A 57671-nucleotide genomic window follows, 5' to 3' on the forward strand; every position below is an offset into this window, starting at 1 on the left:
GATATTGAAGTTTTGCAAGATGTAGGTGTTAAAGAGTAAAAAAGAAAATGGTCCTGTGAATTGGTGAAACCAAATTATGGGGCTTTTTTATTTAGAAACATTTTACAATTAACAGAATAAGGTATATAATCAATAATCATATTAACATTGTTAATATGATTATTGATTATATACTATGTGGGGGTTTTACTTTGAAGGGAAGAGATGTTGTTTTAGGTTTATTAATGGAAAAGGAATTGTCTGGTTACGATATTAAAATTGTGTTTGAAGACGTATTTACTCATTTTTTTGATGGAAGTTTTGGAATGATTTATCCAACGTTACGACAATTGGAGAATGAAGGGAAAATAAAAAAAGAGGTTGTCATGCAAGAGGGAAAACCGAATAAGAAAATGTACTTTATTACAGATGAGGGGCGTGAAGAATTTTATCAATACATGCAGACACCTGTAGAGAAGGATGTTTTACGTTCGGATTTTTTAATGAGAATGTATTTTGGTAACTATAGTGATGATGTAACAATAAAAAAATGGATTAAAGATGAAATTGAAAGAAAAGAAGCGTACATTGCAGATCTTCGATTGAAATATGAAAAGTGGAGAGTAGGTATTACTTTCGTCGAAGAAATTTCACTAGATGTAGGTATTGCATCGTATAGTGCACAAGTGGAGACTTTGAAGAAAAAATTAGAAGAGTTAGAGGCGAAAGAAAACAATAAAACAGAAGAATGAAAAACGCGTTCACAATAAATAAAGGGGTATATAAAGATGGAGCAATCAAAGGGTATTAAGATTGTCTTTTTAATGTGTCTAGGTATCTTTCTTTGTATGATTGATACGACAATTATGAATATAGCTTTACCGGCAATACAATCGAGTGTAAATACTTCGTTAGAAAAGATGTCTTGGGTATTAAATGTTTATACAATGACGATTGCAGTACTTGCCATTCCGTTAGGGCGGATAGCTGATATCTTTGGAAAAGCAAAGATGTATATTCTTGGTCTGGTGATTTTTGGTGGTGGATCGGTACTTTGCGCTTTTGCTAATACAGGTGATTTTCTTATTTTTTCTCGTTTTATACAAAGTATTGGGGCAGCGATTTTATTTCCAACAAGTATGGTAATTGGTGTATCAGCTATGCCATTAGCTAAGAGGCATGTTGCGCTTGCAATTTTAGGAGTAACACAAGGATTGTCAGCTGCTATGGGACCAGTAATAGGTGGAATTATTACGCAAAATTTAGGATGGAGATGGGTGTTCTTCGTTAATGTTCCGGTTTGTATAATAGGAATCGTGTTATGTTGCATCATGCTACAAATAAAAAATGAAGAACGTATTATCTCAAAAATAGATTGGATAGGACTACTATTAAGTAGCACAGCAATTTTTTCATTTACTCTCATATTAGTAAAAGGTAATACATGGGGATGGCAAAGTAATATTGCTTTGTCTTGTTATGCAATTAGCACTATTTCTCTTATTCTATTTGTTTTAGTAGAACGAAAGATTCATAATCCAATGGTGAATTTAAAGTTATTTCAAGATCGAATGTTTGTCGGAGCGTCTATCGTTGTTATATTAAGTAATTTATTTTTAATTGGAGTTACTGTATTGCTTCCAACGTTCTTGACGAAACTACAAGGTCGAACGGAAATTGAAGCGGCTTTTTTAGTGACACCTATTTCAGCAATGATATTTTTTGTCTCACCAGTTGCAGCAACTTTAATTAAAAAACTCGGAAAAGTAACTATTATTTTGTCAGGATTTCTTATTATGGGGCTTTCCTACTATTGGTTGCAAATGATTGATGTTCATTCAACAAATATAGAAATTATTATTCCATGTATGATATTAGGTGTTGGATATGGTTTAGTAGTGGGGCCAATTACAGTTTTAAGTGCGTCTTCGTTTGAAGGAGAATTGTTAACTGCTTCTCAAAGTGTTGTATCAATGTTACGACAAGTCGGAATTGTATTGGCAGTCGCAATATTTGTCTCTAACTTAACTCACAATTTAACTGTAAATAAAGAAAAAGTATATCGTTATGCAGAAGAAAAGGTGCGTACTATTCATGTGAATAGTACTGAGCAAACTGAAATTTTACAAATGACTAAAGAAAAAATAGAGAATCAAAGTTTAGAGTCGAATATAAATAAGAAACAAAATGCAATGACAATGGGATTAAGTAAAGAGAAAAAGGAAGAATTGATTCGCGACAAGACGGATGAAATATTAAGAAAAGTTCCAGTAGAATATAGAGATGTAAAAAGAGAAGAAGTTATGAGGCAAGTGACAAAAGAAGTTGAAAAACAAGAGGAAAGTATAAAGAAAGAAGTACTCACATTTTCAAATGATGTGAATCATTATGCCAAGAATCAGATGGCTATGAGTTTTACAGATTTATATAAAGCAAGTGTGCCAATTATTTTAATTTGTGCTTTCGTAAGTTTGTTGTTTTGGGAAGGGAAAGCTTTGAGTAAAAAGAGAAGGGGAAGATTAGTAGAAGAAGCGTAAAGAAAAACAGGCTATAGCAGCCTGTTTTTTTCATTGTTTTCTCCTTGCATATTGTGAATAGTAGTATTTTTAATATAGCATGGGATAAGTCGAGTATGATTAGAAAGTTTTTTAGAATGAAAGGGATGAATGGAAAATGCCATTGAATATGTAACGTTATACATAGTACATTAACAAGAGGGATTAATTTTAAAAGGAGGATGGGGAATTGCTAGATAAGGCAGGGGCTTTAATAGATAATCATGTGTACACAGAAGAAGAGCAACAAAAACTATACAAACGAACGTTAATAATCGTCAGCATTTCACAAATGTTTGGCGGTGCAGGACTAGCTGCTGGTATTACAGTGGGAGCACTTCTTGCGCAGCAAATGCTTGGAACAGATGCATTTGCAGGATTACCAACTGCTATGTTTACATTAGGATCGGCATTAGCAGCTTTCATAGTAGGGAAGCTTTCGCAACGATATGGACGCCGGATAGGTCTTGCAACAGGGTTTATAGTAGGCGGATTTGGAGCAATTGGTGTTGTAATGGCAGCTTTAACGAACAGCATTATTCTTTTACTTATTTCTTTACTCATATATGGTGCCGGTACAGCCACGAATCTACAAGCTCGTTATGCAGGTACAGATTTAGCAGATAAGAAGCAGAGAGCAACGGCTGTTAGTATTACGATGGTAATGACGACTTTCGGTGCAGTTGCAGGACCAAATTTAGTAGGGGTAATGGGAAGTTTTGCTCATTCAATTGGAGTTCCTAAACTTGCAGGTCCGTTCATACTATCGGCAGCAGCATTTATACTGGCGGGTCTAGTTCTTTTTGTTATGCTTCGTCCAGATCCTTTGATTATTGCTAACATAATAGAAAGATATAAACAGGAACATACATATAAAGGACAACCAATAACAGAAGAAGCGAAAGAAAATAAACGAGGTATTACAGTTGGAGCAATCGTAATGATACTTACGCAAATAGTGATGGTTGCGATTATGACGATGACGCCAGTTCATATGGGACACCACGGTCACGGTTTAAGTGCAGTAGGACTTGTGATAGGTTTTCATGTAGGTGCAATGTATCTTCCATCTCTCGTTACAGGAATGTTAATTGATAAAATTGGCCGAACTACAATGAGCATAGCTGGTGGAGTGATTTTACTTGCAGCGGGTGTCATAGCTGCGATAGCGCCAAGTAATTCTTTATTATTATTAATCGTTGCTCTGTCTTTACTTGGGCTAGGATGGAACCTCGGATTGATAAGTGGTACAGCACAAATCGTTGATTCCACAACACCGTCTACACGTGCTAAAACACAAGGGAAAATAGATGTTTTTATTGCGCTAGCTGGAGCTTCTGGTGGAGCAATGTCAGGTATGGTAGTAGCGAATTCAAGTTATGCGGCATTGTCATTGGCTGGAGGCGTGTTAGCGTTATTACTTATTCCTGTTGTGATATGGTCTCGAAAAGGGGCAAGAAATTAAATGAAAAAGAGGTTCTAGTTACTGACTAGAGCCTCTTTTTATACACTTAAATTAAATTCCACTCTACAATAAGCCCTAAATGCGTAAGCCCGCCACCAAATCCGTATAGTAAAAGTGTGTCTCCGTTATTTAATTTCCCTTCTTTTATAGCTAAATTTAAAGCGAGTGGAATGGTGACTGAAGAGGTATTCCCCATATATTCCACGCTCGTTAATGTTTTTTGTATTGGAATTTGAGATTTTTCGCAAATAGATTCGATCATTCGTAAGTTAGCGCTGTGGGGTATGAACCAGTCTATATCATCTACTTGCATATTTACGGTATGTAATAAATTTTTTATGCCTTTTGGTACTGTGCGTGTTGCCCATTTATATACTTCTCTTCCATTTTGAACGATTTTTTCATTTGTTTGCAGTGGTGTGCCATTCATAGTAGTAGATAAGTTTGTTCTATATAGATGAATGCCGCCATCACCGTTTGTTCCCATGTGAGCAGCGATAAAGCTTTGGGTGTTTTCATCTCTTTCTAATAAAATAGCTCCAGCACCATCACCGAATAAAATACAGGTCGTTCTATCGGTATAATCAGTAACTTTAGATAATGTCTCTGTCGCTACGACAAGTACTTTTTCATGTGATCCAGAAGTGATTAAGCTATTACCGACGTGTAGTCCATATGTAAAACCAGCACAAGTTGCATTTAAATCAAAAGCTAGTGTATGAGGTATGTTGAAGTATTGTTGTATTTGGCAAGCAACGCTAGGGAAAACGTAATCAGCAGTAGTAGTAGCGACAATGATACAGTCGACATCTTCTAAGTTTTTCTTATATGTTGTACATAAATTTTCAATTGCTTTAATGGCTAAGTTTGAGGAGTATTCTTCTTCGCTAGCGATTCTTCTTTCCTTCATTCCTGTTCTTTGTACAATCCATTCATCATTCGTATGGACCATCTTTTCTAAATCGTTATTAGACAATATTTGATCTGGAACATAAGTACCAATTGCAGTAATACGAGATTTAGAATGCATAGGAACATCTCCTAACTTTTATTTTTTATAACCTGATACTAATATCAGGTTATAAAAATGTCAATAAAGATTTTTGTTGTATTAAAACGATAATACTTAACTTACTATGAAGGAATTTGGCGAGTGCTGTAAAAATAATATACGAGAAGTTTCTAAAATTGATAATGAAGGGAGTTGAGCTCCTTGAAAAGGATTTTACACATGTTTCCTGTCGTCATCATTTGTAGCTTTATTCTTATTATTTTTCCAGAGAAATCTTATGCTTGTGATTGTATTAAAGTATCAACAGAAGATGCATTTCAAAAAAACGATGTAGTGTTTGAGGGAAAAGTAATTGAGGTTGGAAGGAAAGCAGGGGTTGGAACTGAAGTGTTATTTGAAGTGAAGAAAATTTGGAAAGGGACAACTTCTTCGCAAATTATCGTATATACAAAGGGTGGTGATTGTATGTTTCGCTTTGTAGAAGGAGGAGACTACTTAGTATTTTCTACTCAAAGAGGATCAGAAAAACAATTACACACAAATAGTTGTAGTGGAACGAAGAGATTGGATGAGGCAGGGGCGGACAAAGCGGCTTTAAGTCAAATTGCAAAAGAGTCTGTTCCGACGAAGAAAGTGGATTTAAAAGGTGAGATGGTGAGCGGTTTAAATTGGCGGCAAGTTGCTATTATTTCCATTGGTTTGTTATTGATGATTGTTTTTGTTATTTTTATTGTGAGAAAAACTCGCAAAAAATGACGATTAAAGTAAAAATATAAAGATTTTCTTTAGTGTGATATAGGTTGTTAAACCTTGTGAAAGCGAATTACTTATGCTACACTTTATGTAACTTAAAATGAACGGAGGGGCTTCCTTTGATCTTAATCAGATTACGTCTCAATACTTTGTGCCAATAATTGAATAGCGCTCAAAGGCTCTGTCTGTGTACAGAGTGAACGGGATTGGTCTGCCTATTTTAAAGGAACCCTTTATTAAGCTTATATGTGAAAAAGAGGGAGGGACGAATACGCCCTCTTTTTGTTTTGCCTTTATAAATAGAATGGGATTGTATAAGTGAACACTTACTGTGGATACGTATACAATCTTGGGACTTGTTGACTATAAAATAGGATGAAAGCATAGCTTTCTTCTATTTCTTTGGTGAACCCTTATCCGTTTACGAAAACACAGGCAGCGACCTGTGTTTTTTATTTTACGTAATCGAAATGGAGGAATAAATATATGGAAGAAGTATTACAAAGAGCAGTTTTAGTTGGAGTAAATGTAGGTAATGAAGATGATTTTGCATATTCGATGGAAGAGTTAACAAATCTTGCGGAAGCTTGTGATGTAGAGGTAATTGGGCAAGTAACGCAAAATTTACAACGAGTAAATCCATCGCATTATATCGGAAAAGGAAAGATTGAAGAAGTTGCAGCGTATGTACAAGAAATAGATGCGAATATGGTTATCTTTAATGATGAATTATCTCCTTCACAAATTCGAAATTTAGAAGAGGATTTAGATTGTAAGGTAATTGATCGTACCATTTTAATTTTAGATATTTTTGCGCAACGTGCGAAAACGAAAGAAGCACAGCTACAAGTAGAAGTAGCACACCTTCAGTATATGATGCCTCGTTTAATCGGTCTTCGTGAATCGTTAGGGAGACAGAGCGGCGGCGTTGGTACGAAAAATAAAGGTGTCGGTGAAAAGAAGTTAGAGTTAGACCGTCGTAAAATTGAAGAACAAATTTCAGTTTTGAATAAAGATTTAGAAGCGCTCGTTGCCCAGCGTCAAACGCAGCGAAAGCAGCGTAAGAAAAATGAAATACCTGTTGTAGCATTAGTAGGTTATACGAATGCAGGAAAGTCAACGACGATGAATGCAATGCTTGAAATTTATAATGGTACAGAAGAAAAACAAGTATTTGAAAAAGATATGTTATTCGCGACGTTAGAAACATCTGTACGAAATATTGATTTGCCAGATAATAAATCATTTTTATTAACAGATACAGTTGGATTTGTAAGTAAATTACCACATCATCTTGTGAAGGCGTTCCGTTCAACGTTAGAAGAAGTAGCGGAAGCAGACCTACTTATTCACGTTGTAGATTACGCAAATCCAAATTATGAACAATTAATTGATATTACAAATGAAACGTTAAAGAAAATTGGAGTAGAAAATATTCCAACGCTTTATGCTTATAATAAATCAGATATGGTAGATGTTGAAATTCCGAAAGTGCAAGAAGATCGCGTTTATTTATCAGCGAAGAAACATGTTGGAATTGAAGAACTTGTAGAAATGATTCGCTCACACATCTATAAAGAATATACGAAGTGTGAAATGTTAATTCCATATGATCAAGGACAGGTAGTTTCGTATTTCAATAATCATGCACACGTTTTATCTACGAGTTACGAAAACGAAGGTACCAAATTACAAATAGAATGTAAGACGAGTGATTACGAGAAGTATAAGCATTTTGCAATTTAATGTAAGAGGCAACCCAGTATGTGATTGGGTTGTCTTTTTTTGTACTGTTTTACCGCTGAAAGTTACAAGGATGCAAGCCAATGACGGGAGTTAAGTTATATTTCTGGAAAAAGAAATGAAAGCAGTATAGAATAGAAATGTTTCAAAAGTCAGAATTTATTACACCTACTGTAATAAATATATATTTTGTACAGAAAGGGGAGATTCACATATGCAGGCAGTTTCACACAAAAAAAACTGTAGAAACACCGACAATATATCGAATTTTATTTGCGATTAGCTTTGGGCATTTTTTAAATGATTCGATGCAAGCAGTTGTGCCGGCGTTGTTTCCTATTTTGGAAAAAACGATGAATTTATCCTATATGCAAGTAGGGTGGATTGCGTTTGCATTAAATATGACGTCATCGATTATGCAACCGGTGTTTGGTATGTATTCAGATAAGAAGCCGTCACCATTTTTATTACCACTCGGCATGTTTTCAAGTATGCTTGGAATGATTGGACTCGCGTTTGCACCAAACTTTATTATTGTTATTATTTCTGTTTTATTTATTGGGTTAGGTTCCGCGGTCTTTCATCCAGAAGGCGCTCGTGTTGCGTATATGGCGGCAGGTGCAAAACGAGGGTTAGCGCAAGCAATTTATCAAGTTGGGGGAAACACGGGGAATTCTTTAGCTCCTATTTTTACAGCACTAATTTTCGTTCCACTCGGTCAAATTGGTTCATTAGGTTTTACAGCATTTGCAGCAGTAGGAATTGTATTATTAATTTTCGTATCGAATTGGTACAAAAATGAATTAGCAACCGGTGCTGTAAGAAGGAAGAAGAGGGCTGCACTTGAGGCGGAAAATGCAATTGTAAGTACACACATTAAATTCGTTATTATACTTCTTGTTTTTCTTACTTTTGTACGCTCTTGGTATGGTGCTGGTATCGGGAATTTCTATCAATTTTACTTAATAGAGCATTATGGTTTATCTATAAAAAATGCCCAGTATTTCGTATTCGCATTTATGATTGCTGGTGTGTTAGGAACTTTCTTCGGAGGACCGTTAGCAGATCGATTTGGTAAGAAAAATATCATCGTATTTTCAATGTTAGGTTCAGCGCCACTTGCACTGTTATTACCACATGTCTCACTTGTGTGGGTCGTACCGTTATTTTTATGTATCGGTTTTATTAGTTCAAGTAGTTTTAGTGTAATTGTTGTATATGCACAAGAGCTTGTACCTGGAAAAGTGGGAATGGTGTCAGGATTAATCGTAGGTCTTGCGTTTGGACTTGGAGCATTAGGTGCTGTAGTTCTTGGGAAATTAGCAGATATATATAGCCTGCAATTTATTATGCTATTATGTAGTTGTCTACCATTAATTGGACTCACTTCATGGTTACTGCCAAGTGATAAGAAAACGATAGAATAGGGGATGCGCTATGAAATTGTGTGAAAACGTTACGGAATTAATAGGAGATACACCTGTCGTCCGATTATCTAAATTTATTCCGGAAGACGCAGCAGATGTGTATGTGAAACTAGAAATGTTTAATCCATCGCGCAGTGTGAAAGACCGTGCTGCTTATAATTTACTTCACGTTGCAGAAGAAAATGGTCTCATCAAACCAGGAGATACAATTATTGAACCGACAAGCGGGAATACAGGGATTGGTTTAGCGATGAATGCAGCAGCTAAAGGGTATAAAGCGATTTTAATTATGCCAGATAATATGTCAAAAGAGCGTATTAATTTATTGAAAGCATACGGAGCAGAAGTAGTTTTAACACCAGCAGAACAAAGAATGCCAGGAGCAATTGCGAAGGCGTTAGAACTGCAAAAACAAATACCGAATAGTTTTATCCCGCAACAATTTGAAAATCCAGCTAATCCGAATATTCACCGTTATACGACTGCACTTGAAATTTACGAACAAATGGATGGAGAGCTTGATGCTTTTGTTGCAACGGCAGGAACAGGCGGAACGATTACAGGGACTGGTGAAACGTTAAAAGAGAAATTGCCAAACTTATATATTGCAGTAGTGGAACCGAAAGGATCTCCCGTTTTATCCGGTGGTGTACCAGGTCCTCATAAACTAGTAGGAACAAGCCCAGGATTTATTCCGAAAAACTTAAATACAGAAGTGTATAACGAAATTATTCAAATTGCAGATGAAGAGGCTTTAACGACAATGAGAAACTTAGCTAGACAAGAAGGATTATTAGTTGGGCCATCTTCTGGAGCATCTGTTTACGCTGCAATCATGATAGCGAAACGCCTAGGCGTTGGTAAAAAAGTTTTATGTATTGCGCCTGATACAGGTGAACGTTATTTGAGCATGGGGTTATTTGAATAAAAAGGATAGAAACACCTTAATAGTGAATAGCTGCTATTAAGGTGTTTGTTTTATGGAATGAAGAGGGGGAGAAGAACAATGAAACTATTAAAACCAATCCATGAATATAGTGAGCATATTACGGCGTATAGACAAGCGTTTTTACACTCAGGGGAACAACCACATGGAAGTAGTTCTTTACAAAACTTTGATTCTCTTGATGAATGGTTTGAAAAAGTGAGTAAACAAGAACTAGGAGAAAATTTACTAGCTAATCGAGTGCCATCTAGTCAGTTTTTAAGTTTTGAAAAAGGGAAACTTATAGGTTTTGTGAATATTAGACATAGATTAAATCCAGAATTATTACGGGAAAGCGGTCATATTGGATATAGTGTCCATCCGAATAAACGTCGCCACGGTTACGCTACGAAACAACTACAACTTGCATTAGCTGAAGCGCAAAAATTAGGATTGCAGAAAGTATTAATAACTTGCGATAAATCCAATATCGGTTCTGCTAAAACGATTCAAAAGGTTGGAGGTGTGTTAGAAAATGAAGTAGTTTCTTCTCGTACTGGTGAAGTTATTCAGCGCTATTGGATAGAAATATGATTAAGTAGGAATTTGAAAAGGTAATGCAAGCTGTAATATCGAAATAGATAAATGAAATATAGGGGATTACTGCAATTTTAGGGGGGAAATGAAATGGGATTAAAAGAGAAAGCGATAGAGATGTCAGAGATTTATAGGAAAAATCCGAAAGTAGAAGCTATTATTTTAGCGGGTTCAGTAGCTAGAAAGCTTGAAGATGAACATTCAGATATAGAATTACATATTTTATGGTCAACACCGCCGGAAGATGAGGATCGTAGGGCCCCTATTTATCATATTGATGGGAAAATATTATCGTATCATCCGTATGAGGAAGAAGAATGGTCGGAAACGTATTTAACGAAAGAGGGAATTAAATTAGAGATTAGTAACTTTTTAACAGAGACAGTAGAGAAAGTGATTTCGGATGTGGTGGATCAATATGATATAAGTTATGAAAAACAATGTGTTGTATCATCCATTCATGATGGTGTTAGTTTGTATGGAGAAGGGAAAGTGAATGAATTAAAAGAAAAAGTAGCGGCATATCCAGATGAACTAGCAAAACGGATGATTTCAGAAAATCTATGGTTAAGTAATCGTTGGCACAATCGAAAGGCGCTTTTAAAACGGAAAGATTGGCTTATGCTTTATGACGTTATTTGCGAAGTACAAAGGAACGTATTCGGTGTTTTATTTGGTTTGAATAAAATGTACGTACATCATCCAGCGTTTAAATGGATGCCTAATAATGTGGAACGAATGACTATTAAACCTGAAAAATTATATGAACGTATGGCGGACACATTAATAGGGAATCCAGAAAAAAGTGTGCAGGAGTTAGAGTTGCTAATAGAAGAAGTGTTGCAACAAGTTCATACATACGCGCCAGGAGTAAATGTGGATGAGCAAGAAAAATCTATTTTTTATTTTGTGAAATAGAAAATAGTAATAAGGGGGGAAGTTATGGGTTTTTTTAATAGGTTTTTTAAAAAAGTTGAAAAAGTAAATGAGCAAGAAGCTACTCTTCATGAATTAAGTGAAGAATTGTATGTTGAATCACCGGTAGAGGAAGCGACTAGTTACTGGGTATCAATGGCACAAAATATAATTGTTAATGCTGTAAAAGCGGCTGACAATGATGTGGAACGTGCCTTCGTGTTATTGAATTTGAAGAAAGGTGAGGCTTCATTTGATATTTTTTATCAAATAAATGGGCAATTGTATTTCTGGGATCAGCTAGAAAATGAGACGATAAGAAATAGAATTCAGAACGAGTTGTTACCGCAAGCTCCAGAAGTTTCAAATGCAGTAAATGAGCAATTTCGTGGAGCTGATCACCCTATAATTTCGTTCGCACAATTGCAGTTTGAATGGGAAACGAAAGCCTGGTTCTCACATATAATTTGGGAAGATAGCCTTGCTGCTCAATTGCCCAAAACTCAAATTCTAAATGAATGGTTTCGTGTAATTAAAGAAGAAACGAAAAATAGACCACTGGATAGTGATGCGAAATTTTCTTGGTATCCATCAAACTCTTAAAAAATGAATACAGAGAGACAGGTTATGTTTCTAGATGATTTGTATTATTGAATAAGTATCAATAATACGTAATTCTTTTTCTATTGCCTGTTAGAATTCGTTATGTACTAAGCTACTTGTTTTCTAAACTAAAACTTATATTTCGAATTTTTAAATAGATTGTAATACATAAAAATTCAAAATATAAGTTGACACTATTTTTAATGTGTGATAAAAATGATAGTAATCAATTCGGAAAATAATATTTGGGCAATGAAAGGGTATAGTAGTGAATATCTCCCTATTTCAGAGAGCTGATGGTTGGTGTGAATCAGTATATAGATTATTCATGAAGTTCGTCCTGGAGCATCTTTCATAAATCTCGCATTATGAGGAAATGAAAGACGGTAGTTTATACCGTTATCAAATAAAGTGGTGAAGATTTTTTCACAACTAGGGTGGTACCGCGATATTTATCGTCCCTACGTATTTACGTAGGGACGTTTTTTATTTAGGTCCTAACTTTGGTGTGTCTTCATAACTAGGGTGGTACCGCGATATTTTATCGTCCCTACGTTTTTGCGTAGGGGCGTTTTTATTTAGGTGGTTTCTTAGTGTTCTTCACAACTAGGGTGGTACCGCGATATTTTTGTCGTCCCTACGTATTTACGTAGGGACGTTTTTTTATTAGGGAGGAAGTGAACGTATTAGAAAAGAGTATTGATAGAACAATATAAATACCGAATTGTAACAAAGAAAAAGAGATAGAGAGGAGATTAACAAATGAATTCACAGCAATGGACATCGAAATTAGGTTTCGTATTAGCTGCAGCAGGTTCGGCAATTGGTCTTGGGGCGATTTGGAAATTCCCATATATGGCCGGCATTGGAGGAGGCGGAGCGTTCTTCCTAATTTTCATCGGTTTCACATTATTAATTGGTTTACCGCTATTATTAGCTGAATTTGTTATTGGAAGAAGTACACAAAAAGAGGCTGTCGATGCATATAGAGAGATTGCTCCTAAAACGTTATGGCCTTGGTTAGGTAAATTAGGAATTGTAACATGTTTCATATTACTTTCTTTCTACAGTGTTGTAGGAGGCTGGATTTTATTATATTTATGGAATGCAATTACAGGTAGACTATGGGAAGGAAATGGAGCATACGAAGCTACGTTTGGTGAAATCATTTCCAATCCATATTTAGCAGTTGGATCACAGCTATTATTCATCCTTATTACTATTTTCATCGTAAGTAAAGGTGTACAAAATGGTGTTGAAAAAGTAAATAAATATTTCATGCCAGCATTATTCGTTTTATTCTTTGTATTAATCGTTCGTGCACTTACATTAGATGGTGCTGGAGAAGGCGTTCGTTTCTTCTTACAACCTGATTTCTCACATGTAACATCAGAAGTTATATTATACGCAATGGGGCAATCGTTCTTCTCATTATCTGTCGGGGTAGCCGTTATGGTAACGTATAGCTCATACTTACCGAAAGAAGAAAGCTTACCACGTTCAGCATTTTCTATCGTAGCCTTAACTCTTGTTATTACATTACTTGCAGGACTTGCAATTTTCCCAGTTGTGTTCGCATTTGGAATGGAACCATCTCAAGGGCCGGGACTATTATTTATCGTGTTGCCAGCTATTTTCAGTAAAATGGCGTTCGGAAAATTATTCTTCATTGTTTTCTTATTACTATTCTTCTTCGCTACGATTACATCAGCAATTTCGATGTTAGAAATTAGTGTTGCATCGTTAACATCAAAAGGTAAAGGGAAACGTGAAAAAATGGCCTTAATCGTAGGGTTATTAATCTTCGTTGTTGGGGTACCATCAGCATTATCATTCGGTATATTAAGTGATCTGAAGATTTTCGGAAAGACAGTCTTTGATTTAGCGGACTATGCAGTAAGTAATGTTTTAATGCCACTTGGTGTATTATTAGTTTCTATCTTTGTTCCTTTAAAAATGAAGAAAGATGTATTAATGAAAGAGCTAGGTGTAAGTAAAAATAAAGGTTATAAACTATTCGTATTATGGTTATTCTTACTTCGTTATATCGCACCAATTGCGATTATTATCGTATTCTTAAATGTACTTGGCATTATATAAAAAGAAAGGTAGCGTATCATACATAGATACGCTACCTTTTTATTTTGCTCTTTTTTGCAATTCATTTACTGTTACGAACTGATAGCCCTTCTTAGATAAAGAATCTAAAATACCTTCAATCGTTTTAAAATTTTCATTAGACTCATCATACATAGAATGCAGTAAAATGATAGAACCTGGTTTTACATTTTTATTAACATATTCAATTTTATCAGCTGCAGATTTATAAAAAGTATCGGGCTCAAGATCCCATATAATCGTTTCGATATTATTTTTATTTAAATAATAGGGTAGTCCAATTAATTTTTTTCCGTTAGGGGGCCTAAAATTAATTTCGTCTGTAAATCCTGTTTGGCGGATTAATGAATTCGTTTTTTTTATTTCATCTTTAATAAAAGAAGGTGTTTTGAAAACCATTCTTTTATGAGAATATGTATGGTTTCCAAGTTGGTGCCCAGATTGCGCGATAGCTTCTCCTAATGATAGATTTTTCTCTAATTCATTTCCAATTAAAAAGAAAGTAGCTTTAGCGTTGTATTTGTCTAGTAATGGTAATATTTGTTTTACATTGTTAGTAGGGCCATCATCAAAAGTTAAAGCGATCACTTTTTCATTTGTTTCTACGCGTTGTGTTAAATCTCCAAATAATTGAAAGCTTCTTGCGTTCATCAATTTGTATGTTCCGAATAATGCTGTGATAATAAAGAATAGTGTAACGATTGTAATGATAATTTTTTTCTTCATAATGTAACCTCACAATGATTTTTGATTTGATTAAAAAGTATTATATCAAACTAAGTAATTTCGTGCTTTAAGAAGGGTGTGGATGCAAGGAGAAGGAATTTATCATATAATAAAATGCAAAAGGTATATTAGGAGGTGTTTATATGGCGATTATAATTCAATTGCCAGACACTGCAACGTCTCATGCAAAGCCAAGTATGGAAATGGCGATACTTTGCGTGAGGTAGACAAGTAATATACAATCGCCTATATGAGCTCGTATCATTTTTTATATTTGGCTTTGCACCTTATTGAAATGAACCATAAAAAATAAGGGGCGAGCAGAAATGAAATACGTAAAAGCTAATGCTGTTTTACCAGAGAGTTTAATTACTGAAATTCAAAAGTATATACAAGGTGAAACAATTTACATTCCGAAACAAGAAACGAAACATTATAAATGGGGTACACGATCTGGCGGAAGAAAACAACTAGATGAAAGAAATAAAGCAATTAAAGAAGCGTTTAAAAGTGGGATTGCTATTCGTCAACTTGCAGAAGAATATTTTCTTTCTGGGGAAACGATTAAAAAGATTGTGTATTCAAAATGAGCATAAAAGAGTCTAGTTCAAATATTATTTTGAACTAGACTCTTTGTGCTTTGTATGTATTGGATATATAGGGTGTGAACGGGCATCATAATAGAAAAAATGTGCCGTTTTTTTATTAAATGGTACACAGAGCACTTGAAAAGTAGAAAGGTGAACATATATGAATCATATTGGACAAATAACGATAGAGCTTTTAGTTGGTTTTTTTGTTCTATTAATTGCTACAAAAATATTAGGGAAAACACAAATATCTCAGCTAACGCCATTTGATTTTATTTCTGCAATCGTCCTAGGTGAGCTCGTTGGAAATTCAATATATGATCCTAAAATTAAAGTATGGTCTATTTTATATTCAGTATTTGTTTGGGTAATTTTAATTTATACTATAGAAGTGATAACACAAAAAGTAAGAGGAACAAGAAGGTTTTTTGAAGGGTATCCTTCAATTATTATTCGTAACGGAAAGATTGATCGTGAACAATTAAGCGTAAATCATTTGGATATAAACCAATTACAACAAATGCTTAGGCAACAAAAAGATATATTTTCAATCCGAGAAGTTGAATATATGATATTGGAACCGAACGGAAACATAAGCGTTCTGAAAAAAAGTAAATACGAATCTCCTACTATAAATGATTTAAGTTTAAAACATAAGCCTGTATACTTACCAATTTCATTAATTAGTGATGGAAAAGTAGTTAAGGATAATTTGAGGGAAGCGGGATTTGATGAAGGATGGCTTTATAAACAAATAAAGCAAAAAGGAATTACTAAATTTGAAGACGTATTATATGCGGAATGGAAAACAGATGATGGCTTCTTTTGTCAGGAAATGCAGCGGTAGAGAATAAGTGATATATGTAATGTTTGTTTCTAAGTTATCTTTTACATATCAAAAAACGTAATCATTGTATACAATAAAACTAGATCAACAATTTGTATGGAGTGATAAAGATGGAAGCGTTTATTAGAAGTGATCAATATAATTTTATAAAATCACAAGCTTATATTTTAGCAAACGGGCATGCAACGGCAAATGATAGAGGTGTAATTCAAGCGTTAAAATCGCTTGCGATTGAAAAGATAATACATGTATTTGAGAATTTAACGGATGAACAGAAAGAGTTAATTGATACGGTATTAACAGTTCAAAATAGAGAAGATGCAGAATCATTTTTAATGAAAATAAATCCGTATGTAATTCCGTTTCAAGAAGTTACAGCACAAACATTAAAAAAATTATTTCCTAAAGCGAAAAAGTTAAAACTTCCTGATATGGAAGAAATGGATATGAAAGAAATATCTTATTTAAGCTGGATTGATAAGGGGTCAAGCAGGAAATTTATTATAGCGAAAAATGATAAAAATAAATTTGTTGGTCTGCAAGGAACGTTCCAAAGTTTAAATAAAAAAAGCATTTGTTCGTTATGTCATGGACATGAAGAAGTAGGAATGTTTTTAGTTGAAATTAAAGGCGATGTACCAGGAACTTTCGTTAAAAAGGGAAACTACATTTGCAAAGATGGTGTAGCTTGCAATCAGAATATGAAATCGCTAGATAAATTGAACGATTTTATTGAACGCTTGAAGAAATAACGAGAAAACCTCTAGTATTTAAACTGGAGGTTTTTATTTTTTGAAGAAGTAAAATAAGCTTTCTTTGTAAATGTAGATTTATAATGAAATTTGATAAAAATATCTATTATGATACAGTTGCTTATATGCAAGGAGGTAAAACATGGATTACCTTTTATCGAAAGAAAAAGTGAAGCGATGGCCCAAAGATATGATAGCGGCGGGGCGTTGTCATACAGTTGGCCTGAAATCGGATGGCACGGTAGTAGCGGTGGGCCGGAATAAAGAAGGGGAATGTAATGTAAGTGGCTGGCGAGATATTGAAGCAGTCGCAGTGGGCAATGTTCATATGGCAACGAACACGGGTAATGCTCATACAATCGGTCTTACATGTGACAGTACTGCGGTAGCAGTGGGTTGGAATAAGCATGAACAATGTGATGTAAACGATTGGCATAATATTGTAGCGGTTGCGGCAGGGTGGCGTCGTACTATTGGCCTGAAATCGGATGGCACGGTAGTAGCGGTGGGCCGAAATAAAGAAGGAGAATGCAATGTAAGCAGTTGGCAAGGTATTGTGGCAGTCACAGCGGGTGACTGGCATACAGTCGGTCTTAAATTGGACGGCACATTGACGACTGTGGGGAATAATCGATATGGTCAATGCAATGTAAGTAGCTGGCGAGGTATTGTAGCGGTCAAGGCTGGGTATCTTCATACTGTTGGTCTTAAACGAGACGGTACGGTGACAGCAGTGGGGAATGATAAACATAACCAGTGTGATGTAAGTGGCTGGCGAGATATTGTAGCAATAGCGGCTGGTACGAATCATACAATCGGACTTAAATCAAACGGTACCGTGGTGGCAGTGGGTTGGAATGAGTATGGTCAATGTAACGTAAGTGATTGGAGAGATATTGTAGCGATAGCGGCTGGTTGTGCACATACAGTCGGACTAAAATCAGACGGCACGGTGATAGCGGTAGGTAATAATGAATTTGGCCAATGCAATGTAGGTAGCTGGCGCGACATTCGGTTGCCTGGCAAATAGTCAATTTACAATAAATCATTAGTAATATTATTCTATTTTAGGAGTAATTATGGAATAGGATATGTAGAAAATAATTAAACTTAAATCTGCTGAATAAGAATCTCTTTTGAAAAGGGATTCTTATTATTTTTCATAAAATGAGGGTATAAATGGAATTTTTGAACAAATTTTATTTCAAAATTACAGTAGAAGATATAAATTAAAAAGTATAGAGGAGATAAAGGAATGCTTAAAAGGTTTTTACTTTCTTTACCGGATGTTTTACTTATATGTATCGTTCTCTACATAATGTACACAAATTCTTTTAGTTTTGGACAGATGCTAGTAATTTCCATTTCAATCGGAATTATTGGTGGTCTTGCTATTAGAATTTGTAAGGATGTATTCACGTATATAAGATGGACAATTAAACAAAGAAAAAATTGAATATGTTTAATAGTTATTAGGAGGGAATGAAATGACTAAGAAAAAGAATAGAGTGAAAAACGAGATAGTACTTTGGTCACTAACAGCAATTGTTCTATTAATTGTATGGTACTTTTATCAAAAATAAAAACGCATCGTACTCAAAAAGCACGATGCGTTTTTATTATTTTTTTTGCCAATTTTCTTTTATAAAGTCTTCACGACCAGATTCCTTTTGCTCAGTAGCATATTTCTCTGGATTCTTTTTATAGAAATGTTGGTGGTATTCCTCTGCTTCGTAAAAAGGTGTAGCAGGACGAATTTCAGTCACGATTGGATCTTTAAACATACCGCTTTCTGCAAGAGCTTGTTTTGATTTTTCAGCAAGCCCTTTTTGTGTTTCGTTATGATAAAAAATAGCGGTACGATAAGATGGACCACGGTCAAAAAATTGTCCGCCATCATCAGTTGGATCGATTTGTGGCCAATATAAGTCTAGTAATTTCTGATAAGGAAAAATAGAAGGATCGAATGTAATTTGAACAACTTCTAAATGTCCAGATGTTCCAGCTTTTACTTGTTCATATGTTGGGTTTTCTACATGACCTCCTGCATAGCCAGAAAGTACTTTATGAATACCAGGAAGTTCATCAAATGGTTTTACCATGCACCAAAAGCAACCGCCTGCGAAGGTTGCGAGTTCGTATGTTTTTTCGGACATTGCTGTAATCCTCCTAAATGTATATGTTTTATATAGTATTATATAAATTGTTTTATTGCGCAATAAAAAAGATTTGAAAATATATGTTTTTTATAAACAAGATCCTCCGCTCACATCAATTAATTGTCCAGTAACCCAGCGGCTATCTGGAGAAGCAAGGAATGCAGCAGTATCGGCAATGTCTTCTACTTCACCTAAGCGATTGAAAGCGGAAATAGTAGTAGCGTACTGCTTCATCATTGGGTCGCTCAAGAGTTCTGCGTTCATATCTGTTTTAATAAATCCTGGAAGTATTGTATTCACCGTTATTCCTCGTGCTCCAAGCTGTTTTGCTAGCGTAAAAGTCATTGTATTAATAGCGCCTTTCGTCATACTATATGCAACAAAATCAGGTAAAGAAATGCGGGTGGCAGCGGATGAAATATTAATAATTCGGCTATTGTCACGTAAACGTGGCAGTGCTTGTTGAATGATAAAGAATGGTGCTTTTGCATTTACTGAAAACATTCTATCAAAAAATTGTTCAGTCGTTTCTTCAATAAAAGCACCAGGACCAATGCCAGCATTGTTTATTAAAATATCAAATTGTGTTTCACCAGTGCGCTTTTGTAATTCAGTATCTAAAGCTTTATAAAGGTTTTCTACACCGTGTAAGGATTCTAAATTTGCGCCGATAGAAAAAGCTTGGCCACCATTTGATTGAATTTCATGAACAGTTTCTTCAGCGTCATCTTTTCGATTACCGTAATGAACAGCAACCAATGCACCGTCATTTGCTAAACGTTTAGCGATTGCTCGTCCAATTCCTCGGCTTGCTCCTGTAACTAACGCTACTTTCCCTTTTAACATAGTTTCCTCATCTCCTCATAAACTTTATAAGTTTTTCTTTATGTAGTAATGCAAACATACTTAAGTAATATATGAGTGTATGTAAGTAATGCATTCCAATTTTGATTTGAGAAAAAATAAATAGAATGAATTTTGATTTTTTTGAAAAAACATGTTGACAAGGAAAAGAACAACGTCCTATAATACGTGTAACAAATAAAAGTTAATTAAGAATTTTCTAACTTTATATGTTGTATATGCAAAGAAGAGGAAAGTAGATGATTATGATCGTTTCAGAGAGCTACTCCAAGGCTGTGAGGGTAGTAACAATCGAATCATTGAAGATCACCTCGGAGCATCGCTTGCGAAAGGGAAACTGAGTAGAGGGCGGCGGCATCGTCTCCGGTAAAAGGACGGAGGTCTGATTGGACCTACAAAGCTTATATTTCGTGAGAAGTATAAGGAAGCTGAGTGGTAACGCGAAACTCTCGCCTCAGCAATCAAAGCTACTAAATTGTAGTAGTTGATTGCTGAGGCGAGAGTTTTTATTTTTAAAAATAGAAGAAGAGAATGCGTAGAAGAGGAGAGTAAATGATAAAGATTGTTTCAGAGAGCTGCCCCGAGGCTGTGAGGGTGGTAACAATTCACTCATTGAAAATCACCTTGGAGCACTACTTTTGAAAACTAGTAAAAAGTAGCGGGGTTGTTCCCGATAGAAAAACAAAAGTCTAATTGGACTTGCAGAGCTTATATTTCGTGAGAAGTATAAGGAAGCTGAGTGGTACCACGATTCCCTCGTCTCAGCAATGGATTGCTACAAGTATGTAAGTAATCGATTGTTGAGACGAGTATATTTTTAAGGTTTATATACTGAATATTCTGTTAAAAATACTCATCTCAGCAATCGATGTAGAAATAGATTGCAAAAAATAGAGAAAAAAAGAGGAGCGATGTGAGATGGGAAACCAGTACATTTACATGAATGGGGAATTTGTAGAAAAAGAAAAGGCAGTTGTTTCAGTATATGATCACGGTTTTTTATACGGAGACGGTGTATTTGAAGGGATTCGTAGTTACGGAGGAAATGTATTTTGTTTAAAAGAACATGTGAAACGATTGTATGAATCAGCGAAATCTATTTTACTAACAATTCCAATGACGGTAGAAGAAATGGAAGAAGCAGTTTTACATACACTCCAAAAAAACGAATATACTGATGCTTACATTCGCTTAATTGTCTCAAGAGGAAAAGGTGACTTAGGGCTCGATCCGAGAAGTTGTGTGAAGCCGAGCGTAATTATCATTGCAGAACAATTAAAGTTATTCCCACAAGAATTTTATGATAATGGGCTAAGCGTTGTATCTGTTGCATCAAGACGTAATAAGCCAGATGCGTTAGATCCACGTATTAAGTCAATGAATTATTTAAATAACGTACTTGTAAAAATCGAAGCAGCACAAGCAGGAGTGTTAGAGGCTCTTATGTTAAATCAACAAGGATATGTTTGTGAAGGTTCTGGTGATAATGTTTTCGTTGTGAAAGATGGAAAAGTATTAACCCCGCCATCCTATTTAGGAGCATTAGAAGGTATTACGAGAAATAGTGTTATCGAGCTATGTAAGCGACTGAGTATTCCGTGTGAGGAAAGACCGTTCACTCGCCATGATGTATATGTAGCGGATGAAGTATTTTTAACAGGAACAGCAGCGGAGTTAATTCCAGTTGTAAAAGTTGATTCCAGAGAAATTGGAGATGGGAAACCAGGAAGTGTAACGAAACAATTGACCGAAGAATTTAAAAAATTAACGAGAGAAAGAGGAGTACGTGTTCCCGGGCTGACGGAAAGCTTAGCGTAAATAAGGAGAGGAGTTAATGGAAATGAAGCAGCAGTATACAGCGTATGAGAAATTACAGTATGAAGAAATGACAGGCGCTGGGCATGTGATTCAATGTTTAAAGAGATTAGGTGTAACGACCGTTTTCGGCTATCCGGGCGGAGCAATCTTGCCAATATACGATGCTTTATACGAAAGTGGTTTGAAACATGTTTTAACTCGTCATGAACAAGCTGCCATTCATGCGGCTGAAGGATATGCGAGAGCTTCTGGAAAGGTCGGGGTAGTCTTTGCTACCTCTGGCCCAGGGGCGACAAATTTAGTTACGGGTTTAGCAGACGCTTATATGGATTCGATTCCTTTAGTTGTCATTACCGGGCAAGTTGCAACGCCTTTAATTGGTAAAGATGGATTTCAAGAAGCGGATGTTGTCGGAATTACAGTACCTGTTACGAAGCATAATTACCAGGTTCGTGATGTGAATCATGTATCACGAATTGTGCAAGAAGCTTTTTATATCGCCAAAAGCGGGCGCCCGGGACCAGTATTAATTGATATTCCAAAAGATGTTCAAAATGCAAAAGTCACCAGTTTCTTTAATGAAGAAGTTGATATTCCGGGGTACAAACCAGAACTTGTACCAGACAGCATGAAACTTAGAGAGGTGGCTAAAGCAATTTCAAAATCTAAGCGTCCACTTCTTTATATTGGAGGAGGTGTCATTCATTCAGGTGGATCCGATGAACTCTTCGAATTCGCAAGGGAGAACCGTATTCCAGTCGTTTCAACTTTAATGGGACTTGGTGCATATCCACCGGATGATCCATTGTTTCTAGGGATGCTTGGTATGCATGGGACATACGCTGCTAATATGGCGGTAACAGAATGTGATTTACTACTTGCATTAGGTGTTCGCTTCGATGATCGTGTAACAGGAAAATTAGAACTTTTTTCTCCGCACTCGAAAAAAGTACATATTGATATTGATTCTTCTGAGTTTCATAAAAATGTAACTGTAGAACATCCGATTGTTGGTGATGTAAAAAAAGCGTTACACATGCTGTTACATATGTCTATTTATACACAAACAGACGAATGGCTTCAGAAAGTAAAGACATGGAAAGAAGAATATCCACTTTCTTATAAGCAAAAAGAATCTGAGTTAAAACCACAGCATGTGATCAACTTAGTAAGTGAATTAACGAATGGTGAAGCGATTGTCACAACAGAAGTAGGTCAGCATCAAATGTGGGCTGCTCACTTCTATAAAGCAAGAAAACCTCGGACGTTCCTTACCTCTGGAGGATTAGGAACAATGGGGTTTGGTTTTCCAGCGGCAATTGGTGCTCAGCTAGCTAAAAAAGAAGAACTTGTCATTTGTATTGCAGGTGACGCTTCTTTTCAAATGAACATTCAAGAACTACAAACAATTGCTGAAAATAACATCCCTGTAAAAGTATTTATCATAAATAACAAATTTTTAGGGATGGTAAGGCAATGGCAAGAAATGTTTTATGAAAATCGTTTATCAGAATCAAAAATTGGATCACCAGATTTTGTGAAAGTAGCAGAAGCTTATGGAGTAAAGGGATTAAGAGCAACAAATTCAACCGAGGCAAAACAAGTGATGTTAGAAGCATTTGCTCATGAAGGTCCTGTCGTAGTTGATTTTTGTGTAGAAGAAGGTGAAAACGTATTTCCGATGGTTCCGCCAAACAAAGGGAATAACGAAATGATTATGAAGAGGTGGGAAGAATGAGTCATACTTTTTCACTCGTTATTCATAACGAGCCAAGCGTCTTATTACGTATAAGTGGGATTTTTGCTCGGCGTGGTTATTATATTTCTTCTTTACATTTAAAAGAAAGAGATACTAGTGGTGTTTCTGAAATGAAACTCACAGCAGTTTGTACTGAAAATGAAGCGACATTACTTGTTAGTCAGTTGAAAAAATTAATTGATGTTCTGCAAGTAAATAAATTATAAGGAGTGTATGGAATATGAAAACATATTATGAAAAAGATGCAAATGTAGAGTTATTACAAGGAAAAACTGTTGCAGTAGTTGGTTATGGATCACAAGGTCATGCGCAAGCACAAAATTTACGTGATTCTGGTGTAGAGGTTGTAGTTGGTGTTCGTCCTGGTAAGTCGTATGAAGTAGCGAAAGCGGATGGATTTGAAGTAATGTCTGTTTCAGAAGCGGTTCGAACCGCACAAGTTGTACAAATGTTATTGCCAGATGAACAGCAAGCTCATGTGTATAAAGCAGAGGTAGAAGAGAATCTTCGTGAAGGACAAATGTTACTTTTCTCACATGGATTTAACATTCACTTCGGACAAATTAATCCGCCAAGTTACGTAGATGTAGCGATGGTCGCACCAAAAAGTCCAGGACATCTCGTTCGCCGTGTATTCCAAGAAGGAAATGGTGTTCCGGCATTAGTCGCAGTACATCAAGATGCTACGGGCACGGCATTAAGCGTAGCACTTGCGTATGCAAAAGGTGTAGGTTGTACACGTGCAGGTGTAATTGAAACGACATTCCAAGAAGAAACAGAAACAGATTTATTCGGAGAGCAAGCTGTACTTTGTGGCGGGGTAACTGCACTTGTGAAAGCTGGTTTTGAAACATTAACAGAAGGCGGATATCGTCCTGAAATTGCATACTTTGAATGTTTGCATGAATTAAAGCTAATTGTTGACTTAATGTACGAAGGTGGATTAACGACTATGCGCCATTCTATTTCAGATACGGCAGAGTTTGGAGATTATGTAACAGGATCGAGAATTGTTACAGATGAAACGAAGAAGGAAATGAAGCGTGTTCTTACAGAAATTCAGCAAGGTGAATTTGCGAAGAAATGGATTTTAGAAAATCAAGCAGGGCGTCCGACGTATAATGCAATGAAAAAAGCAGAGCAAAATCATCAATTAGAAAAAGTAGGAGCAGAGCTTCGTGAAATGATGAGCTGGATTCATGCACCGAAAGAATTAGTAAAGAAATAGAGTAAGAGAGTATAAATGAAAAATATGTAAGAGGGGATTTGACAAGATGAGAAGTGACATGATTAAAAAAGGTTTTGATAAAGCGCCGCACCGTAGTTTATTAAAAGCAACTGGTTTGAAAGATGAAGATTTTGATAAACCTTTCATAGCAATTTGTAATTCTTTTATTGAAATTATTCCAGGGCATAAACACTTGAACGAGTTTGGGAAACTTGTAAAAGAAGCCGTTCGCGCGGCAGGTATGGTACCATTCGAATTCAATACAATTGGAGTTGACGATGGTATTGCGATGGGACATATCGGTATGCGTTATTCTCTGCCGAGTCGTGAAATTATTGCAGATTCAGTAGAAACGGTTGTAAATGCACACTGGTTTGACGGCATGATTTGTATCCCAAACTGTGACAAAATTACACCAGGTATGATGATGGCTGCACTTCGTATTAACATTCCGACTGTGTTTGTTTCAGGCGGTCCGATGGCGGCTGGAAAAACGTCAAAAGGAGAAGTTGTTGATTTAAGCTCTGTTTTTGAAGGGGTAGGAGCTTATCAATCTGGGAAAATTTCAGAAGAAGAATTAAAAGATATTGAAGATCATGGCTGTCCATCTTGTGGCTCTTGTTCGGGTATGTTTACCGCGAACTCTATGAATTGTTTATGTGAAGTGTTAGGTTTAGCTCTTCCTGGTAACGGGAGTATTTTAGCAATTGATCCAAGACGCGAAGAGTTAATTAAACAAGCAGCAGAGAAATTGAAAATTTTAATTGAAAGAGATATTAAGCCGCGTGATATTGTAACAGAAGAAGCAATTGACGATGCTTTTGCACTTGATATGGCGATGGGTGGATCAACGAATACAGTATTACATACGCTAGCACTCGCACAAGAGGCAGGACTAGATTATGATATGAATCGTATTGATGCAGTTTCAAGACGTGTACCCCATTTATGTAAAGTAAGTCCAGCCTCAAATTGGCATATGGAAGATATTGATCGTGCGGGCGGGATTAGTGCAATTTTGAAAGAGATGAGCCGGAAAGAAGGAGTACTTCATCTTGATCGAATAACTGCTACTGGGCAAACATTAAGAGAAAATATTGCTGAGGCAGAGATTAAAGATAAGGAAGTTATTCACTCTCTCGAAAACCCTCATAGTGAGGAAGGAGGATTGCGTATATTAAAAGGCAACCTTGCGAAAGATGGAGCAGTTATTAAAAGCGGTGCAACAGAGGTAAAGCGTTTTGAAGGACCTTGTGTTATTTTTAATTCACAAGATGAGGCACTTGCTGGCATTATGCTTGGGAAAGTGAAAAAAGGAGATGTAGTTGTCATTCGTTATGAAGGACCAAGAGGTGGCCCTGGTATGCCAGAAATGTTAGCACCAACATCAGCAATTGCTGGAATGGGATTAGGTGCTGAGGTTGCATTATTAACGGATGGACGTTTTTCTGGAGCTTCACGTGGAATTTCAGTAGGACATATTTCACCAGAAGCAGCAGCGGGCGGGATGATTGCACTTCTTGAACAAGGGGATATTGTATGTATTGATGTTGAAGAACGCTTGCTAGAAGTAAGGGTGAGTGATGAGGAATTAGAAAAGCGTAAAAAAGAATGGAAACGACCAGAACCGAAAGTGAAAACTGGCTGGCTTGGACGTTATGCACAAATGGTAACATCGGCGAATACAGGGGCTGTTCTGAAAATCCCGAATTTTGATTGAGCCAATTTAAAAGAGATAAGGATGATATATAATGGTGCAAAAGATAAAGGAGAGAGTGAAAATTGAAGATATCTTAATGGCCCATAATTGCATGAAAGATATCGTTATTAAAACACCGTTACAACGTGATACAGTTTTATCTGAGAAATATGATTGTGACGTTTATGTAAAACGAGAAGACTTACAATTAATTCGCTCTTTCAAAATTCGTGGTGCATACAATTTGATTCAAAGTTTACCGAAAGAAAAGTTACAAAACGGTGTTGTTTGTGCAAGTGCTGGTAATCATGCGCAAGGAGTTGCTTATACGTGTAATTTATTGAAGATTACGTCAAAAATATTTATGCCCACAACAACACCGAAACAAAAAGTATCACAAGTACAATTTTTCGGTGGTGATTTCGCAGAGATTGTATTAGTTGGTGATACATTCGATAGCTCTTTCCAAGAAGCACAGTGTTATTGTGAAGAAAATAGAATGACATTTGTTCATCCGTTTGATGATCCGTATGTAGTTGCTGGTCAAGGGACAGTGGCAGTTGAAATTATGCATGATATGGAGAAACCGGTTGATTATATCTTTACAGCAATCGGTGGTGGTGGATTAGCATCAGGAGTTGGAACATATGTAAAAGGTGTTAGTCCTACTACAAAGGTTATTGGTGTAGAGCCAATGGGAGCTGCATCTATGAAAGAGGCTTTTCTTCAAAATGAAAATGTGGCATTGGATAAAATAGATAGCTTTGTTGATGGGGCAGCTGTTAAAAAAGTAGGAAAGTTAACATTTGAAACTTGTAAAGATGTAATTGATGATATTGTTTTAGTACCAGAGGGGAAAGTTTGTACGACGATTTTAGAACTGTATAAGAAAAATGCGATTGTAGCTGAACCGGCTGGTGCACTCTCTATTGCAGCACTTGATTTATACAGGGATGAAATAAAAGGTAAAACAGTTGTATGTACGCTAAGTGGTGGAAATAATGATATTGATAGAATGCAAGAAATGAAAGAGCGTTCGCTCATTTATGAAGGACTGAAACATTACTTTATCATTGAATTTCCGCAACGTTCAGGTGCGCTAAGAGAATTTCTTGATAAAGGATTAGGACCAGAAGATGACATTACGCGCTTTGAGTATATTAAGAAACATAATAAAGAAAATGGTCCAGCATTAGTCGGCGTAGAATTAAAACATAAAGAAGATTATGAGCAATTAATTACTCGCTTTAAAGAAAATAATATTCAATTTATGGAACTTAATAAAAACCCAGTTTTGTTTGATTTGCTTATTTAATAGAAGGAAAGAGTTAGAATGTAAATAAAAAAGATAGATACAAGCGAGGAAATATAGTGCTTGTTCTATCTTTTTTATAGTTAAACTAGGTACTCATTAAATTCAAGAAGAATAAAGCTAGCTAACCAAAAAAATATCGCAATGCGAATAATTACATACATTGTAAATTCAAAGGGAGTAAGATTTCTCTCTCGCTTTATTTTTTTAAATAGTCTCACAGAATAAAAGGAACATAAAAGTAGGATTGCTATAGACATTTTATAAACGTTCTCTAACAAACTTACATTTTCTAATAAGTCTTTCAGCATGTTTATCACCTATTCTGTAAAGTATATTACAGAGAAATAGATCTTGAGCTGTCTAGTTTCGTTTGTTTTTTATTTTCCCTGTATCATCAATTTCTACATCAGTTGAAATTGTTTGTAAATATTGAAGAGCTTTTTTCTTTTCTCCCTCATTTACAGGGGAAACTTGGTTGTTGCGAATGATATAAGGATTGAATGACATTTGGACATCCTTTCCTTTAAAAGTTAAAGTTAATACGCCAGTTTCAGCGCTTTTCCCATTCACATAACTCGGGAATAAAAAGTTACCTAATGAGTAAGCGATAGGAACTTTATTATAATACTCAAACCCTTGTAACCAATGTGGATGGCTTCCGACAATTGCGTTAGCTCCTGCTTCAACCATTTTAGGTACATATTGCTTTTGGTATTCTACCGGACGATTTGATTTTTCAACGCCCCAATGCATATAGACGATTAAATAGTCTGCATCTTGTTTTTGTTCTTTAATTGTTTTTGTTACAAGATTTAAATCATAGCCATTCGCAACGCCAGGTTTATTCTCACCAGCTACCCAATTAGAATCAGGCATAAATCGAACGAAGGAAAGAAATTTAAACTTTTTCCCTTTTACGGTCATTTCTCGTGCTGTATATGCATCTTTCGCATTTTTTCCGGCTCCAATGTAAGGGAACTTTAATTTTTCTACGTGAGAAATCGTATCTAATAATCCATCTTGCCCATAATCAAGTGTGTGGTTATTCCCAATATTTACGATGTCATATCCAGTGTTTTTAATAGCTTGTAGTGTAGATGGATCACTTTTAATCCAAAACAGTTGCCCAGGTGCTTTCTTTTCTTTCGTTGTAAATGCCGACTCTAAATTCACAAAAGAAATATCAGCTTTTTTTATTTCTTCTTTTACATGTTGGAATGGGTAATCAGCCCCATTTTTTTCGATTATAGGACGTAATTGCCAATCGAACATTGTATCACCAGAGAAGGTGAGTGTGATTTCTTGGTCTTCTATTTTCTTTTCGCTTTTTGAAGCGGTTTTACTAGATTTGTTTTGCAAATCGGGTTTGTCTTTTGCTTTTGAAATAAAAGAGTAATTGATTAATAAAACAATCGGTGTAATGAAAAAGGCTATTAACAAAAATCGTTTTAGTAAAGTTTTCATATATACCTTCCCTTTTAATATTATCCCGCAATTAAATTAACACTGAATCTATTAAAGGTAATTAAAGTTACAAAAAATAGCGGGTTATGTAGTGGAAAACATTTGTTAATATTCTCAATATTAAGTTAACATATAGATAACCTGTAAATCAATGTATAAACCAAAATATAGAAATAAAGAATTCGAAGGGTGAAGAATGAGAAATGGTTATATTAGGAGCAGTTGTAAATGGGATTTGTATTATATTTGGTACTTTACTTGGTAAATTATTTAGTAGGATTCCAGAAAGTATGAAAGGGACGATAATGCACGCAATCGGTTTAGCGGTTACTGTGCTTGGGCTTCAAATGGCATTAAAAAGTGAAAACTTTCTTGTTGTCATACTGAGTTTAGTGATTGGTACGGTAATTGGAGAATGGTTACAATTAGAAGAAAAGTTAAAACATTTAGGGGATTGGCTAGAAAATAAAGTTGGATCGAAAGGGAAAGGTAGCATATCAGAAGGTTTTGTAACAGCTACTTTAATTTTTGCAATTGGCGCGATGGGGATACTTGGTGCACTTGACAGTGGGATTCGCGGAAATCATGATATTTTATTTACAAAGGCGATTATCGATGGATTTATTTCTATTATATTAACGACAACTCTAGGAATTGGCGTAGTATTTTCGGCGATTCCAGTTGTTTTATATGAAGGTGGTATTGCAGTTTTTGCAACACAAATTAATAGTTTTGTCCCGAAAGAATTAATGAACCAATTTATAGTGGAGATGACGGCTACGGGCGGCATTATGATATCTGCTATTGGATTGAACTTGCTTAGTATTATTAAAATCAAGGTGGCAAATTTACTTCCAGGTATATTGGTAGTGGGTGTAATTGTTTCAATTATTTATGGTTACGGTTTAATGGATTATTAACCAACTTCATTTAGTGGGAGTTGGTTTTATTATGAAAAAAATGTGGGATTGTAGTGATTTTCACTAGAAAATAGCGGGTTTTGTAGTAAATCTTACATATAAAGCAAATTACTAAACTTTTTACAAGAAAGGGTGTAGAATGGGTATCTAAAGAAAGAAGGTGTGAAAATGGCCAGCTGGAAACGGAATTTAATGATTTGTTGGCTAGGTTGTTTTACCACTGCAGCCGGTATGAGTTTAGTAATTCCTTTCTTATCTTTTTATATTGAGGAATTAGGAGTAACTGGCACTTCAAGCATTGCACAGTGGTCGGGACTTGCATTTGGTGTAACATTTTTAATGGGTGCGATCGTATCACCAATATGGGGGAAGCTTGGTGATATACATGGACGGAAATTGATGCTTATTCGTGCTAGCCTTGGTATGGCGATTATTATGACGCTTATGGGATTTGTAACGGATGTGTATCAACTAGTCGCACTAAGATTTTTAATGGGAGCAGTATCTGGTTTCCTTTCAACAGCGATGACATTTATTGCAGCAGAAACTCCGAAAGAACATTCAGGTTGGGCGATTTCCACAATTTCAACTGGTGGTGTGAGCGGTTCGTTACTTGGCCCGTTACTTGGAGGTTATTTGTCTGAGTTAATTGGAATGCGTCATGTCTTTCTTGTTACAGGAGCTTTTTTATTCCTTTCCTTTCTCATCGTTTTTTTCTTCCTGCATGAAGAAAATCACTCTGCTCAAGCAAAAAAAACACAGCCGAAAAAAGTATGGACGATGGTCCCAGCGAAGCATTTAATTATTAGTTTATTTGTAACAACATTTATTATTCAACTTGCTAATATGTCAGTTCAACCAATTGTTACATTGTACGTGAAAAATTTAGTAGGTCCTCATACTGCACATATTGAAACAATTGCGGGTGCAGTTATGTCAGCGACAGGATTAGCAGTTATTTTGGCAGCACCAAGACTAGGAAGATTATCAGATCATATCGGTCCTCAAAAAACGTTAGTTGTAGCGTTATTTGCAGCAGGAATTATTTTTATCCCGCAAGCATTTGTAACCTCAGCTTGGCAACTATTAATTCTTCGATTTTTATTAGGTATCGCAAAAGCAGGATTATTGCCTTCCGTACAAACTCTACTAAAACAACATACACCAACCCATGTTACGGGACGAATATTTGGATATAATCAGTCGTTTCAGTTTTTAGGAAATATGATTGGGCCAGTGCTCGGGGGACAAATTGCAGCGCATGCAGGCTTCCAATATGTTTTCCTCTCTACATCATCACTATTATTTATTGCGTGTATTTGGGTTTATTTTCATAATAAGAACGAAGAAGTATCAGAGAAACAACGTTTGGAAGTTAGTTAACTAAGTGAATGAAAAAGAAAAAGGATGAAGCAACATGTACTTCATCCTTTTTCTTTAAAATCGAAGACAGAGATAACTTAATGTACCAAGCTCATAACTACGGTGAATGACTTCACCGCTATTCTCGCCACTTCCCATTGCAATAAACAAAGGAACAAAATGCTCTGCTCTTGGTACTGCTAATTGTGCATGAGGAGCATTATTCTCCCAATTAAACAATGCATCTTTATCGTTATTCTGCATATGTTTAATAATCCAATCATCAAATTCAATTGCCCATTTTTCAGGAGTAGTTTGATTCCATTTCAGTGCTCGTAAATTATGAATGGTAACGCCACTACCGATTACTAAAATATCTTCTTGTCCGAGTCCTTTAAGTGCTTCTCCAATTTCAAATTGTTCTTTTGCAGAAAGGAATGGATTTACTGATATTTGCACGACAGGAATATTTGCTTCTGGATACATGCGGTACAGGAGTGTCCATGAACCATGATCTAAACCTCTCGTCATATTATGATGGACTGGAATACCTTTGTTTCTAAATTTTGTTTCTAACATAGATGCAATGCTAGAAGAGCCTTTCGCACGATATTTGATTTCGTATAACTCAGGGGGGAAACCTCCAAAATCATAAATTGTTTCATACTCGTTATCTGATGAGGAAATCGTTAATACTTCACTTTCCCAGTGAGCAGTGAAAATAACAATTGCTTTCGGTTTATATGTTTCTCCAAGTGTTTTTAAAAATCGTGTATAGTCTGTATCTTGAATAGCGAGCATAGGCGAACCATGTGCTAAAAATAGTGATGGCATCATAATAGTAGAAACCTCCTAAAAATTATATAATTACTTTATGTAAGTAACTATATAATTTTATTTTTGGTTCGTCAAGAGATTAGTTTGAAAGCAAGTCTGAAAAATACATCATTTGTCATAATGAAAGCAATTACATATAATATAAAATAAGAAAAGTGAATGGATATTCATTTTTCTTAAAGGTATACATAATAAATTTGGGGGCTGACGAAATGAATGTACAGGAAAGTTTCGTTACGGCATTGGATGGATCGGAAATTTATTTGCGTAAATGGTTACCAGAAGGAGATCCGAAAGGAATTATTCAGATTGCACATGGCATGACAGAGCATGCAGGGGTGTATACAGAATTTGTAGATGCTTTATTGGAAGCAGGTTATGGTGTTTATGCGCATGATCATAAAGGACATGGGAAAACAGTAAAAAAAGAAGAAGATTATGGTCATTTTGAACCAAATATAGGGTGGAATCAAGTTGTATCGGATGTTATCTTTGTTTCAGAAAGGATAAAAGAAGAACAGTCAAGTCCTTTGTTTTTACTTGGACATAGTATGGGTTCTTTTTTATCAAGACGTGCTGTACAACTTAGGGGTGAACTATATGATGGATTTCTAATTTCAGGAACAGGTGGAAATCCAGGGCTTTTAGGAGCTATTGGTCATAAAGTAGCAACAATCGAAATGAAATTGCGCGGGGCAAAAACGAAAAGTCCAATGTTAAACTTTTTATCTTTCGGAAACTTCAATTCGAACTTTAAGCCAAATCGTACAAAATTTGATTGGTTATCTTCAGATAATAATCAAGTTGATAAATATATTGCGGATCCGTTATGTGGTTTCATTTGTACGACGAGTTTTTACCGAGAATTATTTTCTGGAGTATTAGAAGTAAATAAACTAGAAGAATACAAGAAGACGCCAAAGAATCTTCCAATACATATATTCTCTGGTGATCGTGATCCTGTTGGCGATATGGGGAAAGGTGTAAAAGAAGTATATGAAAACTATAAAAAATGTGGTGTGAAAGACGTGACACTACGTTTATATGAAAATGGTAGACATGAAATGTTTCATGAAGTAAATAAGGATGAAGTATTTAAAGATTTAATTTCGTGGTTAGATGCGCATAATAAATGAGAAAGATAATCCCAAACTGTTTGTAGTTTGGGATTATTTATTATACAGAAATAGGGGCAATAAATTCTTAAATTCACTTTACTTAATAAAAAATAAATCTTATTCTATAGTCGTTAAAAAAATAAAGAAATATTGTATGAGAGGAAACCTCACTTTTCTGAAGTGAGGTTTTTTGTAGTAACGAAGTAATAGTGAATAAAACTAATTTTAAAAGTAACTTAAAATCAAACTTTTTATAAAGCAACAGATGCCTGTTCATAATAGTAGTATAATAGTGAATGAGGTGTTAATAGAATGGAAGATAGAACGTTAGGTTTATTACTAGATGTTGTTGGTGAATTATTTTCAGATGAAATTTCAATTGCTGTTTCGAATACGAAAGAATATATTTACTATCGGCCAAGTAAACGAATTGATTTAAAGATTAGTGTCGGGGATCCTATAAAGGAAGGAACGATTGCTCATAAATCGATGGTGATGAATCAAAAAACATCTGAGTTTATTAATCGGGATGTTTTTGGTATTCCTTATCATGGAATGGCTGTACCATTTTCAAACAATGGAAAGCTTGAAGGGTGCGTAACGGCAATTTATCCAGCTTTAACGGATGGAAAGTCAGTCGTTACTTTAAAAACAACAGACGGCTGGATTCCGGTTCCTTTTTCAAAGGTTATGTATTTAGAGGCTAAAGATAAAAAGACGTATGTGAATTCAGAAGAGTTATCAGGAACACATAAATACTCTCTACAAGAATTCGAATACTTGCTTCCGAAAGATTCATTTATTAGATGTCACCGTTCGTTTATTGTAAATGTTAATCATATTAAAGCGATTTATCCTGATACCCATTCTACTTTTGTACTTTCGATGGATAATGGTGAGAGGGTACCAGTTAGTCAATCATACGCTAGTTATTTCCGTAAGCTTCTAGGATTCTAAATTTTTCTGCTTTAGAACCTAGATTTGCTGTTCTGTCTGAATTTTCGGCATTGTATACTAAAATCCCTATTTTGATAGTGTTAATGTGTAAAATAATTATGAATATTCAATGAGAGAGGGATTACATATGGAGAACAATTTAGATAGAATCAGAGATCAACGCCTAAAAGATCGGGTAGTTACACCTGAAGAAGCAGCTTCCTGGATTCAAAGTGGAATGACTTTAGGCTTAAGTGGGTTTACACGTGCAGGTGATGTGAAAGCAGTCCCATTTGCGCTTGTAAACCGAGTTAAGAATGATGAATCTTTTAAAGTAAATGTTTATACTGGGGCTTCTTTAGGCTCGGATGTAGACAAATTATTTGCTGAGGCAGGAATTTTAGGGAAACGATTGCCTTTCCAAGCTGATGCGACAATGCGAAAAGGAATTAATAACGGAGACTTTTTATTTGTAGATCAGCACTTATCTCATACAGCAGAGTTACTTCGTGCTGACGTTCTAGATATAGATTTCGCTATTTTGGAAGCGGTTGCGATTACAGAGGACGGAATGATTATTCCAACCACTTCAATTGGAAATTCCTTAGCGTTTTCCTTAAATGCTAAGTCTATTATTATTGAAATGAATATGGCTCAATCCGCGCAATTAGAGGGGCTACATGATCTATATGAACCAGGTAAACAAGGAGAGAGGCTTCCAATTCCGCTTGTGAAAACGGATGACCGAATTGGAACAATCGGTATTCCAATTGATCCTGAAAAAGTAAAGGGAATTGTGTTTACGAATCAATTGGATTCGCCATCGACAATTGTTCCTCCGGATGAAGAAACTGTTATTATGGCACAGCATTTAATCGAATTCCTTCGAGAAGAAGTCAAAGTAGGCCGATTAACAAATCGTTTAGCGCCGTTACAATCAGGAATTGGTTCAGTTGCTAACGCAGTATTGCACGGAATGTTAGGTTCAGAATTTGAAGATTTAGAAGTATATTCCGAGGTTTTACAAGATGCAGTTTTTGATCTTATGGATGCTGGAAAAGTCAATTTTGCTTCTTGTTGTTCTATAACGCTTTCTGAAGAGAAAATGCAACAAGTATTTTCTAACTTTGAAAAGTATCGTGACAAATTAATGATGCGTCCACAAGAGATTTCCAATCATCCTGAAATCATTCGTCGCCTTGGATTAATCTCAATTAATACTGCTTTAGAATTGGATATATATGGTAATGTTAACTCTACTCACGTTTTAGGTACAAAAATGATGAATGGTATTGGTGGGTCTGGTGATTTTGCAAGAAATGCCCGCCTAGCTATCTTTGTTACTAAATCGATTGCGAAGGGTGGGAACATTTCAAGCATCGTTCCTTTCGTTTCACATGTAGATCATACAGAACATGATGTAGATGTTATCGTCACTGAACAGGGGTATGCTGACTTAAGAGGGCTTGCGCCAAGAGAAAGAGTGGAACTTATTATTGAGAATTGCGCACATCCAATGTATCGTGATCAACTACGTGCTTATTACGAAGAAGCAAAAACAAGAGGTGGACAAACTCCTCATATTTTAGAAAAAGCTTTTTCTTGGCATACGAATTATGCTAAAAATGGAACAATGCTTGAAGCGGTAGTAGAAACTGTATAGGTTTGTATCGTACGAAATAGTAAAACGAATGAGTGAGTTTGAAGATTAAATTTTAGAAAAAGAGAACGCCAACTTTTAGGGATGGCGTTCTTTTTCTTTAAAAAATTTGTTGAAAATCGTACTGATTATAATAAAGAATTATAAAAGTAAGCTCTAATTTATGAAAATAAAAGGTTTTTTGAAGTGCTTTCCGAATCAATTTAGTAGTTTACATATCGAAAGTGAGGAGAAAGAATCATGAAGATAAGAGAAGCGTTATTAAGTGAAGCAAATGAATTAAGTGAACTCGCACTACAATCAAAAGCAACGTGGAATTATAGTGAAGAATTCATACTTGCTTGTAAGGAAGATTTAACAATTACAGAAGAATACATAAAAAATAATTTTGTATATGTTTTAGAAAACGATAATGCGAAGATTGGTTTTTTCTCATTTTTACGTAATGATAAAGTTCTCGATTTCTTGTACATTCATCCTGATTACAAAGGAAAAGGTTACGGGAAAATACTTTGGGAGTATGTAATAGAAAAAGCAAATGAACTAGGATTAAAAAGTTTTACAATTGATAGTGATCCGAATGCAAAAGGATATTACTTGAAAATGGGAGCACAGTTAATAGGAGAGATACCATCAACTGTCTTTAAGGGTCGTTTACTGCCTCTTTTGAAATATGATGTGTAAAACTATTAATAGTAGGGGAAGATTAGAATGGATGATGTAAAGGAAAAAAGAATATATGAAGCACTAATAAAATCGTGGTCAATTGAAACAAGTTCAAAGTGGACAATTGAAAATCCAGCAAAGGGACAATGTGGTGTTACAGCTCTTGTCGTTCAAGACATATACAGAGGAGAAATTAAAAAGACAAAAGTAAGAGAGGTATGGCACTTTTATAACTTTATAGATGGGCAGAGATTTGATTTTACAGAGACTCAATTCAATGGGAAATTGAATTATATGGATGAAAAGTCAAATCGGGAAGAAGCATTTGCAGATACAAATGAAAAGCAATATAACATTTTGAAGGAAAAAATAACGAAAGAATTCAAATTATCTTTTGACTCTTAATCTTTAATAAGTTACTATAATGGTGGTAACTTATTAAAGGGAACTTCATAGAGTTGAAAGGGGAAATACTTTTGAAAACAACTTATGTAAACGCTACAATCGTAACGATGAATGAACAAAACGAAGTGATAGAAAATGGATATATCATTGTAGAAAATGATCAAATTATAGATGTAAAGAGCGGAGAATTCGCTAATGATTTTGAAGTAGATGAAGTAATTGACATGAAAGGAAAGTGGGTTTTACCAGGGCTTGTAAACACACATACACACGTTGTAATGAGTCTCTTAAGAGGTATTGGCGATGATATGTTATTACAACCATGGCTGGAGACGAGAATTTGGCCACTTGAAAGTCAGTTTACTCCAGAGCTTGCGGTTGCTAGTACGGAATTAGGATTACTTGAAATGGTGAAAAGTGGTACAACATCATTTTCTGACATGTTTAATCCAATTGGAGTAAATCAAGATGCAATTATGGAAACGGTATCAAGGAGTGGAATGCGAGCTGCTGTTTCAAGAACTTTATTTAGCTTCGGAACGAAAGAGGATGAAAAGAAAGCAATTGAAGAAGCTGAGAAATATGTGAAGCGTTACTATAAAGAAAGTGGCATGTTAACTACGATGGTTGCACCGCATAGTCCATATACATGTTCTACAGAACTGTTAGAAGAATGCGCACGTATTGCAGTAGAAAATCAAACGATGGTCCATATTCATCTTTCGGAAACAGAGCGTGAAGTACGTGATATTGAAGCACAGTACGGAAAACGTCCAGTAGAATATGCAGCAAGTTGCGGGTTGTTTAAACGCCCAACAGTTATTGCACACGGTGTAGTATTAAATGAAAATGAGCGTGCATTTTTAGCAGAACATGATGTTCGAGTAGCACATAACCCAAATAGTAATTTAAAACTAGGTTCTGGTATAGCGAATGTAAAAGCGATGCTAGAAGCAGGAATAAAAGTAGGAATTGCAACAGATAGTGTTGCGTCTAACAATAATTTAGACATGTTTGAAGAACTGCGTATAGCAACTTTATTGCAAAAAGGTATACACCAAGATGCAACAGCATTACCAGTTGAAACAGCTCTTTCTCTTGCGACAAAAGGAGCTGCGGAAGTCATTGGGATGAAACAAACAGGGTCACTAGAAGCTGGTAAGTGTGCTGATTTTATTACGATTGACCCGTCTAATAAGCCGCATCTACAACCAGCGGATGAAGTGTTATCACACCTTGTATATGCTGCGAGTGGTAAAGATATAAGCGATGTAATTATTAACGGAAAACGTGTCGTTTGGAATGGTGAATGTAAAACGTTAGATGAAGAGCGTATTATATTTGAAGCAAGTCGATATAAACGAGGTCTGCAAAGATAGATATATTCAGGATGTGGAGAAACTTTTCTCCACATCCTGTTTTTGTGTCTGAAGAGTTAATTCCACAAAAATCATTTCCTTCGTGTGATTGAAATAACAATTCGTTTTGGTTTTATTAAGGAATTTTGAAAAAATTATGATACATTAGCGGGAATTAAAATGTAAAACTATCGAAATTTATAAAATAAAGTGCATTTAAAACAAAAACAGCCCCCAATTTTTAATGAGGAATTGGAGCTGTTTTTATGATGGGACATACTGTCTCTTTTAGGAACGGATATTTTTAAATGATAACCATTCATGAAATCATGATATGTCATAATTTTTATAATATATATGCAAAGAAGGGATGGAGTGAGCACACAAATTAAGGTAACACCGGAACAATTAGAAGAAGTTGCTAAAACAGTAAGAAATACGAGATCATCATTAGAATATATACATAAAGACTTATACTCTCAAACTGAATATATAGCTTCTCAGTGGAGCGGAGCAAGCAGTGATCGTTTCTATCAGATGTTTAATGAAGCAAAGCCAATGATGTTTAACATTTTGCAAGAATTAGATAAAATCGCAGTAGAATTAGAACGTGCAGCTGTTAAATTCCGAGAAGCGGATGAATTGTATGGCGAAAATTTAGTTGATTCTAATATTCAAGAAGGAGCCATGTGTGGAAAACTCCCTCCAAAATCAGAAGAGTCATTTTTGAATAAAAAGGATTTAAATGCTGCGTGGACTGGTATTTCTACTGGTTTTATAGATGGTGCTGTAGATGCATGGGAAGGATTTGTAGCTTTAGGAGATAAAGAAACCTGGTTAAATATGCGAGATGCGATTGTAAACTATAGGGAGACTCTTCCTGCTGCATGGAACACTGTATCAGATACATTTATGAATAATTTTTGGAATGGAGATCTTGAAAGCAGAGAACATTATGCAGCTTACGCAGTCACTACACTACTAACAGGCTTTGCTGGTAGCAAAGGTCTAGATAAAGTAGGACAAGCAGGTAAGGTAGCTGCTATTACAGGTTTTACTAAAGGAAAATCACTTGTAATTAATTCCCCGGCATATAGAAATGCATTACACATATTAAATAACTATGAATTTAAGGGTGGTAATCATCTTTCATATGCGGGAGTCGGAAGTATTCAACAGTACTTGCAGAAAGCAGCCCCATATACTTATGAGGGTCCAAATGGTCCGAAAACAATAAGGTTAAGATTGGGTGAGTTAGCGGGAAATAAACATCCAGTTACAGGAATTCCGTATGATTTAGATGGTTTCCCTATTTTTAAACCTGTTTCTGAAGTTAAATTAAAAGAAGCAGATTTTAAAAAATCTAGACCAACACATGATAGAATATGTAGTAAAGCATTATACGAACAAATAATGAAAGACCCTAAGTTAGCTGCAAAATTCACAGAAGAAGAAATAGAGTTATTTAAGCTAGGCGAGGTACCAGAGAATTATACATGGCATCATCATCAAGAAGCAGGACGAATGCAACTTGTTGATTATGAAACACATAGGAAAACAGGTCACACTGGTGGATATAAAATTTGGGGAAAAGACAGCGATAAGTAAGGAGGAGTATATATGAGCAACGTTACTTGGATTGGAGTAAATAAAAAAGAAATTACAGATGAAAACATTCAGAAAGTAGAACAATATTTCAATATTAAATTCCCTATGGATTTTATAGAATGTGTAAAAAAATATGATAGTGGCTATCCAAGACCCAAAATATTTGATGTACCCGGACAGGATGAGAATGTATTTAGCAAGCTTTTAACTTTTGATTTAGAAAGTAGAAATTCAATCATCCAAGTTTATGATGATATAAAAGATAGATTAGCAAATAAAGTATATCCCTTTGGTAAGGATTCATTTGGGAATCATCTGTGTTTTGATTACCGTAGCAATCCCGAATCACCAACAGTAGTATTTTGGGATTATGAAGAAGAAAACATAGAGGAAGCAATATATCCTGTTTGCTCAACATTTACAGAATTGCTTGCTAGTCTACGTGATTTCGAAGAAGAAGATTGAGGAAACTAAAAAACGGCCTAGAATTCTAGACCGTTTTTTTATGATTTACTAATTTTCCAACCATCATCCGTTTTCTCTAGTTCAATTACGATTACTTTTTTAGGATTACCTTTATATACAGCATTAACAGTTACTGTAGCAATTTCATTTTTCTCTTCACTTTTTTGGATTTTATAGTTTTTAAGATCTTTGCTAACTGATTTCATTAGATCTGTATTTCCCCCCACAAAAGCAACGGTTTTCTTCGCTTCAGGAGTGAATAACTCTCTGAAATCTTTTGCGTTTCCTTCGTTTTCATCTTCTTCAGGATCATGATTATTTTCACATGCTGTAAATACGCTGTGAGAAGATACACGAGTAATTAAAATTAAAGATGAATGGCCAGTTGGATATTTGGGGATTATAACCAAAAAATTCACCTTATTATTTTATATGTGTTTTTTGTTGAAAATCAAAAAGATTCCAAGATAGTCCGTACCCTTTTAAAAAAAACTTTTTTCTTGAACGAATAAATATTCAAAAGAATGTCGCATCTTTCTGTTAGTATTTCTGCTATAATATATTACGCTTTATAATATTTTATATTTAAGGAGAACAACTCATGAAGCGAAAAAAGAGCCATTTAATGGTAATGGCACTTGTTACATCTTTATTATTAACAGCTTGTAATAATAAAGCGGATAAAAGTGACATAGAGGTTAAAAAACAAGTGTTAAATGTAACAGTATCAGAAGAAATTCCTTCTCTGGACACTGTGAAAACAACAGATGGTACATCAGCACACATTATGCAGAATATATTTGAAGGGTTATATGTATTAAACGATCAAGATCAGCCTACTCCAGCCATAGCAAAATCGTTTAAAAGAAGTGAAGATGGTAAGAAATATACATTTGACTTGCGTAAAGATGCAAAATGGTCCAATGGGGATAATGTAACAGCAAATGATTTTATATTTGCTTGGAAACGTGCAATTAACCCTGAAACAGCCTCTCAATATGCGTCCATGCTCTTTTATGTAAAAAATGCGAAAGAGATCAATAAGGGAACAATGCCTCTTGATGCACTTGGGGTTAAAGCGATAAATAATTATACGTTAGAAGTTGAACTCGAACAGCCAGTTCCGTATTTTTTACAGTTGTTAGCACTACCTATATACTTACCACAGCATGAATCATTTTTGAAAGAACAAGGAAACAATTATGCATTGGAACCTAGTAATCTCATATATAACGGTCCATTTGTATTAGAAAAATGGAAGCATGAACAAGAGTTTCAATTAAAGAAAAATACTACATATTGGGATCGAAAGAAAGTGAAATTAGATGAAATAAACTTTCATATCCTAAAGGATACAATGACAGCTGTAAATTTATATGAAGCCGGAGATTTGGATCGAGTACCTATTAATTCGCAAGTTGTAGACAAGTATAAAGGGAATAAGGAATTACATATGTCGAGTGATCCTGGAATTGCTATGCTTCGTTTTAATGAAAAAAATAACGCGTTAGCAAATAAAAAGGTGCGTCAATCTATTTCATTAGCGTTAAATAAAGATGATTTCGTTGCTCACTTTATTAATAACGGAGCAAAACCTGCAAGTGGACTTGTACCAGTTGGTCATGTAAATGAAGTGACTGGTAAAGATTTTAGAAAAGAAAATGGAGATATTTCCTCATATGATTTGCAAAATGCGAAAAAACTTTGGGAAGAAGCGAAAAAAGAGCTTGAAGTAGAGCAAGTAAACCTCGAGTTTTTAACGTTTGAACAAGATAATGCAAAACGTATGGCAGAATATATAAAAGGTGATTTAGAAAAGAATTTGCAAGGACTCGCGATACAAATTAAACAACAGCCATTTAAGCAAAAATTACAGTTAGAACAAATAGGTGATTACGATATAACTATGGCAAATTGGGGACCTGACTATAAAGACCCAATTAGTTATTTAGAGTTATTTACGACAGGGAATCCGAATAATAAAATGAATTATTCTAATGTTCGTTACGATGAATTAATAAAGAAAGCGAAAACGGATTTTGTACTAGATACGGAAAATCGATGGAAAGCGTTGCGAGAAGCCGAACAGGTATTATTAGAAGATGCAGCTGTGGCACCGCTTTATCATATTGGCTCAGCATATGTACAAAAGGATTATGTAAAAGGAATTGAAAAGCATCAATTTGGTGGTATTTATACGTATAAGAATGCTTATATTGCTAATGAATAAATACAAAAAACCTTACTTTTTAAAAGTAAGGTTTTTTTTACAGGGGGCAGGGAAATCCTTTGGTGGTGTTCCCTGCAGATAAAGAAGATAAATGCAAAATTGTAGGTACACATTCATAAGAAGTCGCAACAAATAAGATTGAGCAGTTTGTTTAAGTAAAAAGAAGAATAGAAATATAGCATACAAGGAGTAAGGAAATGTAGTACAGATCAGCATACAAACATTCTCTTTCTGTAACTATGTTTGTTTTTAATTATATAAAAAAAATATTAGATTATATATTTTGTCCTTGATATACTTAAAAGGTAATTTGGGGTATTAAGATGAGTTGATAGAGGTGTTTGTGTGGAATTATTTGAGTATTATAAAAAAAGGGGACGGTTTAAGTGTTTAATTGGGACAGGGATTTTTCTCTTTGGATTATATTGTCTGTATAATAGTTGGAGTGATGTTAATTGGGGAGAAATAATATTTATGGTTATAGCTTCGTTTGTTTTTGGGGGAATTGGATTTTGGCAATTAAGAAAAGGGAATTTATTAAAAGAGAATATAGCTAAAAATGATTTGAAGTTTTGGGATATTGATACTTATGTTTTACTAGAATTACCTCAAAATAATAAACATTACGGTTTATATACTCCCGATGGCGCCTATATAGTAGGAACAACTATGGTTCCAACTGATATAATTTCTTCAAAATTACCTTTTTTAAAAAACAAGCAAGTTGTTGGATTGGAAGCAAAGGATGGGGAAATTCTTGCATATTTTCATAGTGAAGTTGAAAACTATGATTGGGCTATTTATGACTCAAATTATAATTGTGTAGGGATGTTTAAAGAAAATATGATACAAGGATTTGGAATGGTACGTGGTTCTTTAATGAATGAAAAAGAGATGAAAATTTCTGAAGTAGAAGTTGAATTTAATTTTTTCGAAACTTCTTTTCGTACAATGGATAACCGGATATTAATAAACTGTAAAAGAGGATATATGCCTTTGGAATGGAGCGAAAGATTCGGATTAAATGTACCTATTATTAAATTAGGTAATAATATTTCTAATGCTGAAAAGATATTTGGTTTAGGGGTTCTTTTCTACATTTTAGAAACAATTAAAGTAAGAAAAAGTAGGGTTTTTAATGATTAGGATTAAAAATTTGTGTGATGAAATTTTTTGAATGCGTTATTGGGATAGGGGGGATATCCATGGGGAATATACAAGTTAGACCGGAAGAATTGCAAAGAATTTTAAATATGCTAGTAATATAGAATCGAATCGTCATTCTAAAATTCAAGGGGAATTATTAAAGCTTCAAATGAGATGGGTTGGTGCTTCCAGTTTAAGTTTTTATAATGATCTACCTAGAATGAATAAAGCACATGAATCTTTTCTTAATATTATAAAGCAAATAGAAGATGAATTACTTCGTATATTCCCTCATGGTAATATTTCTTCAGAGTACAATTTCTTCTTGAATCATGAAGATATCTCTAGTGTGTTACATCTTGGTTTTATTAATGAAACAGAATTAGAGTTTCAAAAATTATTTAAAAAAGAAATTGAAGAAAAGCAGTGATTCTTTTTAGGTGTTGGTGTTTTTGAAATAGTTAAAGAATGAATTTTAATTCTCATATACATAAAAAAAGGGGAATTTCTATGAAATCATTACGTTTATTTATGATTCTCACTCTTGTTGTATTGTTAAGTGCGTGCAATACAGCAACACAAGTTACAAAGGTTCAAAAAAATGGCGAAACGACTTTGAAAATTGGTTCTCTGCAAGGGTATTACGATGTACAAGCGCTTAAAGCTGAAAAAGGAAATGTGGAAATCCCTTATGAAGCAGCTGTTGAAGAAGGTACAATTTTATTACAAGTTACAAAAGATGATAAGGTTATTTATGAAGAAGAAATCACTTCTCAAAAAGAAGGTTTGCTTTCTTTTGAAGCTCCAAAATCCGGATCATATGATTTAATTGTACGCGTGAAGGGTGAAAAAGAGAAAGCAAAAGAAATTCAAATACATACTAAGCTATGAAAAAATGGCAAGTGGAGTGCACCCGCTTGCCTTTTCCATTTTCAGTTGATTCTGTTAAAACAAATGAAGTTAAAATAAGAGCTGAACACAAGAATATGTTACAACCTTGGCATGTTAGTAACGAAATTGATACCTCTCTTTTACATGATAAAAAGACTGGGTTTGATGCATTTTTATTCGAAAGAGATGTAGATGGTAAAAAGCAAGTAGTAGTATTTAGGGGGAGGGACATAAGGTGATGCTCTTTTTGGAGAAGGTGTCCCAGACTTTACTACAGATATTGATTATATATGGAGGGAAATAAGTTGAAAAGCATTGAAGTTCTAAATACATACATTGAAGGGATTTCTGTTGCAATCCCTACGTGGTTAAAACATCTAATTGAGGCAGAGGAGATACATCAAAACTATGAGAATGTACAAGCACTTGGTGCATTAAAAACAGATGCAGTGTTGTACTATGTACACCGTACGCTGCAAGTGCTAGATGGATTGCCTTTAGCTGAAGAAGCGTATCATATTATTGAAAAGGTACTAACGTATAGTGAACTTGCAAAGGTAGGATCTTTAAAACAGCGGGAGCAATGGAAGAAAAAAGGGATTAATCTATTGGTACATAATGAGGGTTCTGCTGATATCTTTAGTGACATTCAGTTTATTGAACGTGTAGAGACAAACTTAAACGCTATTGAATATTTGTTTATTCGAGATTTAATTAGAACACATGGATTAATCGGGCAGTATATCCGCGGAGAGGCTCGTTTGGACTCCCATATTGATTTAATTAACACATATAAAGAAGAATACGGAGACGTTAGGTTAAAGGAGATTCTATACTATCTTAACCAATGCATTATTGAGGGCGTATCAAAAGCTTTGTGGAGTGAAGTGAAGAACGATGTGAAGATTACAATTGATGGTTTGTTTGATGGTTATATGGAGCCATTTACTTCTCGCATACATAGACTCACGCCAAAACATAAGGAGTCAGCATTTGAAAAAGATATAATTATGGGGAGCGAGAAGAGTGACGTTCAAACATTCTTATTTGATAAGGATTTATGGTATGTAGAACCGTCTATGCATGCTCTTAGCTTTGAGGATATTTGGACAGTTTTTGTTATGTTAAAGAATGAGATAGGCACTAGAAAAGTTCAGCATATACATTTCGAGAAATTGATGCAACAGCTGCATTATGATTTCAAAGGCGAAAAAAAGGACAACGTGTATCGTAAGCGGGTTATTGAGAAGTATCTACGGGAGTACCGTGAGAACGAGAAACCGAATACAACGCATGTTTCTTTTGAGGTTAAAGTCGATGAAGATATGAAGACTGCGTATGTGTCGTTTCAGTTTTCTGCTGTAGGTGAGGCGTTAATTACCTTCTGTGTAGAGGCAGAAAAGATAGATATGATGCATGCTCGGGCAAATGTGCTACTGTTTGATTTCTTCGGGTTACGAAAGGATGCATATGATAGATTCCATAACGAAGAAGTGTATTTGGAGCATATGAATAGTTCGGCTGATGATAAACGAATTATTCTTGATTATATAAAGGGAGATACGATTGTAGATGTCGGAGCTGGTGGTGGTGTCATGCTAGACATGATTGAAGAAGAGACCGAGAATAAACGAATCTACGGTATCGATATTTCTGAAAACGTGATTGATACGTTGAAAAAGAAGAAGCAGAACGAAGGGCGTTCTTGGGACGTCATTAAAGGAGATGCAATCAACTTAAGCAGCTCGTTTGAAAAAGAATCGGTTGATACGATTGTATATTCTTCTATCCTTCATGAGCTGTTCTCTTATATCGAGTATGAAGGTAAGAAATTCAATCATGAAGTTATTAAAAAGGGGCTGCAGAGTGCCTATAAGGTGTTAAAGCGAGGAGGTCGTATTATCATTCGTGATGGCATCATGACCGAAGATAAAAAGTTAATGCGGTTGATTCGTTTTAAAGATGCAGATGGAATGAAGTTCTTAGAGCAGTATGCCCATGAATTTAAGGGGCGTACAATCCAGTATGAAGTAATTGCAGAAAATACAGTCAAAATGCCTGTTAACGATGCAATGGAGTTCTTATATACATATACTTGGGGCGAGGACTCCTTCGTTCATGAAGTGCAGGAGCAGTTTGGAATCTTTACGCCAAACGATTATAAGGATTTTGTAAAGAGTATCTTTGGAGATAAAGTAAACATCGTTCAAGCTATGAACTATTTGCAGGATGGATATACAAACCATCTTAGCGAGAAAATCGAGTTTACAGATGAGTCTGGGAATGCGGTTGCACTACCAGATAGTACTTTCTTTATGGTTTTAGAAAAGAGGCAATGATGTTGAAAACCTTTAAAAATATAATTTTAAAAAACTTAATTTAATAATCTTCAGTTAAAGAGCGTGTTTTTAGAGTAATGAAAAATTCCTAATTTCTTAATTTTATACTGAGAAACATATCCAAATAAGGTATTGGTAATTAAAACCGGGAACATTAGAACAACATCGCTAGCTGAAATTTATCGAAACTCCCCTGTGTTTCAAAACCTTCGTAATCCAGATAAGGATAAGGGGAAGTGTGGTATTTTTGAGTTTCGGTATGTTTGTGGGGAATCTCGTTCTAGAGCATATGCGATGACGGGGGATTAAATGGAAAGTGAGCCTTTTGCGTACATATTCCAAAAGCATTGCGAAAACAGAAAAAGAACATAAAAAGGGGCATGAGTAAAAGTTTACTCATAGCCCTTTTTTAATGTTATATAATGTATAGTACTTAGCATCCTTCATTAAAAATTCACTACCTATATCTATTGTACTAAAACAAGTTTTTTACACATGAATTCTATTAAATCGATTTTAATAAAGCGTAAAAATTCGTATCATATGGGATATCATCTTGATACATATAATTTTTTAGAACGCCTTCTTTTTCAAAACCTAATTTCAATAGCGCTTTATTTGAAGCTTCGTTTTCAAGAAAGACAATTGCACCGATACGTTTTAAATGAAGTGTGTGGAAACCGTATGATATAACTTCAGAAATTGCTTCAGTGGCATATCCATTTCCCCAGTATTCAGGCAGAAGTGCATAACTTATATTGGCTCGTTTATGCTCAGAAGACCAATCGTGAAAACCAATGGTACCGATGAGTTCTTTCTTGTCTTTTAATTCGATTCCCCATTTTATACCGCTTCTTGCATTGTAACTCAACTTAAAGTTATGAATGATTTGTTTCACTTGATCAACATCTTGTAACGGTTTTTGGCCATAATAGCGCAGTACATTAGTATTAGAAAAGCATTGTAGTATACGTGGTGCATCTTTTTCGGTAAGTTCTCTTAAAATGAGTCTTTCAGTTTTTAATAAAGGAAACATATTTTCGCTCCTTTTCACATGAAAATAGAATGTATTTGTTATTATATAATTTAATCTGAAAATAAAGATTATTCAAGGTGTAAGGGTAGATTTGATTTATGATAAACTTAGATGTGGAATATATTTCAAAAAAGAGGTTTGGAAATGGAAAAAAATTCGATATTAATTGTAGATGACGATAAAGATATTATTCAATTTATTAATGTGAATTTAAAACAAGAAGGTTTTAAAGTTTTTAGTGCTCATAACGGAGAAGAGGCTTTAGAAATAATAAATAATAACAGTATTCAACTTGCTATTTTGGATATTATGATGCCTCAAATGGATGGTATAGAACTTTGTAGAAGGATTAGAGAGAAACATAGTTTACCAATTATGTTTTTAAGCGCGAAATCATCGGATGTAGATAAGGTAATTGGATTTAGTACTGGGGCAGATGATTATATTGTGAAGCCGTTCAGTACAATTGAATTTATAGCAAGAGTGAAAGCCCAATTAAGAAGGTATACATATTTCAATCAAAATGCTCCCCAAGTAATGGAAAAGAAAATAAACATTAGAGGTTTAGAAATAGATGAAGTGTCGAGAACAGTAATGTTATATGGAGAAACAATGAATCTTACGAAAACTGAATATGAAATTTTACACTTAATGGCAGTTGCAAGGAACCGTGTGTTCACGATTGAAGAAATATATGAGAGCGTTTGGAACGGAAGAGCCTATGAAAGTAATAATACAGTAATGGTTCATATTGCAAGATTGAGAAATAAAATTGAAGAGAATCCAAAAGAACCGAAGTTTATTCAAAATGTTTGGGGAGTCGGATATAAAATTGAAGATTAAATCATTACAAGGCATTAGAGCTAAGTTTTTTATCGCATTCATATGTAGCATCTTGTTAGCAACTGTAAGTATAATAGTGTTTCAAATTTTAATTGGAAATATATATAGTCATGTTACTGCATTAGAGGAAAGATATTCATTTTTATACTTTATAGTTTTTTTGATTTTTACTACGACATACTTTGCATGTATGACAAAAACAATGATGAAAAGATTGTCTGAAATTAATAAGAACGTGAAGGAAATAAGTAATGGTAATTTTGAAGTACATATACCTATTTCAAAAAATGACGAGATTGGCGAATTAGCGACGAATGTAAATAGAATGGCCAAAAGCTTAAAAGAGTCTATCGAGAATGAAAAAAAATCACAGGAAATGAAAACTGAAATGATTAGTAATATTTCTCATGACTTACGAACGCCAGTAACATCTTTAATCGGTTATGCGGACCTGTTAGGAAATAAACTCCATTCGAATGGAGAAGAATGTGAACAGTATGTAAGTATATTAAAGCGAAAAAGTTATGAATTAAAACATCAAGTAGATGATTTATTAGAATACTGTCAAATAAATTATAGAGAGATTGAATTACATAAAGATGAAGTAGATATGAAAGCATTAATTGAACAAATCATGATTGACTTTGTACCACAATTAGATGATGCCAATATGAACTTTTATATTAAAAATGATGAAGTGCTACATGTAGAAGTTGATGTGGCACTTATAGTGAGACTATTTGAAAATGTAATAGGCAATAGTATTATGTACGGGAGAGATGGAAAGGAAATTGCAATTGAAATTTTCAATAAAACAATGAATGTTGAAGTAGAAATTAAAAATTTTGGACAATGCATTCCGAAAGAGGACCTTCCTTACATTTTTGAGAAGTTGTATCGTAGTGAAAAATCACGTAGTTCTCATATGGGCGGGAAAGGAATAGGACTTGCAATTTCAAAAAGTATAGCCGAGCTCCATCAAGGGGATATCACTGTACGTAGTAACGATAAAGAAACAGTTTTTACTGTGAAATTACCGCAGTATAAAAAAGTAAGAAAGTCGTAAGTATTTCTTTTATATGTCGTAATTTTTACTTTGTATCATTGAGAAAAAAGATATGAGAGTAGGGATGCGACATGTGGAAGAAATTTTTATTAGTAATTATAGTTTCTTTTTTAATTATAAGTTGGATCTTAGTTTATGCAGCTAATGGTGTTACATCAGTTTTTGTTTGGTGGAGTATTCAGGCTTTTAGTTTTATTTCAGTTTTCCTCTTGATAGGATCAGTAATAATATTTTTTTGGAAAGGCATTTTTAGAAAGCGGATAGATAGAACGCTATTTTTAATCATTCTGTTTTCTATCATTGGAGCTTGGCCTGTCGGTTGGTTTGCTAATATAGGTAGAATTCCTTATCCAGCAGATATACAATCTATGAGTCCTAAAGCAGTAGTTCGTTTTCCTTTGAATGAACGAGCATTAATAGGTTGGGGTGGTGATCGGTTAGAAACGAACTATCACGTTATAAAACCAAATGAAAGGTGGGCATATGATATTCTCATTCCACCTGCTGAAGTGAAAAGTAGTAAGTTAGAGGATTACGGAATATATGGAGCGAAAGTAATGGCACCAGCTTCTGGGACGGTTGTATCAATTAATAATAATGAACAAGATTTAGTTCCGGGATCGGATAATTTTCAGTCAATGGCTGGGAATCATATTTATTTACGACTAGATGAAACAGGCACATTTTTAATTCTTGCCCATTTAAAGAAAGGATCAATTAATGTGAGAGAAGGACAACGTGTAAATGAAGGAGAGTTTCTTGCTCAAGTCGGTAACTCAGGAAGTTCAAGTGAGCCGCATTTACATATTCATCATCAAAGGCAAAATCCGTCCAAGGTAAGTATGTTTTTTGCGGAAGGATTGCCACTTTACTTTCGAACTGAAAATGGTTTCATGATGCCGGAAAAAGGAGAATATATAAAAGGGAATTAGGGGGGAAGCGCTAATGTGGGAGAAGTATTATGTTGAAACTGATAGAGGGAGATTTGAGTATTTTCAAAAGGGTGAAGGAAAACCACTGTGTGTAACGCATTTATACAGTGAGTTTAATGGCAAGGGTAACTTATTTGCTTCGGCATTTACGAATCATTACACAGTGTATCTTATAAACTTAAGAGGGTGCGGAAACTCTACACATGACACCACTAAATATAATCTAGGAATGGTAGATGCAGTACGTGATTTAGAGGCGATACGTAAAGCATTAAATATTGAAGATTGGACGTATGCAGGTCATTCGACTGGTGGAATGCTTGCTTTACAGTATGCGATAATGTGTCCGGAGAAGCTTGTGAAAATTATAGCTGGCGGATTATGTGCATCAGCTGAGTATATAAATCACAAAAATAGTATTTATTGTAGAGATAATAATCAAAATGCTCGTTTAAGAGAAATATTTGCAGTACTTAGGGACACGGCTTCTACAATTGATGAGAGGCGTGCCGTAAACAAAGAATGGACAATGATGTCTTTATATAATGAATCAGCTTATGATCAAATGATTACTAGACCGAACAGCGGTAAAACAGTTTCAAAACGTCTTGATTATTTTTCTTATAAGGAGTTACCTACATTTGATGTGCGTTTACAATTAGAGAATGTAAATATACAAGCCCGTATTTATGCTGGAATTTATGATGCACAGTGTCCTCATGAATTTGCAGTAGAAGTAGCCGAACTTATGCCAAATGCAATAATGTCGACATTTGAATACAGTAATCATTTTCCATTTATTGAGGAGGAAGAAGAGTTTGAAAAATTTGTTGAAAGCACGGTGTGACATGTGAATAGATGATGAAAATTTATAATTCAAAAGAAGAAGGCTGTCTCCAAATAATCTTGGGACAGCCTTCTTCTTTCATTACCCTACAAATGTTTGATACAGTAAGAAGATATTTAAAACGATAACGAGAGCAGCAATTATCCATGCGATAAATGTTGTTATACGGTGGTTAACGAGTGCACCCATAATCTTTTTATTACTTGTAAACATAATAAGTGGTACAAGTGCAAATGCAATACCGAATGATAAGACAACTTGACTCATAACTAGAGCGTAAGTTGGATTTACACCTAAAGCGATAATTACTAGTGGTGGAATCATTGTAATAAATCGGCGTAAATATAACGGAATATGCATGCGAATGAAACCTTGCATAATAATATCACCCGACATTGTACCGACAGAAGAGCTAGATAGTCCTGCTGATAAAAGTCCAATCCCAAATAATGCAGCCGATACAGGACCTACTAAATTGGTAAATTGAGTGTAAGCAACATCTAAATCTTCAACGTGCAAGCCATTTTTAAAAAATAGTGCAGCTGCAACAATTAACATACTCGCATTAATTGCTCCAGCAATAACCATTGCAATAATAATATCGATAAATTCGAAACGAAAAATCTTTTTCTTTTGTTCGTCAGTTGTTCCGACCACACGGCGTTGTGTTAATGCAGAATGCAAGTATATTGCATGCGGCATAACTGTCGCACCTAAAATCCCTGCTGCAAGTAATATACTGTCTACACCTTGGAATTTTGGAATAAATAGTCCTGAAAGAAGGGGACTTAATTCTGGTTTTGCATAAAAAACTTGAATCCCAAAAGCAATTACTACAATGAAAATCATTCCTGTAATAATAGCTTCTAGTGGACGAAATCCTCTACGTTGAAATTCAAGGATAATAAATGATCCGGCTGCTGTAATTAAAGCGGCAGGTAGCATCGGGATTCCAAATAGTAAGTAAAGCCCCAATGCAGCTCCAATAAATTCCGCTAAATCTGTAGCCATAATAACTAGTTCACCTTGTATCCATAAGCCGATAGACACAGGCTTTGGAAAGTTTTCACGAGCTATTTCGGGTAAATTGTTTCCTGTAGCAATTCCTAATTTAGCCGATAAAGTTTGGATTAATACAGCCATTAAGTTAGAAGCGAGTATAACCCATAATAGTAAATATCCATATTGTGAACCAGCTGCGATATTTGTAGCAAAGTTGCCAGGATCAATATAAGCAACGGACGCGATAAAAGCGGGTCCTAAAAATGGTAACAGTCTTTTCCAGCCTTTTGTTTCTCCACTTAAAGCTAAGTGAGCTGATTGTACAGTTGTACTTTCAGAAGGGAGATGTTTATCTTTTGTTATATCTTTATTCATAGTAGTTTTCCCCTTTAAAATGTTAACTTGATGAAATTATTGTATTTATTCTTACTCATTATTTCAATACATTTAAATATGTTATGTGATAATTTCATTTGAACACGAAAGTTTCCTTAATGCAAATTATATGCCTTTATGCAATGGATGGTGTGATAATGTAAAATGAATTGGGAGTTTATGGTGTGGTGACATGGGGAAACATAGTGAATTAAAGGGCTGTTTTTGAAATTTATGTGAACATAAAGCTGATAATACAGCATATTAATTGATGGAATTGCAATTGTATGATATATAATATATTGGGATTACAACATAACCATAGTGTTATGATGTGTAATCTTGTTTTTTATTTTTGTTAACTGATAGAAAATAGTATAAAGAAAAGAAAATGGGATTCATTTTCTTATTATATATGTTTTGATATGAACGTTAACTTATACATGATTTTAAAAATTAGATAGGTGGTAGAAATACATTGGCAACTACAAAACCATACAGAGTATTACTATATTACATGTACACAACAATTGAAAACCCAGAAGAATTTGCTGCAGAGCATTTAGAATTTTGTAATTCACTTGAATTAAAAGGAAGAATTCTTGTAGCAAAAGAAGGTATTAACGGAACTTGTTCTGGAACTGTAGAGCAAACAGAGAAATACATGGAAGCAATGAATAATGATCCACGTTTTGATGGTATCGTATTTAAAATAGATGAAGAAGAAGGGCATGCATTCAAGAAAATGCACGTACGTCCTCGTCCAGAATTAGTTACACTTCGTCTAGAAGATGACATTAACCCACACGAAATAACTGGGAAGTATTTAGAGCCAAAAGATTTTTATGAGGCAATGAAACAAGAAGATACAGTTATCATTGATGCACGAAATGATTATGAGTTTGATTTAGGACACTTCAAAGGCGCGATTAAACCTGATATCGAATCATTCCGTGAATTACCAGATTGGATTAGAGAAAACAAAGAAACACTTGAAGGTAAAAAGATTTTAACATACTGTACAGGTGGAATTCGTTGTGAGAAATTCTCTGGTTGGTTAGTTCGTGAAGGTTATGAAGATGTAAGTCAGCTTCACGGCGGAATTGTAACGTACGGAAAAGATCCAGAAGTACAAGGTGAGCTTTGGGATGGACAATGTTACGTGTTTGATGAACGTATCGCTGTTCCAGTAAACCAAAAAGAACATGTTATCGTTGGTAAAGATCACTTTACAGGTGAACCATGTGAGCGCTATGTAAACTGTTCAAATCCAGAATGTAATAAGAAAATTTTATGTTCTGAAGAAAACGAAGCGAAATATTTACGTGCATGTTCTCATGAATGTCGTGTAAGCCCACGTAACCGCTATGTAATACAACATGAATTAACTGAAGAACAAGTAGCTGCTGCATTAGAGAAAATCGAAGCAGGGAAGTAAGCTGAATTCGTATAATAAAAAGGGTACTCCAAGTTTTATTTTGGAGTACCCTTTTTTTATTATCCAGTCCTGTCATTTGTCGTTTTTTGTCGGTAAGTCGATATATTTAAAAAATCGCTGATAAAAATTTCACTTACTGTAGCACACCAAGAATTTGAAAATAACCTTCTTTAGTTTTTATCCTCTTTTTCTTTTACAGCAGACAGTACCGTTTGTTTTACCCAAGCTTTTCTTTGTTTATGCTGTAGACCCCATTGGTATAAACTTTGGGCTCCTAAAATAAGTGAAATGACAATGCCGCTAATAGCAATTAATAGAGCGAAAAATTCAAGAGGTGACGATATTTTGTTTGAATCGGTGTTTCTTAAAAGGTCAATCATAGTAAACCCTAACATTTGGCCCACTACAGAGTAGAGCGTTAAAATTAATAATAAAAGGCTATCTTTTTTAGAGGCGACATTTTCTTGATATTTAAACAAACTATCAAGATTTTGTTTCGCGTTCGAGTATAGAACCTCAATATTAAACAGTTTTCTTAAGCGAAAGAAAATATCTTCACTTTGTGATTGGGATACTAATTCTAAAGAAAAATAATTAGCAGTGAACGAATTGATCGAATAAATTAATTTCTCTATTTCATTAGTATCTTGTTCAATGTTTAGCTCAGCATAGGCGTTTGCCATTTTTAATAAAACAATTTTATGAAATAGGTTTAATAATAAAGCATAATAAAATTCTCCGAACATTTGACTAGCAAGTTTAGAGATTTCGCGTTCTCCTTCATTTGTTACACATGTAAAAATATGTTCTTCCATTATGAAATAACGATTTGGAGCCCATCTCTGGTAAGCGTGTTTTTTTAAATAGTCATGAATGTAAGGAAGGTTATTTGCACTCACATAGGGCTTACCATCACTTGTTAATCCGGAAAGACTAGAAGTACGATAAACATCTACTTCATTAAGTTCCATACCTTCTTTTAGTGACAATAAAGTTTGAACGTACATTCTTTGGTCTTCAAAGAAAGGGAAGGTTTGAAAGTATGAACTTCTTAATCTCTTCTTTTCAAAGAAATCAGTTACACCATGAAATAAATAACCAAAAATGAATTTTTCAACTTGGGAATACTTTTTCCCGTTACATTCAATACAAATAGTCTCATTTGTATCATTTTTAGTTTCAAGTACACGGAAGCGAGCAGCGAATTCGATTGCTTCAGATAAAGTCATGTTTGGAGCAGTGTTTACTTCTGTTCGAATTGTTAAGAAGCCAAGTTCATAAGGACAAAGTGTTACATCAATAGAGTGTATCTTGAATGGAATTGAAATAAGGTTTGTTGTTAAATGTCCAGTTAAGTTAAGGTCCTTTGAATAACGTTGCAAGCCCTTTTGATGCTCTGAATGAGGAAAGAGAATTTTATTTGTAAATGAAAGATAGTATGCTTCCATATTTTGATGTGAAACTTTAAACTCCCCATAATATGTATTTTCATCATCGAGATGATCGAGCCGAAAAGGACGAAAATCGTTTTTTTGTAAGAAAGGGAACATATCTTGTTCATATCCAGCTTTAAACGAAAACGGGAACAAAAATTGAAATATAGCTGTTGCTACACCTTTTTCCTCAATTGCTTGTATTGCCTCCATCTACATTGTTTCCTTTCCATATATGCTATAGAAACAACATGCCCAAATTTATTTGAAAATAACCACTCTTTTATACTCAATTGAGAGTGAAAATTCAGCTTATTTAGTAGAGGACATGTATAATGTTATGTATACTAAAAGTTATAAAATTGTATTTTGAAAAGGGGCATGCTGTATGAGGATTTTAGTATTAGGCGCTGGTGGAGTCGGAGGATTTTTTGGTGGCAGATTAGTCGAGAAGGGAGAAGATGTCACGTTTCTTGTTCGTAGTAAACGGAAAAAACAATTAGAGGAAAGAGGACTTGTAATCCGAAGTGTTAACGGGGATTTTTCCTTCCAACCGAAATTAATAACGAAAGAAGAGAGAACTTCTCAATTTGATGTTATTTTATTTTCAACAAAAGCGTATCACTTAAACGAGGCTATTCAAGATTTGAAGCCGTTTGTTGGCGATAATACTGTAATCATTCCATTGTTAAATGGTATCGCTCATTTATCACTACTACAAAAAGAATTCGGCGAAGAAAAAGTAATTGGCGGTTTATGCTTTATCGAGACGACGTTAAACGATCAAGGAGAAATTGTACAAACTAGCGCTGCCAACAGACTTGTGTTTGGAGAAATTAAGTCTCAAAATTCAGAGAGAGTAAAGTATATTTCTAAAGCATTTTCAGGTACGAAGTCTAGTTTTGTTTTAAGTGAAAATATTACGCAAGATATGTGGCATAAATATTTATTTATTACTGTAATGTCAGGTGTGACAACGTTAATGCGTGCACCAATTGGACCAATCCGTGAAAGTGAAGGCGGCCGTGATTTTATCCGTAATGTGTTTGAGGAATCTGTACAAATCATGAGAGTATTAGGAGCTCCAGTAAAGGCTAATATTGCCCAGGAACATATGAAAACGATTGATAAAATTTCGTATGATATGAAGTCATCAATGCAACGTGATATGGAAAAGGGTTCGTTTATTGAAGGGAAGCACTTGCAAGGATATTTACTGGATGTAGCAGAGAAATTTTCTATAGCGGCACCATTATTAGAATCTATATATCAAAATTTAAAGGTGTATGAAGAGATGACCTTTAACAAATCTGTAATAGAATTAGATGTATGAAAAAATAAAAAAGATAGCAATATATAAGTGTATTGCTATCTTTTTTATTTTTTTGTATGACAAATTATTTATTTCTTTTCGTTCTATCTGTCAAATTTATTTCCTGTTCACG

The 57671-nt window shown here is 34.9% G+C and carries 55 protein-coding genes, 3 pseudogenes and 2 other annotated features (2 of these 60 running past the window's edge); of the genes and pseudogenes, 46 read left to right on the forward strand and 12 right to left on the reverse strand.

Annotation, left to right across the window (positions count from 1 at the left end):
- The 4 genes from ACO6VI_RS10670 to ACO6VI_RS10685 all read left to right on the forward strand — a co-directional run.
- Positions 1–39: the final stretch of a polyphosphate kinase 2 family protein gene (locus tag ACO6VI_RS10670; RefSeq protein ID WP_000427319.1), read on the forward strand. Its footprint begins 765 nt before the window's first position; only the last 39 of its 804 coding nucleotides appear in the window; the start codon falls outside the window, past its left edge; the stop codon is at positions 37–39.
- 152 nt (positions 40–191) lie between these two features.
- Positions 192–731, forward strand: coding sequence for a PadR family transcriptional regulator (locus tag ACO6VI_RS10675; protein ID WP_000678333.1), 540 nt, complete (start codon positions 192–194; stop codon positions 729–731).
- A gap of 36 nt (positions 732–767) precedes the next feature.
- Positions 768–2516 carry an MDR family MFS transporter gene (locus ACO6VI_RS10680; RefSeq protein WP_000438116.1) on the forward strand — a complete coding sequence of 583 codons (1749 nt, stop codon included), beginning with the start codon at positions 768–770 and terminating at the stop codon, positions 2514–2516.
- A 208-nt stretch (positions 2517–2724) separates the two neighbouring features.
- Entirely contained in the window at positions 2725–3999 is a 1275-nt protein-coding gene (locus ACO6VI_RS10685; protein ID WP_063547029.1) for an MFS transporter, read from the forward strand.
- A 46-nt stretch (positions 4000–4045) separates the two neighbouring features.
- On the opposite strand, the gene ACO6VI_RS10690 is transcribed toward ACO6VI_RS10685, so the two are convergent.
- Positions 4046–5029, reverse strand: a complete 984-nt coding sequence (locus ACO6VI_RS10690; protein WP_063547030.1) for a ketoacyl-ACP synthase III — start codon at positions 5027–5029, stop codon at positions 4046–4048.
- A gap of 201 nt (positions 5030–5230) precedes the next feature.
- On the opposite strand from ACO6VI_RS10690, the gene ACO6VI_RS10695 reads away from it, so the two are divergent.
- The 8 genes and pseudogenes from ACO6VI_RS10695 (at position 5231) to ACO6VI_RS10730 (ending at position 14074) form a co-directional block, all read left to right on the forward strand.
- Positions 5231–5767: a cobalamin biosynthesis protein CbiN gene (locus tag ACO6VI_RS10695; RefSeq protein ID WP_141435905.1), complete on the forward strand. Its 537-nt coding sequence runs from the start codon at positions 5231–5233 to the stop codon at positions 5765–5767.
- A 483-nt stretch (positions 5768–6250) separates the two neighbouring features.
- Positions 6251–7510, forward strand: a complete 1260-nt coding sequence (gene hflX, locus ACO6VI_RS10700) for a GTPase HflX (protein ID WP_098033405.1) — start codon at positions 6251–6253, stop codon at positions 7508–7510.
- 211 nt (positions 7511–7721) lie between these two features.
- Positions 7722–8934 (forward strand): annotated as a pseudogene (locus ACO6VI_RS10705) (MFS transporter).
- 10 nt (positions 8935–8944) lie between these two features.
- Positions 8945–9862 (forward strand): cysteine synthase A, encoded by a 918-nt coding sequence (gene cysK / locus ACO6VI_RS10710; RefSeq protein WP_000762273.1) that lies wholly within the window; start codon positions 8945–8947, stop codon positions 9860–9862.
- A gap of 78 nt (positions 9863–9940) precedes the next feature.
- The gene (locus tag ACO6VI_RS10715) at positions 9941–10453 is read left to right on the forward strand and encodes a GNAT family N-acetyltransferase (protein WP_000771274.1); all 513 of its coding nucleotides are present in this window, start codon (positions 9941–9943) and stop codon (positions 10451–10453) included.
- Between the two features lie 93 nt (positions 10454–10546).
- Positions 10547–11374: a DUF4037 domain-containing protein gene (locus ACO6VI_RS10720; protein WP_063547033.1), complete on the forward strand. Its 828-nt coding sequence runs from the start codon at positions 10547–10549 to the stop codon at positions 11372–11374.
- Between the two features lie 24 nt (positions 11375–11398).
- A complete protein-coding gene (locus ACO6VI_RS10725) occupies positions 11399–11974 on the forward strand; it encodes a hypothetical protein (protein ID WP_000505545.1) in 576 nt (191 codons plus the stop codon).
- A gap of 243 nt (positions 11975–12217) precedes the next feature.
- Positions 12218–12440, forward strand: a binding site (T-box leader).
- A gap of 296 nt (positions 12441–12736) precedes the next feature.
- Entirely contained in the window at positions 12737–14074 is a 1338-nt protein-coding gene (locus ACO6VI_RS10730; protein ID WP_001088187.1) for a sodium-dependent transporter, read from the forward strand.
- A gap of 39 nt (positions 14075–14113) precedes the next feature.
- Here the strand turns inward: ACO6VI_RS10730 and ACO6VI_RS10735 are convergent, their stop codons facing one another.
- Entirely contained in the window at positions 14114–14818 is a 705-nt protein-coding gene (locus ACO6VI_RS10735) for a polysaccharide deacetylase family protein (RefSeq protein WP_098033853.1), read from the reverse strand.
- A 326-nt stretch (positions 14819–15144) separates the two neighbouring features.
- Here ACO6VI_RS10735 and ACO6VI_RS10740 point away from each other — a divergent pair, with 326 nt between their 5' ends.
- From ACO6VI_RS10740 to ACO6VI_RS10760, 5 genes are all read left to right on the forward strand, one after another.
- A complete protein-coding gene (locus ACO6VI_RS10740) occupies positions 15145–15408 on the forward strand; it encodes a CD3324 family protein (protein ID WP_098033854.1) in 264 nt (87 codons plus the stop codon).
- Between the two features lie 160 nt (positions 15409–15568).
- Positions 15569–16255 carry a DUF421 domain-containing protein gene (locus ACO6VI_RS10745; RefSeq protein WP_001015543.1) on the forward strand — a complete coding sequence of 229 codons (687 nt, stop codon included), beginning with the start codon at positions 15569–15571 and terminating at the stop codon, positions 16253–16255.
- A gap of 110 nt (positions 16256–16365) precedes the next feature.
- A complete protein-coding gene (locus tag ACO6VI_RS10750) occupies positions 16366–17007 on the forward strand; it encodes a FusB/FusC family EF-G-binding protein (RefSeq protein ID WP_000387074.1) in 642 nt (213 codons plus the stop codon).
- Positions 17008–17149: 142 nt separating this feature from the next.
- A complete protein-coding gene (locus ACO6VI_RS10755) occupies positions 17150–18037 on the forward strand; it encodes an RCC1 domain-containing protein (protein WP_000385093.1) in 888 nt (295 codons plus the stop codon).
- Positions 18038–18262: 225 nt separating this feature from the next.
- Positions 18263–18463 carry a hypothetical protein gene (locus ACO6VI_RS10760; protein WP_000919315.1) on the forward strand — a complete coding sequence of 67 codons (201 nt, stop codon included), beginning with the start codon at positions 18263–18265 and terminating at the stop codon, positions 18461–18463.
- Positions 18464–18626: 163 nt separating this feature from the next.
- Here the strand turns inward: ACO6VI_RS10760 and msrA are convergent, their stop codons facing one another.
- Together msrA and ACO6VI_RS10770 are read right to left on the reverse strand one after the other, a co-directional pair.
- Positions 18627–19163, reverse strand: coding sequence for a peptide-methionine (S)-S-oxide reductase MsrA (gene msrA / locus ACO6VI_RS10765; protein ID WP_023521654.1), 537 nt, complete (start codon positions 19161–19163; stop codon positions 18627–18629).
- Positions 19164–19253: 90 nt separating this feature from the next.
- On the reverse strand, positions 19254–20012 hold the full coding sequence (locus ACO6VI_RS10770; protein ID WP_422423317.1) for an SDR family oxidoreductase: 759 nt from the start codon (positions 20010–20012) through the stop codon (positions 19254–19256).
- Positions 20013–20557: 545 nt separating this feature from the next.
- Positions 20558–20797, forward strand: a binding site (T-box leader).
- A gap of 151 nt (positions 20798–20948) precedes the next feature.
- On the opposite strand from ACO6VI_RS10770, the gene ilvE reads away from it, so the two are divergent.
- The 6 genes from ilvE to ilvA are packed head-to-tail and all read left to right on the forward strand — an operon-like array spanning position 20949 to position 27849.
- Positions 20949–21848 carry a branched-chain-amino-acid transaminase gene (gene ilvE, locus ACO6VI_RS10775; RefSeq protein ID WP_161519782.1) on the forward strand — a complete coding sequence of 300 codons (900 nt, stop codon included), beginning with the start codon at positions 20949–20951 and terminating at the stop codon, positions 21846–21848.
- Positions 21849–21870: 22 nt separating this feature from the next.
- Complete coding sequence (ilvB, locus tag ACO6VI_RS10780) at positions 21871–23586, forward strand: acetolactate synthase large subunit (protein WP_049107166.1); 1716 nt, start codon at positions 21871–21873, stop codon at positions 23584–23586.
- Positions 23583–23813: an ACT domain-containing protein gene (locus tag ACO6VI_RS10785; protein ID WP_000019909.1), complete on the forward strand. Its 231-nt coding sequence runs from the start codon at positions 23583–23585 to the stop codon at positions 23811–23813. Before ilvB ends, ACO6VI_RS10785 begins: the two co-directional genes overlap by 4 nt.
- Positions 23814–23827: 14 nt before the next feature.
- Positions 23828–24835, forward strand: coding sequence for a ketol-acid reductoisomerase (ilvC, locus tag ACO6VI_RS10790; RefSeq protein ID WP_023521657.1), 1008 nt, complete (start codon positions 23828–23830; stop codon positions 24833–24835).
- 46 nt (positions 24836–24881) lie between these two features.
- Positions 24882–26555: a dihydroxy-acid dehydratase gene (ilvD, locus tag ACO6VI_RS10795; RefSeq protein ID WP_001255815.1), complete on the forward strand. Its 1674-nt coding sequence runs from the start codon at positions 24882–24884 to the stop codon at positions 26553–26555.
- Between the two features lie 31 nt (positions 26556–26586).
- On the forward strand, positions 26587–27849 hold the full coding sequence (gene ilvA, locus ACO6VI_RS10800) for a threonine ammonia-lyase IlvA (protein ID WP_000250222.1): 1263 nt from the start codon (positions 26587–26589) through the stop codon (positions 27847–27849).
- Between the two features lie 80 nt (positions 27850–27929).
- Here ilvA and ACO6VI_RS10805 read toward each other — a convergent pair whose 3' ends face one another.
- The gene (locus tag ACO6VI_RS10805) at positions 27930–28157 is read right to left on the reverse strand and encodes a hypothetical protein (RefSeq protein WP_023521660.1); all 228 of its coding nucleotides are present in this window, start codon (positions 28155–28157) and stop codon (positions 27930–27932) included.
- A gap of 52 nt (positions 28158–28209) precedes the next feature.
- Positions 28210–29313: a CapA family protein gene (locus ACO6VI_RS10810; RefSeq protein ID WP_000854539.1), complete on the reverse strand. Its 1104-nt coding sequence runs from the start codon at positions 29311–29313 to the stop codon at positions 28210–28212.
- 203 nt (positions 29314–29516) lie between these two features.
- On the opposite strand from ACO6VI_RS10810, the gene ACO6VI_RS10815 reads away from it, so the two are divergent.
- Both ACO6VI_RS10815 and ACO6VI_RS10820 read left to right on the forward strand, forming a co-directional pair.
- A complete protein-coding gene (locus ACO6VI_RS10815) occupies positions 29517–30233 on the forward strand; it encodes a DUF554 domain-containing protein (RefSeq protein ID WP_000236031.1) in 717 nt (238 codons plus the stop codon).
- A gap of 168 nt (positions 30234–30401) precedes the next feature.
- Positions 30402–31616: a multidrug efflux MFS transporter gene (locus tag ACO6VI_RS10820; protein WP_422423321.1), complete on the forward strand. Its 1215-nt coding sequence runs from the start codon at positions 30402–30404 to the stop codon at positions 31614–31616.
- A gap of 54 nt (positions 31617–31670) precedes the next feature.
- On the opposite strand, the gene ACO6VI_RS10825 is transcribed toward ACO6VI_RS10820, so the two are convergent.
- Positions 31671–32432, reverse strand: a complete 762-nt coding sequence (locus tag ACO6VI_RS10825) for a DODA-type extradiol aromatic ring-opening family dioxygenase (RefSeq protein WP_161519784.1) — start codon at positions 32430–32432, stop codon at positions 31671–31673.
- A gap of 212 nt (positions 32433–32644) precedes the next feature.
- Here ACO6VI_RS10825 and ACO6VI_RS10830 point away from each other — a divergent pair, with 212 nt between their 5' ends.
- From ACO6VI_RS10830 to ACO6VI_RS10865, 8 genes are all read left to right on the forward strand, one after another.
- Positions 32645–33568, forward strand: a complete 924-nt coding sequence (locus ACO6VI_RS10830) for an alpha/beta hydrolase (RefSeq protein ID WP_001102576.1) — start codon at positions 32645–32647, stop codon at positions 33566–33568.
- 294 nt (positions 33569–33862) lie between these two features.
- A complete protein-coding gene (locus ACO6VI_RS10835) occupies positions 33863–34507 on the forward strand; it encodes a LytTR family DNA-binding domain-containing protein (protein ID WP_029441983.1) in 645 nt (214 codons plus the stop codon).
- Between the two features lie 127 nt (positions 34508–34634).
- On the forward strand, positions 34635–36149 hold the full coding sequence (locus tag ACO6VI_RS10840) for an acetyl-CoA hydrolase/transferase family protein (protein WP_078993438.1): 1515 nt from the start codon (positions 34635–34637) through the stop codon (positions 36147–36149).
- Positions 36150–36386: 237 nt separating this feature from the next.
- Complete coding sequence (locus tag ACO6VI_RS10845; RefSeq protein ID WP_161519785.1) at positions 36387–36830, forward strand: GNAT family N-acetyltransferase; 444 nt, start codon at positions 36387–36389, stop codon at positions 36828–36830.
- A gap of 27 nt (positions 36831–36857) precedes the next feature.
- Positions 36858–37217: a YunG family protein gene (locus ACO6VI_RS10850; RefSeq protein WP_098126311.1), complete on the forward strand. Its 360-nt coding sequence runs from the start codon at positions 36858–36860 to the stop codon at positions 37215–37217.
- A 53-nt stretch (positions 37218–37270) separates the two neighbouring features.
- Positions 37271–38596, forward strand: a complete 1326-nt coding sequence (locus tag ACO6VI_RS10855) for a bifunctional S-methyl-5'-thioadenosine deaminase/S-adenosylhomocysteine deaminase (RefSeq protein WP_142951158.1) — start codon at positions 37271–37273, stop codon at positions 38594–38596.
- Positions 38597–38950: 354 nt separating this feature from the next.
- Positions 38951–40183 carry a WXG100 family type VII secretion target gene (locus ACO6VI_RS10860; RefSeq protein ID WP_063547046.1) on the forward strand — a complete coding sequence of 411 codons (1233 nt, stop codon included), beginning with the start codon at positions 38951–38953 and terminating at the stop codon, positions 40181–40183.
- A gap of 12 nt (positions 40184–40195) precedes the next feature.
- Positions 40196–40648 carry an SMI1/KNR4 family protein gene (locus tag ACO6VI_RS10865; RefSeq protein WP_063547047.1) on the forward strand — a complete coding sequence of 151 codons (453 nt, stop codon included), beginning with the start codon at positions 40196–40198 and terminating at the stop codon, positions 40646–40648.
- Between the two features lie 38 nt (positions 40649–40686).
- Here ACO6VI_RS10865 and ACO6VI_RS10870 read toward each other — a convergent pair whose 3' ends face one another.
- On the reverse strand, positions 40687–41016 hold the full coding sequence (locus ACO6VI_RS10870; protein WP_063549280.1) for a DUF4878 domain-containing protein: 330 nt from the start codon (positions 41014–41016) through the stop codon (positions 40687–40689).
- A 233-nt stretch (positions 41017–41249) separates the two neighbouring features.
- On the opposite strand from ACO6VI_RS10870, the gene ACO6VI_RS10875 reads away from it, so the two are divergent.
- The 7 genes and pseudogenes from ACO6VI_RS10875 to ACO6VI_RS10905 form a co-directional block, all read left to right on the forward strand.
- The gene (locus tag ACO6VI_RS10875; RefSeq protein ID WP_063547048.1) at positions 41250–42878 is read left to right on the forward strand and encodes a peptide ABC transporter substrate-binding protein; all 1629 of its coding nucleotides are present in this window, start codon (positions 41250–41252) and stop codon (positions 42876–42878) included.
- Positions 42879–43223: 345 nt separating this feature from the next.
- The gene (locus ACO6VI_RS10880; RefSeq protein ID WP_120460871.1) at positions 43224–44024 is read left to right on the forward strand and encodes an ABC transporter ATP-binding protein; all 801 of its coding nucleotides are present in this window, start codon (positions 43224–43226) and stop codon (positions 44022–44024) included.
- Positions 44025–44307: 283 nt separating this feature from the next.
- Positions 44308–44454 (forward strand): annotated as a pseudogene (locus tag ACO6VI_RS10885) (DUF4176 domain-containing protein); the annotation flags it as partial.
- An 80-nt stretch (positions 44455–44534) separates the two neighbouring features.
- Positions 44535–44915 (forward strand): hypothetical protein, encoded by a 381-nt coding sequence (locus ACO6VI_RS10890; protein ID WP_063547051.1) that lies wholly within the window; start codon positions 44535–44537, stop codon positions 44913–44915.
- Positions 44916–44941: 26 nt separating this feature from the next.
- Positions 44942–45154, forward strand: a complete 213-nt coding sequence (locus ACO6VI_RS10895) for a hypothetical protein (RefSeq protein WP_141552647.1) — start codon at positions 44942–44944, stop codon at positions 45152–45154.
- Positions 45155–45220: 66 nt separating this feature from the next.
- Positions 45221–47254 carry a class I SAM-dependent methyltransferase gene (locus ACO6VI_RS10900; RefSeq protein ID WP_063547053.1) on the forward strand — a complete coding sequence of 678 codons (2034 nt, stop codon included), beginning with the start codon at positions 45221–45223 and terminating at the stop codon, positions 47252–47254.
- Positions 47255–47371: 117 nt separating this feature from the next.
- Positions 47372–47667, forward strand: a pseudogene (locus ACO6VI_RS10905) (hypothetical protein); the annotation flags it as partial.
- Positions 47668–47759: 92 nt separating this feature from the next.
- Here ACO6VI_RS10905 and ACO6VI_RS10910 read toward each other — a convergent pair.
- Positions 47760–48290, reverse strand: coding sequence for a GNAT family N-acetyltransferase (locus tag ACO6VI_RS10910; RefSeq protein ID WP_078993434.1), 531 nt, complete (start codon positions 48288–48290; stop codon positions 47760–47762).
- Between the two features lie 144 nt (positions 48291–48434).
- Here ACO6VI_RS10910 and ACO6VI_RS10915 point away from each other — a divergent pair, with 144 nt between their 5' ends.
- From ACO6VI_RS10915 to ACO6VI_RS10930, 4 genes are all read left to right on the forward strand, one after another.
- The gene (locus tag ACO6VI_RS10915; protein ID WP_065483165.1) at positions 48435–49133 is read left to right on the forward strand and encodes a response regulator transcription factor; all 699 of its coding nucleotides are present in this window, start codon (positions 48435–48437) and stop codon (positions 49131–49133) included.
- Positions 49099–50199 (forward strand): HAMP domain-containing sensor histidine kinase, encoded by a 1101-nt coding sequence (locus ACO6VI_RS10920; RefSeq protein WP_176544604.1) that lies wholly within the window; start codon positions 49099–49101, stop codon positions 50197–50199. Before ACO6VI_RS10915 ends, ACO6VI_RS10920 begins: the two co-directional genes overlap by 35 nt.
- A gap of 71 nt (positions 50200–50270) precedes the next feature.
- Positions 50271–51131 (forward strand): M23 family metallopeptidase, encoded by an 861-nt coding sequence (locus ACO6VI_RS10925; protein ID WP_065483170.1) that lies wholly within the window; start codon positions 50271–50273, stop codon positions 51129–51131.
- A 13-nt stretch (positions 51132–51144) separates the two neighbouring features.
- A complete protein-coding gene (locus ACO6VI_RS10930) occupies positions 51145–51978 on the forward strand; it encodes an alpha/beta fold hydrolase (protein ID WP_023521680.1) in 834 nt (277 codons plus the stop codon).
- A gap of 81 nt (positions 51979–52059) precedes the next feature.
- On the opposite strand, the gene ACO6VI_RS10935 is transcribed toward ACO6VI_RS10930, so the two are convergent.
- A complete protein-coding gene (locus ACO6VI_RS10935) occupies positions 52060–53355 on the reverse strand; it encodes an Nramp family divalent metal transporter (RefSeq protein WP_023521681.1) in 1296 nt (431 codons plus the stop codon).
- Positions 53356–53833: 478 nt separating this feature from the next.
- Between ACO6VI_RS10935 and ACO6VI_RS10940 the strand changes: the two genes are divergently transcribed.
- A complete protein-coding gene (locus ACO6VI_RS10940; protein WP_061666774.1) occupies positions 53834–54793 on the forward strand; it encodes a rhodanese-related sulfurtransferase in 960 nt (319 codons plus the stop codon).
- A 170-nt stretch (positions 54794–54963) separates the two neighbouring features.
- Here the strand turns inward: ACO6VI_RS10940 and ACO6VI_RS10945 are convergent, their stop codons facing one another.
- Positions 54964–56439, reverse strand: a complete 1476-nt coding sequence (locus ACO6VI_RS10945) for a hypothetical protein (protein WP_078993432.1) — start codon at positions 56437–56439, stop codon at positions 54964–54966.
- A 175-nt stretch (positions 56440–56614) separates the two neighbouring features.
- Between ACO6VI_RS10945 and panE the strand changes: the two genes are divergently transcribed.
- Positions 56615–57559: a 2-dehydropantoate 2-reductase gene (gene panE, locus ACO6VI_RS10950; RefSeq protein WP_063547060.1), complete on the forward strand. Its 945-nt coding sequence runs from the start codon at positions 56615–56617 to the stop codon at positions 57557–57559.
- A 64-nt stretch (positions 57560–57623) separates the two neighbouring features.
- On the opposite strand, the gene ACO6VI_RS10955 is transcribed toward panE, so the two are convergent.
- Positions 57624–57671: the 3' end of a hypothetical protein gene (locus tag ACO6VI_RS10955; protein ID WP_000031873.1), read on the reverse strand. 81 nt of this gene lie beyond the right edge of the window; the window shows 48 of its 129 coding nt (coding positions 82–129); the start codon falls outside the window, past its right edge; its stop codon occupies positions 57624–57626.

This window comes from Bacillus sp. PSXD-155, from assembly GCF_049310765.1.
Classification (GTDB): Bacteria; Bacillota; Bacilli; order Bacillales; family Bacillaceae_G; genus Bacillus_A; species Bacillus_A cereus.

Bases quoted from the DNA above. Each gene is read 5' to 3' on its own strand.
- ACO6VI_RS10825 (WP_161519784.1), bottom strand. From the start codon at position 32,432: ATGATGCCATCACTATTTTTAGCACATGGTTCGCCTATGCTCGCTATT.
- ACO6VI_RS10770 (WP_422423317.1), bottom strand. From the start codon at position 20,012: ATGTTAAAAGGGAAAGTAGCGTTAGTTACAGGAGCAAGCCGAGGAATT.
- ACO6VI_RS10920 (WP_176544604.1), top strand. From the start codon at position 49,099: ATGTTTGGGGAGTCGGATATAAAATTGAAGATTAAATCATTACAAGGC.
- ACO6VI_RS10680 (WP_000438116.1), top strand. From the start codon at position 768: ATGGAGCAATCAAAGGGTATTAAGATTGTCTTTTTAATGTGTCTAGGT.
- ACO6VI_RS10930 (WP_023521680.1), top strand. From the start codon at position 51,145: ATGTGGGAGAAGTATTATGTTGAAACTGATAGAGGGAGATTTGAGTAT.
- ACO6VI_RS10785 (WP_000019909.1), top strand. From the start codon at position 23,583: ATGAGTCATACTTTTTCACTCGTTATTCATAACGAGCCAAGCGTCTTA.
- ACO6VI_RS10745 (WP_001015543.1), top strand. From the start codon at position 15,569: ATGAATCATATTGGACAAATAACGATAGAGCTTTTAGTTGGTTTTTTT.
- ACO6VI_RS10805 (WP_023521660.1), bottom strand. From the start codon at position 28,157: ATGCTGAAAGACTTATTAGAAAATGTAAGTTTGTTAGAGAACGTTTAT.
- ACO6VI_RS10845 (WP_161519785.1), top strand. From the start codon at position 36,387: ATGAAGATAAGAGAAGCGTTATTAAGTGAAGCAAATGAATTAAGTGAA.
- ACO6VI_RS10760 (WP_000919315.1), top strand. From the start codon at position 18,263: ATGCTTAAAAGGTTTTTACTTTCTTTACCGGATGTTTTACTTATATGT.
- ACO6VI_RS10750 (WP_000387074.1), top strand. From the start codon at position 16,366: ATGGAAGCGTTTATTAGAAGTGATCAATATAATTTTATAAAATCACAA.
- ilvA (WP_000250222.1), top strand. From the start codon at position 26,587: ATGGTGCAAAAGATAAAGGAGAGAGTGAAAATTGAAGATATCTTAATG.
- ACO6VI_RS10725 (WP_000505545.1), top strand. From the start codon at position 11,399: ATGGGTTTTTTTAATAGGTTTTTTAAAAAAGTTGAAAAAGTAAATGAG.
- ACO6VI_RS10840 (WP_078993438.1), top strand. From the start codon at position 34,635: ATGGAGAACAATTTAGATAGAATCAGAGATCAACGCCTAAAAGATCGG.
- ACO6VI_RS10815 (WP_000236031.1), top strand. From the start codon at position 29,517: ATGGTTATATTAGGAGCAGTTGTAAATGGGATTTGTATTATATTTGGT.
- ACO6VI_RS10810 (WP_000854539.1), bottom strand. From the start codon at position 29,313: ATGAAAACTTTACTAAAACGATTTTTGTTAATAGCCTTTTTCATTACA.
- ACO6VI_RS10820 (WP_422423321.1), top strand. From the start codon at position 30,402: ATGGCCAGCTGGAAACGGAATTTAATGATTTGTTGGCTAGGTTGTTTT.
- ACO6VI_RS10890 (WP_063547051.1), top strand. From the start codon at position 44,535: ATGAAATCATTACGTTTATTTATGATTCTCACTCTTGTTGTATTGTTA.
- hflX (WP_098033405.1), top strand. From the start codon at position 6,251: ATGGAAGAAGTATTACAAAGAGCAGTTTTAGTTGGAGTAAATGTAGGT.
- ilvC (WP_023521657.1), top strand. From the start codon at position 23,828: ATGAAAACATATTATGAAAAAGATGCAAATGTAGAGTTATTACAAGGA.
- ACO6VI_RS10835 (WP_029441983.1), top strand. From the start codon at position 33,863: ATGGAAGATAGAACGTTAGGTTTATTACTAGATGTTGTTGGTGAATTA.
- ACO6VI_RS10740 (WP_098033854.1), top strand. From the start codon at position 15,145: ATGAAATACGTAAAAGCTAATGCTGTTTTACCAGAGAGTTTAATTACT.
- ACO6VI_RS10690 (WP_063547030.1), bottom strand. From the start codon at position 5,029: ATGCATTCTAAATCTCGTATTACTGCAATTGGTACTTATGTTCCAGAT.
- msrA (WP_023521654.1), bottom strand. From the start codon at position 19,163: ATGTCCGAAAAAACATACGAACTCGCAACCTTCGCAGGCGGTTGCTTT.
- ilvB (WP_049107166.1), top strand. From the start codon at position 21,871: ATGAAGCAGCAGTATACAGCGTATGAGAAATTACAGTATGAAGAAATG.
- ACO6VI_RS10945 (WP_078993432.1), bottom strand. From the start codon at position 56,439: ATGGAGGCAATACAAGCAATTGAGGAAAAAGGTGTAGCAACAGCTATA.
- ACO6VI_RS10830 (WP_001102576.1), top strand. From the start codon at position 32,645: ATGAATGTACAGGAAAGTTTCGTTACGGCATTGGATGGATCGGAAATT.
- ACO6VI_RS10695 (WP_141435905.1), top strand. From the start codon at position 5,231: ATGTTTCCTGTCGTCATCATTTGTAGCTTTATTCTTATTATTTTTCCA.
- ACO6VI_RS10935 (WP_023521681.1), bottom strand. From the start codon at position 53,355: ATGAATAAAGATATAACAAAAGATAAACATCTCCCTTCTGAAAGTACA.
- panE (WP_063547060.1), top strand. From the start codon at position 56,615: ATGAGGATTTTAGTATTAGGCGCTGGTGGAGTCGGAGGATTTTTTGGT.
- ACO6VI_RS10735 (WP_098033853.1), bottom strand. From the start codon at position 14,818: ATGAAGAAAAAAATTATCATTACAATCGTTACACTATTCTTTATTATC.
- ACO6VI_RS10910 (WP_078993434.1), bottom strand. From the start codon at position 48,290: ATGTTTCCTTTATTAAAAACTGAAAGACTCATTTTAAGAGAACTTACC.
- ACO6VI_RS10875 (WP_063547048.1), top strand. From the start codon at position 41,250: ATGAAGCGAAAAAAGAGCCATTTAATGGTAATGGCACTTGTTACATCT.
- ACO6VI_RS10755 (WP_000385093.1), top strand. From the start codon at position 17,150: ATGGATTACCTTTTATCGAAAGAAAAAGTGAAGCGATGGCCCAAAGAT.
- ilvE (WP_161519782.1), top strand. From the start codon at position 20,949: ATGGGAAACCAGTACATTTACATGAATGGGGAATTTGTAGAAAAAGAA.
- ACO6VI_RS10730 (WP_001088187.1), top strand. From the start codon at position 12,737: ATGAATTCACAGCAATGGACATCGAAATTAGGTTTCGTATTAGCTGCA.
- ACO6VI_RS10720 (WP_063547033.1), top strand. From the start codon at position 10,547: ATGGGATTAAAAGAGAAAGCGATAGAGATGTCAGAGATTTATAGGAAA.
- ilvD (WP_001255815.1), top strand. From the start codon at position 24,882: ATGAGAAGTGACATGATTAAAAAAGGTTTTGATAAAGCGCCGCACCGT.
- ACO6VI_RS10715 (WP_000771274.1), top strand. From the start codon at position 9,941: ATGAAACTATTAAAACCAATCCATGAATATAGTGAGCATATTACGGCG.
- ACO6VI_RS10865 (WP_063547047.1), top strand. From the start codon at position 40,196: ATGAGCAACGTTACTTGGATTGGAGTAAATAAAAAAGAAATTACAGAT.
- cysK (WP_000762273.1), top strand. From the start codon at position 8,945: ATGAAATTGTGTGAAAACGTTACGGAATTAATAGGAGATACACCTGTC.
- ACO6VI_RS10850 (WP_098126311.1), top strand. From the start codon at position 36,858: ATGGATGATGTAAAGGAAAAAAGAATATATGAAGCACTAATAAAATCG.
- ACO6VI_RS10915 (WP_065483165.1), top strand. From the start codon at position 48,435: ATGGAAAAAAATTCGATATTAATTGTAGATGACGATAAAGATATTATT.
- ACO6VI_RS10925 (WP_065483170.1), top strand. From the start codon at position 50,271: ATGTGGAAGAAATTTTTATTAGTAATTATAGTTTCTTTTTTAATTATA.